Raw genomic sequence first — 54,594 nt, forward strand, 5'->3', positions numbered from 1 at the left:
ATCTTCGTCGTCGATTTCCTGTCGCTGCTCTACGTCTCGCGCCTCGGCCGGCCCGAGGCGACGGCCGGCGTCGGCTACGCGACGATCGTGCTCTACCTGATGATCTCCTTCAATGTCGGGCTGATGATCGCGGTGACCGCGCTGACGGCGCGGGCGCTCGGTGCCGGTGACCGCGAGGGCGCGCGCCGCATGGCGGGCTCGACGCTCACCGTGATGGCCGTCGCCGGGCTGGCGCTCAGCTTCGTCATGCTGCCGCTCCTGCCCTGGCTGCTGCCCAAGCTCGGCGCGCATGGCGAATCGCTTTCCGTCGCGACCTCGTTCCTGTGGATCACCCTGCCCTCGAACGTGCTGATGGCGCTCGGCATGGGCCTGTCCGGTGTCCTGCGCGCGGTCGGCGACGCCAAGCGGGCGATGTATGTCACCTTGGCCGGCGGCATCGTCACGGCAGCGCTTGATCCGCTCCTGATCTTCGGCCTTGGTCTCGGCTCCGACGGAGCCGCCTGGGCGACCGTGTTCTCGCGCATCGTCTTCCTGGCGGTCGGCCTCCAGGGCGCTCTTCGCGTGCACCGGATGATCGCGCGCCCGAGCTTCGCCGCGCTGCGCCGCGACATCCAGCCGACCTTCGCGATCGCGGCTCCAGCAATCCTGACCAATCTCGCCAACCCGATCGCCAATGCCTTCTTCTTCGGCATCATCGCCCGCTTCGGCGACCAGGTCATCGCGGCGAGTGCGATCATCGACCGGCTGGTCCCGGTCGCCTTCGGCGTGCTGTTCGCGCTGTCCGGCGCGGTCGGGCCGATCCTGGCACAGAACTGGGGCGCGCAGCGCTATGACCGGATGCGCCGGGCATTGACCGACTCCGTCGCCTTCGCCGCCGCCTATGTCGCCGTCGCCGGCCTGCTGCTGGCGCTGCTGCGCCACCAGATCAGCGCCCTGTTCGGCGCGAGCGGCGAGACTGCCGAGCTCGTCGCCTTCTTCGGGCTGATCGCCGGGCCGATGTGGCTCTTCGTCGGCGCCCTCTTCGTCGCCAATGCCGCGTTCAACAATCTCGGCATGCCGTTCTACTCGACCCTGTTCAGCTGGGGCCGCGCCACGCTCGGCACGGTGCCGCTCGCCTGGCTCGGCGCGCAATATGCCGGCCCCAAAGGCGCGCTCGCCGGCGCAGCGCTCGGTGCGGTGGTGTTCGGGGTCGCGGCCCTCGTCACCGCCTATCGCGGCATCAGCCGTCTTGAAGGCGCGGCGCAGGTTGCTGCCAGGCCGTCGCTTGCCTGACGGCGGCCTGCTGCTATCGTCGATCTCCTGAATTGGCGGGCTTGTCCCGCAAAGGGGAGACCGCGCCATGATGAACCTGTTCGAGATGATGCAGTCGGCCCAGAACGGCCAGGCCATGCAGAACCTGGCGCGGCAATACGGGCTCTCGATGCAGCAGACGCAGGCTGCGCTCGACGCACTGCTGCCGGCCTTCTCGATGGGGCTGCAGCGCCAGACCCAGAACCCCTACGCCTTCGGCAACCTCGCCCAGATGATGACGGCGACGCCCTTCGGCCAGATGTACGACAGCGACGGCGACGGCATCCCCGACCGGGCGATGCCGCTCGGCCAGGATGTGATGAGCCAGCTCTTCGGCTCGAAGGAGGTTGCCAATGCCGTCGCGGCGCAGGCGGCGGCGACCAGCGGCGTCGGCCAGGCGATCCTGAAGCAGATGCTGCCGGTGATCGCCTCGATCGTGATGGGTGGGCTGTTCAAGTCGGTGAACAATCAGGGCCTCGGCGGCATCCTCGGCCAGTTCGCCGAGATGATGCGCGGCCAGATGCCGGGCATGCAGCCCCAGGCCCCACAGGCGAATGCTCCCGCCAACCCCTGGGAGCAGATCCTCGGCGGCATGTTCGGCGGGCAGAGGCCACAGGCCGGCCAGGCGCAGGGCGGCGGCCCCTTTGGCGGCGCCATGCCCGGCATGCCCGCTGACATGGGCAATATCTTCGGCCAGATCCTCGGCGGCATGTTCGGCGGCGCGCAGGGGCAAGCTGCTGAGAACAGCCCCAGGCCCGCGCCGCAATCGCGCCGGCCTGCGCCCGAGCCCGAGCCGGACGAGACGCCGCCACCCAGCGAGACCGGGCCAGGCTCGATCGGGCTCGACGCGCTCAACCAGATGTTCGAGCATGGTCGCCAGATGCAGGCGGGGCAGCAGGACGCCCTGCGCTCGATCTTCGAGACCATGCTCGGCGGCGGCCAGCGCAAGACCTGAGCGATAAACGAACGGCGGCCACCAGGCCGCCGTTCATCAATCCTGGTGATGTGATCCAGTTCAGGCGCGCAGGCGCTCATCCCACTCATACTGGTCCGCGGCCTCGGCATGAGCGTGCGGGGCGACCGCCTGCCCTTCCGTGCGGAAGCTCGCGACCAATTCGTTGAGGCGCCTGATCTGACCGCTGAGCGAGCCGGCCGACGCCGCGCTCTGTTCGGCGAGTGCCGCGTTCGCTTGCGTCATCTCGTCCATATGGGCGACGGTCTGGCTCATCTCGTCGATGCCGTTGGCCTGCTCGGCTGCCGCTGCCGAAATGTCGGAGACCGTGGCCGAGACCTTCTTCGAAGCCTCGACGATCCGGCTCAGGGCTTCACCGGCGGCCCGCACCAGGCCGACGCCCTGCTCGACCGCGACCCCGGACTGATCGATCAGCGCGGTGATGTCCTTTGCCGCTTCAGCCGAACGCTGGGCCAGCGTACGGACTTCGCTGGCGACCACCGCGAAACCCTTGCCGGCATCGCCGGCACGGGCTGCTTCCACGGCGGCGTTCAGCGCCAGCAGATTGGTCTGGAAGGCGATCTCGTCGATCACCGAGGTGATGTCGGAGATCTTCTTTGAGGCCTGCTCGATCCGCGCCATGGCCTCGACCGCCTGGCTGGCGACCGCTCCGCCATTGACCGCGACATCGGTCGCCTCATTGGCGAGCTGGACGGCCTGCCGCGAAGCCTGTGCCGAGGCCTTGACCGAGGCCGCAAGCTGTTCGGTGGTGGCGGCCGTCTCCTCGAGCGAGGAGGCTTGCTCCTCGGTGCGCTTCGACAGGTCGTCGGCGCCGGAGTTGATCTCGCGCGCCGCATTGCCGACATCGACCGAGGTCGCCTGGATGGTCGCGATCGTCTCCGCCAGATGGCCGACGGCGCTGTTGAAATCCTGCTTCAGCGCGGCGTAGTCGGCGGCGACCTCGTCTTCGACGCGCGCGCTGAGATCGCCTTGGGAGAGCCTGGTCAATCCCTCGGCCAGGGCCCTGACCACGACCGCCTGCTCGGCGGCAAGGCGTTGCTGCACGGCCGCGGCGTTGGTGCGCTCGGCCTCCGCCGCGAGGCGCTGGCGCTCGGCTCCGGTGCGGCTGGCCTCGGTCTCGCTTTCGAGGCGCTGGACCGCGAGGCCGTTCTCCCTGAACACCTGGACGGCGCGGGCCATCTCGCCGACCTCGTCCCTGCGATCCTGGCCCTCCACCTCGGCGGCATAGTCGCCATTGGCGATCTGGCCCATGCGGAGCTTGAGCCGCTCCAGCGGACGCGTGATGGCAGCACCGGTCAGAAGTGCGCCGCCGATCAGGCCGAGCAGGGTGCCGGCGATGCTGAGGCCGATCGCCACCATGGTGACGCGGTGTGCATCGGCCGCCAGTCCGTCCGAGGTCGCTTCCGTATCCTTCCTGATCTCGTCGTTGACCTTGGCGGCGGCGCCGGCGATCTCGCTGATCGTCTTGTCGAGCTGCGACATGATCGAGAGCGCCGGCAGGTCCTCGTCGCGAGCGGCCTGGGCGATGATCTGGTCGATATCGGACTTGGCCGCCTGCAGGCGGCGGCTCAATTCATCGAAGCTCTCGGCCCGCTGCGGGAAGCTGATCTTCGCCTCGACCAGCGCCTGGAGCGAGGCCGCATAGGCGGTCTTCACCTTCTCGATGCTGGTCGTGTTCTGCTTCATGAACTCGGGATAGGCGATCGCCTGGTAGAGATTGCCGACGATCTCGGTCATGCCGCTGGCGGCGCGGGCCGAATCGAGGATGGCGGCGGCACGCTGCGAAACCAGATCGCCATAGGTTTTCTCGATCTTGCCGAACTCGAACGCGCCATAGACGGCCGAGCCGATGCCGATCGCTCCCATGACGAGCATCGGAATGGCAATCTTGGTCCTGATCCTCAGGTCGTGAAGGCGAAAACGACGCATGAAAAACCCCGGGGCGGCGGATCGGGGCGCCGGAATCGGCGCAATGCGGCGCAAATGTGTCCGAATTTGCTGAATGAAGCGTTACGTCGCGCGCGCGCCGATTAACCATCGCGGGGCGGTTGCATTCCCGGCACGAAAAAGGGCGGCAGCCGAAGCCACCGCCCGCAGGGACGCGTCACGCCAAGGGGTCAGGCGTTGCACGCGATCTTGATGTCCTTTGCGCTCGGTCGCGCTGCGGCCTGGATCACCACGGGCCGTCGAACCCCGGCCTCTCGCCGGCTTACGGCAGCCGCCTGCTGTTGGTTCGAGCGATCCTGCAGCACGCTCGACGGGTCGCTCAGCCAGGAGACGGCGAGCGCGCCGTCGATATCGGAGCGGACGAGGCCGATATCCTTCAGCCCGCGCTCATCGAGCTCGCTGAGGCGCATCACCTCGCGGCGGTGCAGGAAGGCGCGCACCAGATTTTTCGTGCCCGTGGCCGAATGGGCGGCAGCACGCGCCGCGCCGCCGGAAACGGCAGACAAGGTCTTCGTGACGAAGGTCATGACCAGCATGACAGCCTCCTCGGGTTGGACGATCGATACTCCCCCCGGGCCACGACATCGGCCGGCAGGAGCGGGAGAATGTCCAAACGATAACTCTGCGCTGGTCATCAGCCAAACGAATGGTTATGATGTTTAACACAACCGATCTTGATGAACCTCTGGGAGGAGGCCGTCATGGCCCATGTGCTCGACGCCGATCAGCTCAAGACCTTCGTCGCCATCGCCGACACCGGCTCCTTCACCCGCGCCGCCGAGATCGTCTTCAAGACGCAATCGGCCGTCTCGATGCAGATGAAGCGGCTGGAGGAGCGGATCGGCCGGCCACTTTTCGGCCGCGACGGGCGCCACGCCAAGTTGACCGAGGATGGCGAGCGCCTGCTCGACTATGCCCGCCGCATCGTGCGGCTGAACCTAGAATGCGTCGCGAGCTTCACCGAGGCCGATCTCAAGGGCCGTATCCGCCTCGGCGTCCCCGATGATTATGCCGACCGTTACCTGCCGGAGATCCTGGCGCGCTTCGCCCATTCGAATCCGCGCACGGAGGTCACCGTGGTCTGCGAGCCGACGCCGATGCTGGCCGAGCGGATCGGCAGCGGCGACATCGACCTTGCGATCATCACCCATGTCGAAGGCCGCGGCCAGGGCGAGATCATCCGGATCGAGCCCCTGCTCTGGGTGACCTCGGCGCGCCATTGCGTGCACGACGAGGACCCGCTGCCGCTGGCGCTCGGCCGGCCGACCTGCAACTGGCGCCAGGCGGCGGTCGAGGCGCTGGAGAGCAAGGGCCGGCGCTTCCGCGTGCTCTATGCCAGCTGGAACTCGACCGCGGTCGGCGCCGCGGTGGTGGCTGGTCTTGCCATCTCGGTGCTGCCGGAGAGCGCGGTCCGGCCGGGCATGCGCATTCTCGGGCCGGCGGAAGGCTTCTCGACCCTGCCCTCCTGCAAGATCGGCCTGCTGCGGACGCGGCACGACCCGTCGATCCTGTCCAACGCCCTCGCCGAGCACATCATCCAGAGCCTGGACAATCTGCAGAGCTTCAAGGTGGCAGCGGAGTAGGATCGCCCCCGGGCTCAGGACCCGGGACGGCTGCTCAGGTTTACGCTGTAGGCGCGGAAGCTCTTGGTGGCGAAGCCCCAATCGTCGGCAAGGCCGAGGATGATCGGCTGGTGGGTGTAGGTGGCGAGAACCGCGACGCCCTTGTCGCCATTCGCCAGCATCGCCAGCGCCTTCGTGTTCATATCGGCGGGCAGCTCGGTCATCGTGCCCTCCATCCGGTCGATCTTGTCGCTTATCCTCTCGAAAGCCGCGACGCTGATCTGCATCGTCGGGAACTGCGGCGCGATGTTCGCGCGCCTATCGTTGACCGACCGGATCACCAGTTCGCGACAGGTCAGGTCGGGGCATGCCGCCAGGACCTGCGCGACCTCGGCCGTCAACCGGTTGAGGTCGCGATGGATGGTGATCGCCTGCGTGACGTCGACGGCTCCGGAGAGCATGGCGAACATGCCGGTCGCGATCAGGGCGAACTCGATCGCGGCCACGCCGCTCTCGTCGCGGGTGAAGCTACGGCGCTGCTTGGCTCCGACACGCTTTGATATGCTCATTGCAGCCTCGCGTAGAGCGCCGAAGCGCGGACCTGCAGTGCCGGGAGACCGGGCACAAAGGTCACGACCGGTGCCCGCGCCCGGATCAGCATCGGCGTCCGGACCGCGGCGGCGGCGAAGACCGTGCCGGAGATCGGCTGCGCCGTCGTCGGATAGCTCGCCAGCGGCTGGGTTTCGACCAGCAGATTGGTTGCGCAACGGTCGAGCGCGATCATGCGCGCACAGATCTGGGTGACCACCTGGGTGCGGTTTCCGGCATAGGCGGCAGCCGTCCGTCCGGTGGCCGCGTCCGAGACGGCGTCGTGAAGATACATCTGCGCCATGAAGACCAGTGCGAACTGAATCAGGCCCAGGAACAGCGTGATGAACGCAAGGCCGATGAAGGCGAACTCGACGGCGGTCGAGCCCGCCGCATCGCGGCGGAAGCGGCCCAGTCTCGCGGTGAACCGCTTCAGAACCAGTCGTGACGCCCCAGATCGCAACACGTCAGCGCTCCGTCACGGACACTTGCCGCTGCAGAAGCGGATGTAGTCGATCAGGCCGCCATAGGTATCCTCGCGTCCCGCAGCCCGGAAGTAGATGCGATAGGTGCCGCTGGCGGTGACCTTGAGAGGAATGATGCGCTGCGTCCATTTGTCGGCGTGAACACAAACATCGACCATCGCCGTCGTCGGCGGAGTGTTGGTGTTGCCATAGGGCTTCTTCTCGAAGAAGGCTTCGATCCGATTGGTCTGACCTTCCCAGGTCGCCCAGTCGACGACCTTGTACCAGTTGGTCGCCCAGGCGCCGAAGCTGGTCGTCCAGTTCGGATTGGTGTTGTTCTCCGGATATCTCCCGACGCAGATCGCCTTGCCGGCATAATCCGCAGCCGTGTTGCGAACGCGTGAGATATACCAGTAGTTCAGCTCGTAATCGCCTGCCGTGAGGGTGAACTCACGCCACATATTCGAGTTGGTGCTGCAGCCCGACGTATAGCAGTGCGAATCGAGCTCGGCGAAGAAGTTGCCGAAGCGCATGTCGTTGGCGGCGAGCTCGGGGATGCCGTTGATCTCGATGCCGCCCTTGCCGGTCTGGGTCACCCACCCGTTCCAGTTGTTGAGCACGGTCCAGCTGTTCGAGGCGACGTTGTGGCCGGTCTCGAAGGATTCGGTGAACAGCACCTTGCCGGCGGGCGCCGCAATCGCAGTGCAGTTGCGCGTCACGTTCAGCGAAACCGTGTTGTACCCCAAGATGCCACCGAAGACATTGGCGCTCGCACCAGAGGCCTGGATGGTGATGACATCGTTGGCGACCGTGCTCGAGACCGAAACGCCGGTCACACCACGCAGCTGGAGATCGGTGATCTTCTTGTTGGCGATGGTGTTGACGACCGAGCTGTAGTTCTTGTTCGGGTCGGCGCCGGACTGGCGCTTCTGATAGCCGACTTCCTGGGCCGCGTGCTGGCAACCCAGCTCAACTGCGCTGGCGATGCTCTGCCGACGCGATGCCGCCTGGCTGAGATCGATGCCGCCGCCAACCGCCAGCGCGATCGCCGGCACGGCGAGGCCGAACATCAAGGCGCTGACGCCACGAGTATCCTTCAGGAAGGCACGGAACAGGCCGAACATCGGAAAGCCTCGTGAAGGGTGCAGGCGAGCAACGGAACGATTGCGCGGACGCTAGGCGCCAGGCGATTGAGAAAACCTTTCCAAAACCTGTGAATGTCTCTGGTATCGCTAGGAAAACCCGCCGATCGGCGCAGTCTTCGGGCGATATGGTAAAATGCTGTTAAAACTGAAAGGAGAACTGAAGCACAGGCACAGATCGCCGCGCTTCGGCGAAGCTGGATGCGAACGGGTGCTACTGCAGCCCCGGCAGGATGCTGGCGTATTTCGAATCCAGCAGCGGCCCGATCTGCCGGATCGTCGCGATGGCGGCGATCGAGACGAAGAACGCGATCATGCCGTATTCGAGCGCGGTCGCGCCGCGCCGGTCGCGCAGGAAGTCCATGGCAAGGGCAAAAAGGCGCTCCATGCCCATCGATTAGCGCAAAACTCCGGACAATTGGTTAATCCGAAGCGCGAAACGCGCCGTGGTCGCGCGATGTGTCGGGCTCGCCCGGGCGCCTACAGCGCCAGTTCCGGAAAGACCGGCTCGACCTTGCCGCCCCACGCGCCCTGCTCGCGCACGGCCAGGCGCTCGGCGAGCGTGCGGCCGCTCTGAGCGATGGCGATGATGGGCTCTAGATAGATCGCCTCGTCGCGGCCCTGCTCATCGAGCCGAGCCCGGCGGGCGAGGCCGGCGCGCGACAGTTCGACCACCTCCCGCGCTAGCTCCCGCAGCGGGCGGTTCGCGATCTTCGTGTTGAGCCCGGCCTTCGGCACCGTGTCGCGCAACTGCTGGCGCTCCTCCGTGCTCCAGCCCTTGACCAGGTCCCAGGCCGCCTCGAGCACGGCATCGTCATAGAGCAGGCCGACCCAGAAGGCCGGCAGCGCATTCAGCATCTCGACCGGGCCGGCATCGGCGCCGCGCATCTCGATATAGCGCTTCAGCCGCACCTCCGGGAACAGGGTCCCGAGATGATTGACCCAGTCCGACATGGTGGCGCGCTCGCCCGGCAGTTGCTGGAGCTTGCCGGCGAGCAGGTCGCGGAAGGAGCCGCCGGCGACATCGTGATAAGTGTCGCCGCGCTTGACGAAATACAGGGGAACGTCGAGCGCCCAGTCGACATAGGCCTCGTAGGACATGCCCTCGTCGAAGGCGAAGGGCAGCATGCCGGAGCGGGCATTGTCGGTGTCGCGCCAGATCTCGGAGCGCATCGACTGGAAGCCGTTGAGCCTGCCCTCGCTGAAGGGCGAGGCAGAAAAGAGCGCCGCTGCCAGCGGCTGCAGGGCAAGCGAGACCCGCAGCTTGCGGACCATGTCGGCCTCATCGGCGAAATCGAGATTCACCTGGACGGTACAGGTACGGAACATCATGTCGAGGCCGCGCGTGCCGACCTTCGGCATGTAGTTCTTCATGATCTGATAGCGCCGCTTCGGCATCATCGGCGTCTGCTCGCGGGTCCAGAGCGGCGAGTGCCCGAGCGGCAGGAAGCCGATGCCGTGCGGCTCGGCCACCGCCTTCAGATCAGCGAGATGCTGGTCGAGCTCGCGGGCCGTCTCATGCACATTTGCAAGCGGCGCGCCCGAGAGTTCGAACTGGCCGCCGGGCTCCAGCGAGATCGCACCGCCGCCATCGGGGCCAGCGAGGCCGATGACGTGACCGGCATCGAGGATCGGCTCCCAGCCGAGGCGCGCCTGCATGCCCTCGAGCAATTGCCGGATGCCGCCGCTGCGGCCGGCTGCACCGCCCTCATAGGGAACCGGGCTGAGATCGTCGCGATAGAACGGGAACTTCTCATGCTCGGTGCCGAGCCTGAATTCGGAAGCCGGTTTTTCACCCTGCGCGATCCAGCCGACCAGTTCGGCCTTCGAGCTGATCGGAGTCGAATCGGATACGTCGCGGGCCATGAGCGCTCCGGCATGCGTGCTTCGGCGCGCCGCCTGCCGATCTCGGCAGCCGGACAACGCGCCGGATCGGGTACCGCACAGGCAGCGGGAGCGGACGCTCCGCCGCGCCATGCGTCGAGGAGCGCCAGCAATAGGCGAGCAGCGCTCATCCGACAACGAGCGCAAACGCGTGCGGACGCGCACCGACCTTGCATCAATGCATGATCACAACAGCGTCAGGCAGCGCCGCGCAGCAGATTTGCACCTTTCGGCGCGAACCGGTCGTCATCCGCATCGTCGGCGCGCGTCAGCGCAGCGATCCAGTCGGTAACGGCGACGAGCCCTGCCGCCTGACCACCGGCCTTGGCGCGGGCCTCCTCGAAGATCGCGAGCTGCATGTCAGCGCTGGTGCCGCCGGCGACGATGTTGCGGCAATGCGCGAGATCGAGACCACAGCCGAGCGCAGCTGCATCTTCGCTCAGCAACTCCAGGAGCTCGTCGAGCACCTGCCCGACCGGGAGCATGGCGCGGCGTTTCTCGCAGACGAAGCCGCCATGCAGGCCATAGCGCTGGGCGCGCCAGATGTTCTCGCCGGCCAGGGCGCGCGAGGCAGCCGTCAGATCGGCGTTGACACCGGGCTTGCGGGCAAGATGGCGCACGAGGCAGCGATAGAGCGCGGTGATGGCGAGCGTGTCGTCGAGCCGTGTGCAGCTGTCGGCGACGCGCAGCTCCAGCGTCGGATGCTGGTGCGACGAGCGGATCGCCCACCAGATGAAGCTGGAATCGCGCATGGCGCCAGACGCAACCATGGTGTCGACATAGGTGCGGTAGTCGGCGGCATTGGCGAAGAGTTCCGGCAGGCCGGTGCGCGGCAGTTCCGCATAGGCGCAGAGCCGGTAGCCCATCAGCCCGGTGCGCCGCCCCTGCCAGAAGGGCGAAGAGGTCGAGAGCGCCAACAGCAGCGGCAGATAGGGCAGCATCCTGACCATGATCGAGATGCGCTGCTCCTCGTCCGGCACCTCGACATGGACATGCAGTCCGCAAAGCTGGTTGCGGCTGCCGAGCATCTGCAGGTCGCGCATGATGCCGTCATAACGCTTGGCCTCGGTGGCGCGCTGACGCACCCAGACGGCGCTCGGATGGGTGCCGCAGGCGAGCAGCAGCATGTCGTGCTCGCGCGCGATCGTCGCCAGACCCGCGCGCAGCCGCCGCAGCGAATGGCGGGCCTGGGTCATGCTCTCGCAGACCGGCGTCGCCACCTCGATCTGCGATTGCAGCATCTCGCGCTGCAGCTCGTCCGGGAAGGCAGCCTGTGCCGCCTCGATGAAACGCGGTGCGATCTTGCGCACGGCGCCGCGGCTTCCGGCATCGGACAGGAAATATTCTTCCTCGATGCCGAAGCGGTAGGCGCTGCTCACCATGATGTCTCTCCCCCGTGGCGGGCCGCTCCGGAGCGAAGCAGCGGCGCCAGACTGCCAGTCAATGAGTCGGAACTGCGACCGGTGGCGCAGTTTCCACGCCTAAACGCGGAAGCCGCCATCGCGTTCCAGCCGGGGGGAGGAAGCCGGCAGCACGCAAGTTACGGAGTTATTTGACGGACCAATCGCCCAAGGTCGCCTGGACGACGGCGAGCGCCGCGACCGCAGCTGTGTCCGCCCGCAGGATGCGCGGGCCGAGCGAGAGGCGTAGTGTCCGCTCGCGCTGCAGGATCAAGGCGCGTTCCGATTCGTCGAAGCCGCCCTCGGGACCGATCAGCACGGCGAGCGGCCCGCGTTGCGCGCCCTGCAAGGCCGCGATCGGACTCTCGGCATCCTGTGCCTCGTCGCAGAAGATCAGCAGCCGTTCCGGTTCGAGTGCGGCAAGCGCCGCCGCGAGCGGCTGCTCGGGCCGGATCTCCGGCAGGGCAAGGATGCCGCATTGCTCGGCCGCCTCGACCGCATTGGCGGTGAGCCGGTCGAGATTGAGTCGCGAGACCTGGGTGAAGCGCGTCAGCACCGGCTGGAGCACGCCCGCCCCCATCTCGACCGCCTTTTGCGCCATATAGTCGAGCCGCGCATGCTTCAGTGGCGCGAACAGATAGATGAGATCGGGCGCAGGCGGCTGCGGGCGGGTCTGCTCCAACGCCTCCAGACTCGCCTGCTTGCGCCCCTCAGCCCTGATCGCGCAAAGCCATTCGCCATCGCGGCCGTTGAAGACGAGGATGCTGTCGCCGCTGCGCAATCTCAGCACGTTGAGCAGGTAATTGGCCTGGTCGCGCGCGAGCTCCACCACGGCGCCCGCCGCCAACGGTGCCTCGCTGTACAGCCGATGCTTGGTGAAATCTCGCATGCTCTTCGAATCCGATCCCGTCAGAATGGCGCGAAAGTCGCCACAATCCCACGCTATCGGCAAGCAATCTCGGTGAAATGCGAGCTGGCGCTTGTTGGCGCAGGGCTCTGGCTGTTATGGAAAGGCCCGCGACGCCGGGACGGGCGTGGGTGATGGGACAAGAGCGGAGCGGATGATGCGGCGATACGCGACCCTGAAGCTGGCTGTAGCGCTGGCTGGCTTGGGCCTGGCCGAGCCGGCATTGGCGCAGGTGCCTTCGGGCTGCGAAAATATCCAGAAGCTCATGCAGGAGCGCCAGTCGATCGTGGGGCAGCTCAATGCCAATGCGAAGGCCAAGCGCAAGATGACGCCGCAACAGGCCTGCGGCATCCTGGGCCGGCTGGTCGGCAACGGCAATACATTGATCAAGTTCGCCAGCGCCAACCAGGACTGGTGCCAGATTCCGCCATCCTTCGTCGAGGGCATGAAGGCGGACAATGAAAAGGCCGGCACCATCCGCGGCCAGGCCTGCAATGCGGTGAAACAGCAAGCGCAGATGCAGCGCCGGGCGCAGCAACAGGCGCAGCAACAGCAGGGCCACAACCCGTTCGGCGGCAGCGATTCCATCACCGGCGGTCCGGTGCGCGTGCCGCAGGGCGCGCTCTGATTCGGCCGGCGCCACGATGGCGCCCTCGCCTCCTCTCGCGGATGCGCCACTTCCCGACGCTCTGACCGGGCATTGGGTCGATACCAAAGCGCCGCGCGCCCTTCGGCCCTATCTGAAGCTCGCCCGGATCGAACGCCCGGTCGGCTGGCAGTTGCTGCTGCTGCCATGCTGGTGGGCGGCAGGGCTGGCAGCGATCGCGGCCGGCCAACCCTTCCCCAATCCCTGGCACTGCCTGCTCTTCCTGATCGGCGCCATCGTGATGCGCGGTGCAGGCTCGACCTTCAATGACATCGTCGACCGCAAGCTCGATGCCCAGGTGGCGCGCACCCGCGGTCGGCCCCTGCCCTCCGGTCAGGTCAGCGCGAAGGCGGCTGCCCTGTTCATGGTGGGATTGTCGCTGGTCGGCCTCGTCGTCCTGCTGCAGTTCAACCGCTTCACGGTGATCGCCGGCATCGCCTCCCTGGCGATCGTCACGATCTATCCGTTCATGAAGCGGATCACCAACATGCCGCAATTCGTGCTCGGCCTCGCCTTTTCCTGGGGCGGGCTCGTCGGCTGGAGCGCCGTGTTCGGCCAGCTGGATGCCCCAGCCTATCTGATCTATGCCGCCGCGGTGTTCTGGACCATCGGCTACGACACGATCTACGCGATGCAGGACATCGAGGACGACGTGATCGCCGGGATCAAATCGAGCGCCCGCTATTTCGGCGCCTTCACCCAGCAGGCCGTGGGCCTCTGCTATGGCGCGACGATCGCGCTCGCCGGCGTCGCCGCCTGGTTCGCCGGTGCCGGCCTCGTCGCCTTCATCGGACTCGGCCTGTTCGCCTTGCACCTGGGCTGGCAGGTCCACAGCATCGCCGGCGCCGACGGAGCCACGGCGCTGAAACTGTTCCGGTCCAACTGGCACGCCGGCCTGATCCTGGCGGCCGGCCTGGCGCTCGACGCGCTGGTGAAGTTCGCGTTTTAAGCGGTCTCGCCGATCAGGACAGGATCTCGCCCCGGATCACGATCGGGCGTTCCGGCAGGCGGCCGGTCTTGCGCCGGGTCAGGAAACGCGGGCGGCGGCCGGCGAGCAAGGCATGCCGGCGGCGGATGTGGATCGCGCCGAGCGCGACCCGGCCGACCTGCGGATAGGGTTCTGTGATCGCGCCGTCGCTGGTTTCGAGCAGCAGCGGCAGGCCGCTGGTCTGGCCGGCATCGCGCCAGACGGCGATGGCATCGTCCTGATCGAGCACGGCGACGACGACGGAACGACCGTCGCCGGCGGTCAAGGCGAGCTGGAAACGGTCATCATCGGCGATCACGCCGCCGGCCAGGCGCAGGGCGATACCACGCCAGCCGGCACCACCGCGCAGGATGCGCACCGGCCCGACACGTTCGATGCGGGGGCCATCGGACTGCTGCGGCGCACGCGCCGGCTGCGAGGGCTGTCCGCTCTGGTTATCTGCGCTGCCGGGGAAAACGGGCACGCGCCCGACCTCCCCGGCAGCCGGCGTGACGCTGGCCATCGGTTTTAACGCCTCTCTTTTAATCCCTGCTGCCCGGAACCCTCTGTCTATGCGGGGTTCTCGTGCTTTGCAGGGAGGAGAGTGGCCGGAAGGATTGTCCGAGCGCTTAAGCTTGAGGGTTAAACAAAGGTGATGAAGCGGTTTTCCGCCTTCTTCCGGTCGGTTTCCCAGCTGATGCTTGACGGAATCTTTCTCGCGATGGTGGCTTTTTCCTTGTTCAGCTGCCCTGCAAGGCCGTAACGAAGCGCGATGACATCGACACCATTGCCAATCGCTCAGGGCCTCTTGGCCGCGGTCGAAGCCGCCTGCCGTGAGGCCGGCCAGCTCGCGCTCGACCTGTTCCGCCCCGGGGCGCAGACCGCCGCCAAGACCTGGTCGAAGGCCGGCGGCTCGCCGGTGACCGAGGCTGATATCGGCGTCGACACCTTCCTGCATGTGCGCCTGTCGGCGCTGCTGCCGGATGCGGCCTGGCTTTCGGAGGAGACCGCGGACGACACGCTGCGCCTGTCGCGCCGCTTCGTCTGGGTGGTGGACCCGATCGACGGCACGCGCGCCTACATGTCCGGCTCGCCCGATTGGGCCGTCTGCGTCGCCCTGCTCGACGAGGGACGTCCTGTTCTCGGCGTGGTGCACGCGCCGGCGGCGGGCGCCACCTACACCGCGATCAGGGGTGCCGGCGCCATGCGCAACGGCAAGCCGATCCGGACGACCGGCCTCGACACGCTCACCGCTGCGCGGATCGCCGGCCCCAAGCCGATGCTCGACGCACTGGCGCGCCAGGACAGCTTCATCGCCGCCGACAAGATTCCCTCGCTGGCGCTGCGGCTGACCCGCATCGCCGACGGCACGATCGATGCCGGCCTGGTCTCGCCCGATGCCCGCGACTGGGACCTCGCCGCCGCCGATCTCGTGCTCAGCGAGGCAGGCGGGCAGGTCACGACGGCCGAGGGCGAGGCCCTCGCCTATAATCGCGAGGTGCCGGTCCATGGCATGCTGATGGCGTCGGGAAGCAACCTCGCCGCTCCGCTTGCGCTGGCACTGCGCCGCCTGCGTGAGAGCCAGCCGCAGCGCAGCTGAATGCGGCGCAAGGCCGCTACCGTCGCGTCAGGACGAAAACTGCCGGAAATAAGCGCAAATTGTTGGCGATCGGGCCTCGCGCGCGAGCGGCGGATGGCTTATCTGATCGCACGGCAAAAACGCAGGCGAGGCAGGTCGGAGCGGATCCGGCGGCGCTTCGGCCTGCTTTCGACAGAGATTTCAGGACAGAAGGCCGGAGACGGACGATGAGCACGAGCCAGGACACCAAGCAGCTGCTGCACCTCGTGATCGGCGGCGAGCTGAGCTCTCTCGACGGCGTCGAGTTCAAGGACCTCTCCAAGGTCGATATCGTCGGCGTCTATCCCAACTATGCCGCCGCCCATGCCGCCTGGAAGGCGAAAGCGCAGGCGACAGTCGACCAGGCGCAGACCCGCTATTTCGTCGTCCATCTGCACCGTCTGCTTGACCCGTCGACGGCGCAGAGCTGATTCCAGGGGCGATACCAGTCCGGTTCGATGGGATTTTCCCTGCTCAAGACGAAGTTCGCGCAGGAGGCGCTCGGCCGCAGCCTCGCCTATTATCTGCGGCTGGTCAGGCGCACGAACCGCTTCGTCGTCGAGCCGGCCGATGTCTATGAGCGCGTGCGCGGCGAACTGCCGCTGATCATCGCGATGTGGCACGGCCAGCACATCATGATCCCGTTCGCCCGACCGGAGTGGATGCCGTCCTGCTCGCTGGTCTCGCGTCATGGCGATGGCGGCTTCAATGCGGTCGCACTGCGCGAGCTCGGCATCGGCGCGATCCGCGGCTCGGGTGCCTCGGGCAAGAAGGTCCGCGAAAAGGGCGGCGCGCCGGCCTTTCTCGCCATGGTCCGCCGCCTCGCCGCCGGCGACACCATGGTGCTGACCGCCGACATCCCCAAGCGCGCGCGCATCTGCGGCCCGGGCATCGTCCAGCTGGCGCGCGCCTCGGGTCGGCCGATCCATCCGATCGCGGTGGTGACCAGCCGGCGCATCGACTTCAACAGCTGGGACCGCGCCTCGATCGGCCTGCCCTTCGGGCGCGGCGCCATCGTCGTCGGCGATCCCGTATGGGTTGCGCGCGAAGCGGATGAAGCGACCTGCGAGGCGGCGCGGCTCGCCGTCCAGGCCGGGCTCGACGCCGTGCATGAGCGCGCCTATGCGCTGATCGGGGCGCGCGATCCCGGCGCAGATCTGCGCGAGGCCCAGGCCGCCAAGGCTGCTGCCAAGGCCAACGCCGCATGATCGGCCGCAGCTTCATCATCAGCGCCTACCGGACGCTCACCGCCTTGCTCGAGCCGGTCGCGGCCGGGCTCCTGCTCTGGCGGCGCCGGCGTGGCAAGGAGGACCCGGCGCGCCTGTTCGAGCGACGCGGTCACCCCAGCGTCGAGCGGCCGGCGAAGACCCTTGTCTGGCTGCACGGGGCCAGCGTCGGCGAAACGGTGACGCTGCTGCCCCTGATCGAACGCTTGCAGCGGCGCGGGCTCGCCGTGCTGGTGACGTCGGGCACGGTGACCTCGGCGCGGCTCCTGGCGCAGCGCCTGCCGGCCGGAGCGATCCACCAGTTCCTGCCGCTCGACGTGCCGCGCTATATGCGGCGCTTCCTCGACCATTGGCGGCCCGATCTCGGCCTGATCTGCGAATCCGAGATCTGGCCTAACCTGATGATCGAGGCCGGCAAGCGCGGCGTGCCGCTCGTCCTGATCAATGCGCGCATGTCGCAGCGCTCCTTCCAGCGCTGGTACAAGTTTCCGCAGACCTCGCGCTATCTGCTTTCCGGTTTCGATCGCTGCCTGGCGCAGTCGCAGGAGGACGGGCAGCGCCTCGCCCAGCTCGGCGCACCACGCGTCAGCATCGCCGGCAACCTGAAATTCGACGTCCCCGCCCCGCCGGCCGATCCCAACACGCTCGCCCTGCTCGATGGCCTCGCTGCCGGCCGCCCGGTCTGGGTCGCCGCCTCGACCCATCCGGGCGAGGAGGAGGACGTGCTCGCCGCCCATCTCGGCGTCCAGGCACACCTGCCCAAGCTCCTCACCATCGTCGTGCCTCGCCACCCCGATCGCGGCGGCGAGGTCGAAGCGCTCGCAAAGGCCAATGGCGTCGCCAGCGCCCGCCGCTCGCTCGGCCACCTGCCCGAGCGCGACATCGACTTCTACATCGCTGACACGCTCGGCGACCTCGGCCTGTTCTACCGGCTGGCACCGGTCGCCTTCATCGGCGGCTCGCTCGCGCCGATCGGCGGCCACAATCCGATCGAGCCGGCCAAGCTCGGCTGCGCCCTGCTGCACGGCCCGCTCGTTCATAAATCGGCCGATCTCTTCGCCGCCTTCGACGCCGGCGGCGGCGCCATCCAGGTCGCCGACCGGCAGGAGCTCGCCCAGGGCGTGCACCGCTGGCTCAGCGATCCCGCCGCTGCGCGCCAGGCCGCCCGCGCCGCGGCCCGCACCAGCACCGAGCTCAGCGGCGCGCTCGACCGCACGGTCCAGGCGATCGAACCGCTGCTGCTGCGCGCCGCCATCGGCCAGCGCGAGACTGTCGACTGATGCGCGCCCCGGGCTTCTGGTGGCGCCCGGCGCCATCCGTCCTCGCCCGGCTGCTGCAACCGCTCGGGGCACTCTACGGCGCGATCACGCTGAGGCGCATGCGCAGACCGGGCATGCGGGTCGGAATCCCAGTGATCTGCGTCGGCAACTTCGTCGCGGGCGGCGCCGGCAAGACACCGACCACGCTGGCCCTCGTAGCCAGGCTCGCCGCGATGGGCGAGACGCCCTTTGCCCTGACGCGCGGCTATGGCGGCCGACTGCCTGGCCCAGTGCGCGTCGACCTCGATCAGCACGATGCCGGGGATGTCGGCGACGAACCGCTGCTGCTTGCCGCGCGCCTGCCGACGGTCGTGGCGCGCGAGCGGCCGCCGGGCGCTGCGCTTGTGCGTGATGCCGGCGCCAGCCTCGTCCTGATGGATGACGGGCTGCAGAACCCCTCGCTGCACAAGGACCTGCGGCTCGCCGTCGTCGACGGCGCCGTCGGCATCGGCAACAGCCTGTGCCTGCCGGCCGGGCCGCTGCGCGCGCCGCTGGCGGAGCAATTCGGGCGGGTCGATGCGCTCGTCATCATCGGAGAGGGAGCGGCAGGCGACAATGTCGCCGCTCAGGCCCTGACCGCCGGCAAGCGCGTGCTGCGGGCGAGCCTGACGCCACCGGCCGATATTGAATCTGCGCTCGCCGGCCTGCCGGTGCTGGCGGTCTCGGGGATCGGCCGGCCGGAGAAATTCGCGGCGACATTGCGCGCCGCCGGAGCGCGGCTGATCGGCGAGCACGCCTATGGCGACCACCACGCCTATACGGCGGGCGAGGTCGCGGCGCTGATCGCCGAGGCGAAGGCGAAAGCCTGCTGTGTCGCCGTCACCGAGAAGGACATGGTCAAGCTCGCGCCGCTCTGGCCCGCCGCGGAGCGCTCGCTGCTGCTTTGCGTGCCGGTCACGCTCGCCTTCGAGGATGAGGCCGCTCTCGACGCGCTGCTGCGCGAATGCCTGGCAAGAACCCGCTCAGGCGCGGCCGGCGCGGCGCACGCGCAATAAGACGGCCTCCGGCGAGGCATAGGCTTCCTGCCATTCCACCGACCAGTAGCGCAGCTCCTCGAGCCGGATCGGCGCGCCGGTGACGGCGCAGCGGACGAAGGCGCCAGGACGCACGACGCGGAACTCACCATGGCCGTAATCGACCAGCGCTTCGGAGCCAGAGGGAGGCAGGCGTTCGTTGATGTTCATCACGGGCCAGGATGATAAAGCGGCGACGGGTTAGCGTACAGGTTGCAGTTTGACGCAACCATCTCTGAAACCACGCATTGTTCCAACATGGTCTTTCTGTGATAGCGTCAGTTGCGATGATGTCCAGCCTGACCCACGCCATGAAACTGGCGATTGGTCTTGTTACCCTGCTCGCGATCCCCGCGATTGCGGGCGGCTATGAGCGCGTCCGTATTCCACATGACGATTACCAGCTCGATGCGGTGATGTTTCGCCCCACCGGGCCCGGGCCCTTTCCGGCAATTGTCGCGCTGCATGGCTGCGGCGGCCTCTGGCGCGAAACGGACAAGCTCTCGACACGGCATAGCGACTGGGGCGAGCGCCTTGCCGCCACCGGCTTCGTCGTGCTGATGCCCGACAGCTACGGCCCACGCGGACTCGGCTCGCAATGCGGCGTCAAGGACGTGACCATCCGCGCCAGCCGCGAACGCGTCGGCGACGCGATGGCGGCCCGGCGCTGGCTGCAGGAACGGCCCGATGTGCGGCGTGACGCGATCGCGCTGCTCGGCTGGTCCGGCGGCGGCTCCACCATCCTCGCCGCGATCCGCAAGGACCGTAGGCCGGCCGACCGCCAGCCCGACTTCGCCCGCGCCGTGGCGTTCTATCCCGGCTGTCGTACCCAATCGGAGTCGGGCAGCTTCGAAGCTCGCCTGCCGACCTTGATCCTGATGGGCGATGCCGACGACTGGACGCCGCCCGCGCCATGCGACTTCCTCGCCAAATCGGCGCGGGCCCGCGGCGAACCGGTCGAGCTCGTGCTCTATCCCGGCGCGGTGCATGATTTCGATCACCCCCGCCTCGACCGGCGCGAGAAGGAAGGTGTGGCCTTTTCTGCCTCCGGAACCGGCAAGGTCACCATCGGCACCGACCCGGCGGCGCGGGACGACGCGATCAGACGGGTCAAGGCCTTCCTGCTGGGCAAGTGACCGCGCTCACGGCGGAGCATCGGTTCTGAAACCGTTGTGCCGTCAGCGTACCGAGGCTGCGAGCGTCACCGCCGGCTTGTCGCCCAGCAGCGAGCGGGCGATGTCCTGAGCCAGGCAGCCATAGCCGGCATCGCTCATGTGGAAACGGTCGCCGGCGAGCGCAGCCATGAAGCCCTCGGCGTCGCGCTGGTACCAGCCCAGCATCGCCTGATAGCGCGACAGCACCGGGACGGCCTGCGCCTTGGCAACCTCGGCGATGGCATCGACATAGGCACGATAACGCGCCGTCTCCTTGATACCGGGATAGAATTGCGGATCGAGGATGACGAGCCGGGTACGGGCCTGCCTCGCAGCCGCGATGCCATCGGCGACGAGATTGCGGAAGGTCGCGAGATCGCCGCCGGTCACCGCATCGTTGGTGCCGACCTGCCAGATCACCAGATCATAGTGGCCTTCGACCAGCGCGGCCTTGAGGCGCGAGAGCGTCTGCGGCGCGGTCTCGCCGCCAATGCCGGCATTGACCATCTCGATGGAACGGCCCGAGAGGCCCGTGCGCAGCAGCGTCCCCAATTGGGCCGGGTAGGTCTTGTCCTTGCCGCTGGCGCCGATGCCCTCGGTCGAGGACGAGCCGATGGCGAGGATGCGCAGGGGCGCACCGCCCCTGTTCAAGGTCGAAGCGAGATCGCCGGCATCTCGGGTAAGCGTCGACGGCCTGCAGACGAATTCGGTCGCGTTCGCCTGCTGCACTTGCAGGCCCAGCGGCGCAAGCATGGCAAAGGCACAAGCAAGGCGTATCCGGAAACCGGCGAGCATCAAGGAGCATTCCCCCAACCGCTATCAGGCAGCGATTAGCCAGCACTAGCTGAACGCTATCTGAACGGGAGGCCGCTCATCCGAAATGGTGGTGAATGACCGGTTTTCGGGATGTCAGAACAGATCGCCCTGCCCGCCGCCTCCGGCCGGCTTGCGAGAGGCTGGCCGTGGCGCTTGCGGCGCAGCCGTTCCGCCGGGCACGACGGCGCCGAAGCTGCCATCGGCGAGCGTGACCTGAAGGGTTAGTCCCGGCCGTGCCGCGGTGGCACTGCGCAGCAGATTGCCGCCCTCGTCGCGCACCAGCGCGTAGCCGCGTGCCAGCACGGCTTGGGGGCCGAGCGAGCTAGCGAGCGCCCAGACGCTGTCGAGCCGGTCACGACGGCGCTGGATCTGGCGCGCGAAAGCCGCGACGGCGCGCGCGGCGACGGAATCGAGCCGGTCACCAGCGCGGGCGATACGATCACGCTCCGCCCGGAAGATCGCGCCACGCGCTGCGGCGAGCCGCTTGCCGAACCCGTCGAGGCGGGCGGCATGGGTCGCAAGCCGTGCTGCCGGCGATTGCGTATGCAAGCGACGGTCGAGCTGGCCGAGGCGCTGTTCGTAAGCACGGGCATTGCGCGCCAATGCCGGGCCGAGCCGCGTGGCTGCGAGATCGAGCCGTTGCCGCGGCGCCGCCAGCAGGTTCTCGGGCGTCGGCAGGGCCCGGGCGAGCGCGCGCAGATCGTTGCGCCGGCGTTCTGAGAGACGCAGCGTCGCGCCGGAGAGCCGACGCGACAGATCCGTGACCTGCCCGAGGAGCTCGGCGCGCACCGGCACGACCTTTTCGGCCGCGCCGGTCGGCGTCGGCGCGCGCAAATCGGCGGCATGGTCGATCAGGGTGACATCGGTCTCGTGGCCGACCGCCGAAACCAGCGGGATCAGCGAGGCGGCGGCGGCGCGCACCACCACCTCCTCGTTGAAGCCCATCAGGTCTTCGAGCGAGCCGCCGCCGCGCGCGACGATGATCACATCCGGGCGCGGAATGCGGCCGCCTTCTGGCAGCGCGTTGAAGCCGGCGATCGCATTGGCGACCTCGGCCGCGCTGCTCTCGCCCTGGACGCGCACGGGCCAGACCAGGACCTGACGCGGAAAGCGTTCCTCCAGCCGGTGCAGGATGTCGCGGATCACGGCGCCGGTCGGCGAGGTGATGACGCCGACGACGCGCGGCAGGAACGGGATGAGCTGCTTGCGGCCGGGATCGAACAGGCCCTCGGCGGCGAGCTTCTTGCGGCGTTCCTCCAGCAGCGCCATCAGCGCGCCGATGCCGGCCGGCTCCAGCGAATCGATGATGATCTGGTAGCTCGACTTGCCGGCGAAGGTGGTGATCTTGCCGGTGGCGATCACCTCCAGCCCCTCCTGGGGCTTGGTCTTCAGCCGGCCGAAGACGCCCTTCCAGATCACCGCGTCGATCTTGGCGTTGGCGTCCTTCAGCGAGAAATAGACATGGCCGGAGCCAACCGGGCCGCGATAACCGGAGATTTCACCGCGCACGCGCACGAAGCCGAAGGCGTCCTCCAGCGTGCGCTTGAGCGCGCCTGACAGGTCGGAGACCGACCATTCGGGGGCATTGCCGGCAGGCTGGGGCGATTCGCTGTCCATGGATCGTATTTAACGACAGGAGGACGCGAGCAGAAGCGTTGCTCCGTCAGCCTGCGGCAGCTATTGCGCCCTGAGCAAGCGGAGAGAGGCGATGAACATTCTTCTGATCGGGTCCGGCGGGCGCGAGCACGCCCTGGCCTGGGCCATCTGCGCCTCCCCTCTCTGCGACAAGCTCTTCATCGCGCCCGGCAATCCCGGCACCGCGGAGTGCGGCACGAATGCAGTGCTCGACATCGCCGACCACCGTGCCGTTGCTGATTTCTGCAAGCTGATGAGCATCGGCCTCGTCGTCGTTGGGCCGGAAGGGCCATTGGTCGAGGGCATTACCGACGATCTCGAGGCCGCCGGGATCAAGACCTTCGGTCCGTCCAGGGCCGCGGCGCAGCTCGAAGGCTCGAAGGCCTTCACCAAGGAGCTCTGCGCCGAATTCGGCATCCCGACCGCGGCCTTCGCCCGCTTCACCGACGAGGCTGCGGCCAGGGCTTATGTCGCCAAGACCGGCGCGCCGCTGGTGATCAAGGCCGACGGGCTCGCAGCCGGCAAGGGCGTCGTCATGGCCGAGACCATCGAGCAGGCCAATGAGGCGTTGGCCATGATGTTCTCCGGCGGTCTCGGCGCGGCCGGCGCCGAGGTCGTGATCGAGGAGTGGATGATCGGCGAGGAAGCCAGCTTCTTCGCGCTCTGCGACGGCGCGCACGCCCTGCCCCTCGCCTCGGCGCAGGACCATAAGCGCGTCGGCGATGGCGACACCGGCCCCAACACCGGCGGCATGGGCGCTTATTCGCCGGCCCCGGTCATGACCAAGGCCCTGGAAGCACGCGTCATGGCCGAGATCATCGCGCCGACGCTGACGGGCATGATCCAGCGTGGCACGCCCTTCAAGGGCATCCTCTATGCCGGGCTGATGATCACCGCCGACGGCCCGAAGCTGATCGAATACAACACCCGCTTCGGCGATCCCGAATGCGAGGTGCTGATGCCGCGCCTGAAGAGCGACATCGTCCCGGCGCTGCTCGCAGCCCGCGACGGCGTGCTCAACGCCGTCGACCTGCGCTGGTCCGACGATGTCGCGCTGACGGTGGTGATGGCGGCGAAGGGCTATCCCGGCACGCCGGAAAAGGGCAGCGTCATCAAGGGCATCGACAAGGCCGCGGCCGAGAAGGACGTGCTGGTCTTCCATGCCGGCACGCAGGCGAAGGATGGTGACATCGTCGCCAATGGCGGGCGCGTGCTCAACATCGTCGCGCTCGGCAAGACCGTCAGCGAGGCGCAGGCCAAGGCCTATGCGGCCGTCGACCTGATCGACTGGCCGGGCGGCTTCTGCCGCCGCGACATCGGCTGGCAGGCTATCAAGCGCGAGCGCGAAGGCTGACAGGGCGATCGGCGCGTTGTATATATCGAACCAGCAATCGATATATACACGAGGATGCCATGGCCATCCTGATCAAGGATCCCGAAACGGACCGCATCGTGCGCGAGCTCGCGGCGCGCACGGGCAGGACGATCACTGATGCGGTCAAGACAGCGGCGGAGCGCGAGCTCGCCGAGCTGCCGCCTCGCAAGGGGCGGATCGACATGGAGAAGTTGGAGCGAACGCTTGCCGAAATCCGCTCCTATCCAAGGATCAACGAGCATCTGACCGATGATGAGATCATCGGCTACGATGAGAACGGCCTTCCGTCGTGACGGCCTCGCCGATTGTCGTCGACAGCTCGGCAATCATCGCGATCCTTCGCAGCGAGCCTGAACAAGACAGGCTGTTAGCCGGACTGAATACCAGCAGCGCCAACTTCTGTTCCATGGTGACCTTCGTCGAGAGCTTCATGGTCTCGACGAACCGCAATGCTGATGCTCCGGTCGTCCTGCATCTGAGGTTGCTCGACGATCTTGGGATCGAGACCGTGCCGCTGGATCAAAAACAAGCCGTCCTCGCCGCAGAGGCTTTCCTGCGCTTCGGCAAGGGCCGCCACCCGGCCAAGCTCAATCTCGGCGACTGCTTCTCCTATGCTCTTGCCAAATCCTTGAACGCGCCTCTGCTCTACAAGGGCGAGGATTTCGGCCTGACGGACATCGCCGCGGCCGTACCGTCACAGGAGCAGCGGCCATGACCAATATCGACAGCCTCTTTCCCGGTTTCGAGGCGCGCTGGATCGACGGGCCGGTCGGCAAGATTTTCGCCCGCGTCGGCGGCGAGGGGCCGCCGGTGGTTCTGATCCACGGCTTCCCGCAGACCCATGCCGAATGGCACGAGATGGCCGGCGAGCTGGCGAAGACGCATACCGTCGTCTGCCCGGATCTGCGCGGCTATGGCTGGTCGGCGGCGCCGCATGGCGATGGCGGCAAGGCGCTCTATAGCAAGCGCGGCATGGGCGAGGACATCGTCGCCGCAATGAGCGCGCTCGGCTTCAACCGCTTCGCGGTGATCGGCCATGACCGCGGCGCCCGCGTCGCCTATCGCCTCGCGCTTGATCATCCCGGCCGGGTCGAGCGGCTCGTCCTGCTCGACATCCTGCCGACCGTGTCAATGTGGGAGGGCATGAACGCGGCACGTGCCATGCAGGTCTATCACTGGACCTTCCTGGCCCAACCCGAGCCGGTGCCGGAGAAGCTGATCCAGGCCGATCCCGCCGGATGGCTCGACCACACGATCGCAAGCTGGACGCGGGCCAAGAAGATCGAGGCCTTCCACCCATTGGCAATGGCGGCCTACGCTGCGTCCTTCAACGATCCCTCGCGCATCCATGCCGCCTGCGAGGATTATCGCGCCGGCGCGACCACCGATCTCGAGCACGACAAGGCCGATCTCGGGGCGGGCAAAAAGATCCTCTGCCCGGTGCTGGTGCTCTGGGGCGAGGCCGGCATCCCTGCCAAGGGTGCGAGCCCGCTCGCAATCTGGCGCGAGACCTTCACGCCGCAGGCGGAGGGCCAGGCGATCGTCAGCGGCCATTTCCTGCCGGAGGAGAATCCGCAGGACACGCTGGCGGCGGTGAAACCTTTCCTCGCGAGGGAGGTTGCCTGAGCGGCTCCCGCACCGCAACATCAGGCCATGACCGGCGTCTCCAGCCCCCTCGCCCGCCTGCCCGACCCGTCCGGGCCCGAGCTCGTCCTCGTGCTCGGCTCGGGCGGGGCGCGCGGGCTCAGCCATATCCCGGTGCTGGAGGCGCTCGACGAGCTCGGCCTGAAGCCGGCGCTGATCGCCGGCTCGTCGATGGGGGCGATCGTCGGCGCGGCCTATGCCGCCGGCCTCTCCGGCCGCGACCTGCGCACCCATGTCGAAGCGAGCTTCCGCGACCGGGCCCGGGTGATCGCAAGACTGCTGGAAGCGCGCATCGGCAAGATCGCCGATCTCTGGCGCGGCGGTCTCGGCAATCCCGTGCTGATCGACGGCGAGCGCCTGCTCGACCTGTTCTGGCCGCAGGCCGTGCCTGATCGCTTCGAGGAGCTCGGCATCCCGTTCCTCTGCGTCGCGACCGACTACCATCTGCATGACGAGGTCGTCCTCGGCAGCGGCCCGCTGACGCCGGCCGTCGCCGCCTCGCTGGCAATCCCCGGCCTGGTCAAGCCGGTGACGATCGGCGGGCGGGTGCTGATCGATGGCGGCGCCATCAACCCCCTGCCCTATGACCGCCTGCTCGGCCCAGGACGTCTCGTGCTCGCGGTCGACACCAGCGCGCCGGCGACCGTCAGCGACAGCCGCGTGCCCGAGCCGCTGGAAGCCATGGTCGGCGTCTCGCAGATCCTGACGCGGGCACTGGTCCAGCGCATGATCGAGCGCCAGCCGCCGGACATCCTGATCCGCGCCGGTGGCGAGGGCTTCGGCGGGCTCGACTTCTTCCGCTGGCAGGCGATCCTCGAGGCCGCCCAGCCGGCGAAGGAAGAGGTCAAGCGGAAACTGTCAGAGGCGCTCGAACGGGCGGCGTGACGGCCTCCGGCTCGTCGCAGCGGAAGCCCGGCAGGCCGGCCTCCAGCGCCGAACGTCCCTCCTCGGTCAGGAGGACGGCGCGGCTGTCCCTGATCCGCGTCACCCAGCCAGCCTCGAAGCAGCGGCAGGCCAAAGCCGCAGCAAGCGAACCGGCGAGATGCGGGCGGCGCTCGCTCCAGTCGAGACAGGGACGCAGTGCTGCCCGCCTGCCCTTGCTCGCAGTGGCGGGCTCGATCCCGAGCTCGGCGAAGAGCGCGACGCCGGAGCGGGTCAACCCGTAGCCGCCATCTGCGACGCTGAGATGGCCGCCGGCGACGAGCGCGTCATGGATCGCGATGCCCAGCCGTCCGGCGAAATGGTCATAGCAGGTGCGCGCGCGGGCGAGGTCGGCGCCGACGCGCGAGGGCAGGCGCCGCCCGTTCGCCTGGCCGCCGGAGAGCACCATCAGCCCTTCGAGAGCGGCGGCAACCTCCGGCCCGGCGAGCCGGTAGTAGCGATGGCGGCCCTGCACGGCGACGCCGAGCAGGCCGCCCTGCATCAGCTTGGCGAGATGGCCGCTCGCGGTCTGCGGCGCGACGCCGGCGAGGAAGGCGAGCTCCTTCGCCGTCAGCGCGCGCCCGTCCATCAGCGCATGCAGCATGTTGGCGCGGGCGGGATCACCCATGAGATGGGCGATCTCGGCGAGATAGGGTCCGTGCATGGCCATGGCTCGACGCCTCCATTGTGGCCGCCATGATGACGTCCGCGCCCGCTGAGGCAAGCAAGGACGCTACGGCGGAGACCGTAGTATCGAAGAGCGACAGCCGGGGTCAGGACTGCCACAAGTCGCGGCATCGCAATCGATCGGATTGGCAGGATCATGGACCAGACGACGCTCCTCACCTTCATCGCCGCGACCTTCGTGCTCGCCGGCTTCGTCAAGGGCGTGATCGGGCTCGGCCTGCCGACGATCGCCGTCGGCGTACTCGGCGTGGTGATGGCGCCGGCGCAGGCGGCGGCGCTGCTGGTCATCCCCAATCTCGTCACCAATAGCTGGCAGCTGACCGGGCCGAAGCTGAAGGCCATTGCAATCCGTCTCTGGCCGATGCTGGCAGGGACCTGCGTCGGCACCTGGGCCGGCGCCGGACTGCTGGAGAAGGCCAAAGACGGCTCGGCGACGCTCTGGCTCGGCATCGCGCTGGTGCTCTATGCGCTGGTCGGCCTGAAGGCCGCCAAGCTGCGCGTGCCCGAAAAGGCCGAGATCTGGCTCGGCCCGCTGGTCGGCGTGATCACCGGCGCCGCCACTGCGGCGACCGGCGTCTTCGTGCTGCCGGCCGTGCCCTATCTGCAGGCGCTCGGCTTCGACAAGGACGAGCTGGTGCAGGCGCTCGGCCTCTCCTTCATCGTCTCGACGATCGCCCTGTCCTTCGGGCTGGTCGGCGCCGGCGCACTCGACCTCAAGGTCGCCGGCGCCTCGTTGCTGGCGCTGCTGCCGGCGCTGGCCGGGATGTGGTTCGGCCAGGCAATCCGGCAGCGCATCTCGGCCGCGACCTTCAAGCTCTGCTTCTTCGCCGGGCTGCTGGGGCTGGGCGGCTACCTGGTTGCCCGGACCTTGCTCTGAGCTCGATCAGCGCCCGCGCCCGGCATAGGCCAGCCGGCGGCTGCGCTTGTGGCCGTACCAGGCGATCTCGCGGTCGCCGACATCGACATGGACGAGACCGTTCGAGTAAGAGCCGACGCCGCCGACAGCTTCGATCTTCTTGGCGACGGCCGCAGCGTTCCGCGGCGAGGTGGCGAGCGGGCGGAAATCGATGGCATTGCCGCGATAGTGCTGGGAGTTGCGGGCGTGGCGGCCGCCGCAGGTCGAGGTGATCTGGATCGGGCCGATCTTGGCGGTGAGTTCCTTGATCATGCCGAGGGTTTCCGGCTTGAGGCAACCGAGCCCCTTCACCTGCGGCTGGAACGAGATCATCGCGAGATGGGTATCGGCGGCAAAGGAGGGGGACACAGACCAACAGGCCGCGGACAGCGCAGCCAACGCAACTTTACGCATAATGGAGAAATACCGACTTTGGGGAATGGGAGGCTCAAGCCACCATTCCTTGGTCTGGCTGAGCAGTGCAGCGGCGACCTACGGAGGATACAAGGCAAAAACAAGGCAGCTTACGATATGCTTTCGGGATCCGATCAGCCCCGGATTTTGCCTACACCATCAGGACTAAGCCCATCGAACTAACCAATCGGCTAAATACTTTGATTTTTATCTATAGACCGATCCACTCTATACGATAGATAATCGAACCATTACATCTAAATGCAGTTTTGACGGGAACCGCCGAAGCATTCACCCAGCCGGCCGGGAGTTCGCCGCGACCGCGCGGCCCTCGGATCGTCTTTCGCGGCTACAGCCCGAATGCCGAGGGGTAGCTGACCGAGCCCTGCTTCCCCGCCAGGGCTCCCGTCACGAGCTCCAGCGCCATGAAGGCCTCGCCTTGGAAGGGCGAAGCGAGGTTTTGCGCCAGCGGCGCCGAGAAGCCGAAGCGCAGATAGTAGCCGGGGTGGCCGAGCACGATCACCACCTCGGCGCCCGCAACCCTCGCCTCGTCGAGTGCCGCCATGATCAGCCGGCCGCCGATGCCCTGCTTCTGCAGTCCCGGCCGCACGGCCATCGGCGCCAGCGCCAGGGCCTTCACGGCGCGGCCGTCCATCATCGTCGGCAGCCAGCTCAGCAGGATATGGCCGATGATCGCACCACCCTGCTCCGCGACCAGCTCGACCGCGACGAGGCCGTCGCTGCGCAGGCGCTCGACGATGCCGACCTCCTCCTCGCCGCCAAAAGCGGCACGATTGAGGGCGGCAATGGCTTCCGCATCGGCCGGAGTTGCTGCCCGTATGGCCTCCGCCATCAGCGCTTCCCCCGGAAGAAGTCGCGCAGCAATTCCGCCGCCTCGCGCTCGCTGAGGCCGCCATAGACCTCGGGCGCGTGATGGCAGCTCGGGCTGCGATAGAGCCTGACGCCGTTCTCGACCGCGCCGCCCTTCGGATCGGAAGCGGCGAAATAGAGCCGCCTGATCCGGGCGAAGGAGATCGCCGCGGCGCACATCGGGCAAGGCTCGAGCGTGACATAGAGATCGCAATCGATCAGCCGCTCGGACTGGATCGCCTCGCAGGCCAGCCGGATCGCCAATGTCTCGGCATGCGCCGTCGGGTCCTTCAGTTCGAGCGTGCGGTTGCCGGCGCTCGCCAGCACCTCACCGCCACGGACGATCACCGCCCCGACCGGCACCTCGCCACGCTCCGCCGCGGCGCGCGCTTCAGCCAGCGCCAGCGCCATTGGCACCACCTCGACCTGCTTTGCGTCGATCGATCCCATCGAACCTTCATCTTTGCCGTCGCAGCGCATGAAAACGCCTGCTACAAGCGCCGGCTAATACCAGATTCAAGAGCCGCTGCCGTCCCGGATCGCTTCGCAACCCGGTCCGCGATGATCCGGCTTCAGGAGCCACCATGAGCGACGACAACAATCAGAAAAGCCGAGGCCCGCGCAAGGGCGGCGGAACCGGCGGCCGCGGCGGCGGGCGCGATGGCGGTCCCGGCCGTGGCGGGCCTGGCGGCAGGCCGCCCGGACGTGGCGGCAAGCCTCCCTTCCGCTCGCGCGATGGCGAGGAGCGGCCCCGACGCGCGCCTGCCGAAGGTGCAGAGCGTCGCCGCAGCGAAGGCGAGCGCCCGGCGGCGCCGCGCTTCGAGAAGAAGCCGTTCCGCGAGCGCCCGAGCGGCGAGCGCCCGCCACGCGAGGGCGGCGAGCGGCCATTCCGCGACCGTGGCAGCGACGAGCGCCGCGCCAGCCGGCCGCCGCGCGATGGCGAGCGGCCAAGCCGCGATAGGACTGCTGGCGACAGGCCCGGCGGGTTCGGGCGTCCTTCCCGGGACGGCGCACCGGCACGCCCGCCGCGCGAGGGAGGCGAGCGGCCATTCCGCGATCGCGGCGGTGACGAACGGCGCGCCAGCCGACCGCCGCGCGATGGCGACCGGCCAAGCCGCGACAGGACTGCTGGCGACAGGCCCGGCGGGTTCGGGCGCCCTTCACGGGACGGCGCACCGTCGCGCCCACCGCGCGAAGGCGGCGAGCGGTCGTTCCGCCCGCGCGATGGCGAGGAGCGCCGGCCGCCGCGGGACCGCGGCGAGCGTCCCTTCCGCGAGCGCAGCAGCGAAGGCCCGCGTGCCGCTCGCCCGCCGCGCCGCGAAGATCGCGATCGTAGCGAAGGCCGCGGCTTCGGCGGCGGCAAGCGCTTCGACGCGCCGCGTGGCAGCAATCCGACCCGCACTCGCCCAGACCGGGCGCATCGCAACGCCGCCGAGATCGCCGAGGCCGTCTCGGTTCCGGCCGCGCCGCAGGAGCCGGAGCGCATCGCCAAGGTGATGGCCCGCGCCGGCGTCGCCTCGCGCCGCGACAGCGAGGCGCTGATCGCGGAAGGCCGCGTCAGCGTGAACGGCAAGGTGATCGAGAGCCCGGCCCTCGATGTCGGCCCGAACGATGTCGTGCTGGTCGATGGCGAGCCGTTGCCGGCGCGCGAGCGCACAAGGCTCTGGTTCTACCATAAGCCGCGCGGCCTGGTGACGACCAACCATGATCCGGAAGGGCGCCCGACCGTGTTCGACGCCCTGCCAGAGGACCTGCCGCGCGTGCTCTCGGTCGGCCGGCTCGACATCAACACCGAAGGCCTGCTGCTGCTGACCAATGACGGCGGGCTGGCGCGCATGCTCGAATTGCCGGAGACCGGCTGGCTGCGGCGCTATCGCGTCCGTGCCTTCGGCCAGGTGAACCAGGCACAGCTCGATACGCTCCGGGGCGGCGTCACCATCGACGGCGTCCAGTACGGGCCGGTCATCGCCCAGTTCGAGCGCGAGCAGGGTTCGAACACCTGGCTCACCGTCGATCTGCGCGAGGGCAAGAACCGCGAGGTCAAGACGGTGCTCGAGCATCTCGGCCTGCAGGTGAACCGGCTGATCCGCGTCTCCTTCGGCCCGTTCCAGCTCGGCGACCTGCCGGAGGGCGAGGCCGAGGAGGTCCGCTCCAAGGTGCTGAAGGACCAGCTCGGCACCGAGCTGATGGCCAAGGCGGGCGTCGATTTCGACTCGCCGCGGCGCGACGAGATTCGATCGGACGAGAGGCCCGCGCGCGGCAGGCCTGCGCCGGCAGGCGACGACCGGCCACGCCGCCGTCCGCGCGAGGAGCAGGCCGAGGAGGCCCGTCCGCTGCGTGGCGACAAGCCGTGGACGCGCGGCGTCTGGCGCGATGCCGAGGCAGAGCCGCAGCGCGAGCGCAAGGCGGCGCCGCGGCGCGGCCTCGATCCAAAGGAGGAGCGGCAGGCGCGCGAAGCGACCGGCACGGTCAAGCGCGTGCGCGACAAGGCGATCGCCGATCCAAAGGGGCGGCGCGTCAAGGTCGAGCGCATCAGTGCCGCGCCCAGCGACGAGCCGCGGGCCGAGCGGCCGGCGCGCGCGCCGCGCGGCGAGCGTCCGAGCCGGGCGCCGCGCGAAGAGAGCTTCGGCCGCGACCGCGGCGGCGAGGCACCCTGGCGCGGCAGCGGCGACTGGGCCGATAAGCCGCCGCGCGGCAAGCGTCCGCCTGGCGGCGGTGCCGGCACCGACGAGCGCCCGGCCCGCCCCTTCCGCGGCAAGCCAGTCGGCGACAGGCCAGGTGGCGATCGCCCCGGCGGGCGCGGCCCGCGGCCCGGCGGCGGCAAGCCGCCACGCTCCGGTCCGCCGCGCTCTGGCGGCGGGCGTGACCGTCGCGGCTGAGGTTTAACCGATGCGCATCGTCGGGGGACGCTTCGGCGGCCGGCCGCTCGCCAGCCCGAAGCCGGGCATCGGCGCGATCCGGCCGACCTCGGACCGCCTGCGGGAATCGCTGTTCAACGTGCTGGCGCATGGCCATGGCGATGCGGCCGACGGCGCGCGCGTGCTCGATCTCTTCGCCGGCACCGGCGCGATGGCGTTCGAGGCACTCTCGCGCGGCGCCGCCTTCGCGCTGCTGGTCGATGACGGGGCCGAGGCGCGCGGGCTGATCCGCGAGAACCAGATGGCACTCGGGCTCGCCGGCTATAGCCGCATCTTCCGCCGCGACGCGACCAGGCTCGGCCCGATCGCCGGCATGGCCCCGTTCGACCTCGTCTTCTGCGACCCGCCCTATCGCAAGGGGCTGGGCGAAAAGGCTCTCGCCTCGGCCCGCGAGGGCGGCTGGCTGGCGAGCGAGGCGCTGGTCGTGCTGGAAGAGGCCGCCGATGCGCAGATCACGCTGCCGGACGGGTTCGAGGAGCTCGACCGGCGCGATTATGGCGAGACGCAGGTGCGGTTTCTAAGGGCGAATTGAACATCGACCTTAAGTTCACTACTCCCTGCACCCATAATGGAGTGTAGTGGGCACTTTCAACAGCCTTTTGGTTGCATTGGGAGGTGGGGATGGGCCGGCGCAGCGTCATGGCTTCGACACCATCAGAGATGTCGACGCTGTCACTTAAAGAACTTGACAATCAAATTGCGCATGCCCGCTTTCGAATTTCAACTATCTCAAAGTCATCCCTAAGGAAAATGGACGAGAAGCGTCTGCGCATGCTTGAAGCGACTAAGGAAAAGCGCTCAACATCAACCTAGAGAAACACCATTTACCGAAGTGATCATAAGGACACACGCACTCAGGTTCATATTCCTGCACGGCGCGTATGCGATCTGCTAATTCTCACCGCCGCCCGAACAGCTTCTCGATATCGCTGAGCTTCAGCTCGACATAGGTCGGGCGGCCGTGATTGCACTGGCCGGAATTCAGCGTCGCCTCCATCTCGCGCAAGTGAGCATCCATCTCCTCGGGGCGCAGGCGGCGGCCGGCGCGGACCGAGTTGTGGCAGGCCATCGTCGCCAGGATATGGTCCAGCCGGCGCTCCAGCGAGCCGGCATCGCCCTGCCGCCACCCTGCGATGCGCCTCAGGACAGTTTCGGCTCGGTGCAGGCGGGATCGCCAAGCCGGACGAAATGCGCGTCGAGCTGATACACGCGTCGCGGCAGGAGCGTCGTGCCGGTGTGCCCGAGCATCCACAGGGCGGCAGCGTTGCCCTGATCCTTGACCGTCACGCTGACCACATAAGGCTCGGCCTCGGACATGACCTCGAGCCGGCCAGCGAAGCTCGGGATAGACCCCGAGACATTGCGGGCGGCTTCGAGACGCAGGGCCGTGCGGCCGCAGCCGCCGCTCGCGGTCACCTCGGTACCACACCACCCTGCACCGCAGCGGACGATATCGAGGGTCAGCTTCGGGCGCTGCACGGACCAGCGGCCGGTCAGATCGGGCGTATCTGCGGCGTGGGCCTCGCCCAGCGCCACGCTGGCGACAAAAATCACAGCCAGCGTCGCAGCGCGACGGGAGAAGGCATGGATGCGCGATCTCAACATGATCCGGGGGATGCGCCCGCGTGCCATGATCGCCGGACTGGTCATCGCCATCCTCGTCGCTCCGACAGCCGGGACCGCAATTGCGATCGGAAGCAAGCAGCTGCCCCTGCCCGACGTCCTGCTGCTGGTGTGCCAGAAGCTGCCATTGGCGTTCCCACTCCACATGATCGCGTCGGGGCTGGCGCTGATTTTCATAGCGATCGCGGCGGCCACGAGGCAGCGGCGTGGCTTTCATCGGGCTGTGGGACGCATCGCCGCGCTCTGTGTGCTGGTCGGCGGGCTGACGGCCCTGCCCGTGGCGTTGGCGAGCGAGGCCGGCCCCGTCGCGCAGGCCGGCTTCTTCGCACAGGACATCGTCTGGCTGGCACTGCTGATCGCGGCGGTGACAGCGATCCGGCTCGGCCATGCGAAGCAGCATGCGCGATTGATGATGGCGATGGCGGCGGTCGCTTCCGGCGCGATCTGGCTGCGGCTGGCCTTGTGGCTGGCGGTTGTGCTGCAGCTGCCGTTCGAGATGAGCTATGGGCTGGCCGCCTGGGCCGCCTGGCTCCTGCCGCTGGGCCTCGTCGCCCTGCTCGGCAGGTCCGATTCCGATGAGGGCCAGCCGCGGCGTCGAACTGGGCATAGCAAGGCGCAGGCACTGCTCCAGCGTGCCTGAGCGAGGTGTCCCTACCGTCTCCCGAACAGCTTCTCGATATCGCTGAGCTTCAGTTCGACATAGGTCGGCCGGCCGTGATTGCATTGGCCGGAATTCGGTGTCGCCTCCATCTCACGCAAGAGCGCGTCCATCTCCTCGGGGCGCAGGCGGCGGCCAGCGCGGACCGAGTTGTGGCAAGCCATCGTCGCCAGGACATGGTCGAGCCGGCGCTCCAGCGAGCCGGCATCGCCATGCTCGGCGAGCGCATCGGCGACATCGCGGACGATGCCCTGCAGGTCGCCGCCAGCAACCGCGGCCGGCGCCTCGCGCACCAGCACGGCGCCGGGGCCGAAGCTCTCTATGACGAGGCCGAGCGAGGCGAGATCGGCAGCCGCAGCGTTCAGCCGGTCGGCATCGACGGGATCGAGCTCGACCACCTCCGGCAGCAGCATTGGCTGGCGGGCGATGCTGGCCTTGGCCCGCTCGGCCTTGAGGCGTTCGTAGACTAGGCGCTCATGGGCGGCGTGCTGGTCGACGATGACCATGCCGTCGCGGGTCTGAGCGACGATATAGGTGCCGTGGACCTGGGCGCGGGCCGCACCCAGCGGCCGGTCGAGCGCATCCTGCGGCGGTTCGGCGAGATGGGCTCTCGCATCAGCCGAGGGCATGGCGAGATCGGCGAAGCCGGTCTGCAGCGGCTGGGCTGGGGCTTCGGGCATGCGCCAGTTGGCAACACTGCCGAAGTTCGGCCGCTGGATCGTCGCCGGCCCACCACCACCGAAACCGCCGCCCGAGAAGACCGCACGGAAGGCGTCGAGCGTGCGGGAGCCGCCGGTGGTGGTGGCGCGATGGCCGGCGCCGGCGAGCGTCGCCTTGAGGCTCGACACGACGAGGCCGCGCACCAGCGCGGGATCGCGGAAGCGGACCTCGCTCTTGGCCGGATGGACGTTGACGTCGACGACGGCGGGATCGCAGAGCACGTCGAGATAGAGCACCGGGTGCCGGTCGGAGGGCACGACGTCGGCATAGGCGCCGCGCACCGCCGAGAGCAGCAGCTTGTCGCGGACCGGGCGGCCATTGACCGCCATGTGGACGCCGGCCGAGGTGCCGCGATGGAAGGTCGGCAGGCCGGCGAAGCCGGAAAGCCGGACGCCCTCGCGCTCGGTCTCGACCGGCAGGGCATTCTCCGGGAAATCGCGCCCGAGGGCGCGGCCAAGGCGGCGCAGATGGCCGTCATTGCCGATCGGCTCGGCCGGCCAGTCGAAGGCGCCGGCATGCTCGCCCTCGAGCGAGAAGCGGACTTCCGGATGGGCAATGGCGAGCCGCCGCAGCATGTCGGAGACGGCCTGCGCCTCGGCCCGGTCGCTCTTCAGGAATTTCAGGCGCGCCGGGGTGAAGATGAAGAGGTCGCTGACCTCGATGCGGGTGCCAGGCGCGGCCGCGGCCGGCCGCACCGCGCCCTTCGCGCCGGCCTCGACCACCAGCGCCGAGCCCTGCGCCGCATCGCGCTGGCGGGTGGTGATCGAGAGGCGCGCCACCGAGCCGATCGAAGGCAAGGCCTCGCCACGGAAGCCGAGCGAGCGGATGGCGAAGAGGTCGCCATCGGGGAGCTTGGAGGTGGCGTGGCGCTCGACGCAGAGGGCAAGATCGTCCGGGCTCATGCCGATGCCGTCGTCGACGACGCGGATCAGTTCGCGCCCGCCGGCCCGGATGGTGACCGCGATGCTGGCGGCACCGGCGTCGATGGCGTTCTCGACCAGTTCCTTCACCGCCGCGGCCGGCCGCTCGATCACCTCGCCGGCAGCGATGCGATCGACGAGGACGGGATCGAGACGGCGAATACTCATGCTCAGCCTTGCTGTGCGGACGGTTCAGGCCGCCGCGGCCTTCCCTCGCGCCAGCAGGCTCTCGGCGCAGTCGACGATGGTCGTCCCGGCCGGGCGCGGCGCGAAGCCGAGGACACGCCGCGCCTTGTCCGAGGTAAGGGCGAATCTGCGCCCGATCAACGGGGCAAGCCCGCGCAATTCGCCCATGAAGGGCAGGAGCAGCTTGACCACGAAGCCGGGCAGGCGCCGGCTCGGCACGCGTACCGCCCGCGGGCCGAGGCCGGCACGCAGCGCCGTGGCGACCTCCTCCATCCACAGGAATTCGCCGGCCGCGATGAAGCGCTCGCCGGCAGCCTCGGGCGCAAGCATGGCGCGGATGTGCAGATCGACGAGGTCACGGACATCGATGACCCAGAAGCCGAGGCGCGGCATCGCCGCCGGCCGCCCGGCGAGGAGCCCGTCGATGATGCCGACCGAACCCGGCATGTCCTTGGTCAACAGCGGCCCGAACACGGCTCCGGGCAGGATCGTCGTCAACCGGGCAGCGCCGCCATATTGGCGCACGAAGGTCCAGGCCGCCTGCTCGGCCCGAATCTTCGAGACGCGATAGGCGTCGAACTGCGGGTCTGCGGGATCAGCCCAGATCGTCTCGTCGCTGACCCGCTCCGAATTCAAGGGCGGGCGGGCAGTGGCGGCGGCGGAGGTCATCACCACCCGGCGCACGCCGGCCTTCACCGCCGCATGCAGCACGCGCAGGGTACCGTCGCGCGCCGGCGCCACCAGCGACTCGCGGTCGCCGGCCTTGCCGCCGGAGAGCGGCGAGGCGACGTGCAGGACATAGTCGCAGCCGGCCATGGCCGCGTCCCAGCCGTCATCGGCGAGCAGATCGGCGGTAAAGACCGTCAGCCTCTCGACCGGCAGCCCCTTTGCCGCGAGCGCCGCGCGCAGACCTGCCTCGCGCGAGCGGCTGCGCAAGGTGGTGCGCACGGTATAGCCACGCTGCAGCAATTCGGCGATGCACCAGCTGCCGACGAAGCCGGTGCCGCCAGTGACGAGGACAGTCTCGGTCACGCGTCTTCCCCCTGGCTTGGGAGACGGTCGCTTCGGCGTGGCACGATGAAGGGCTTGCGCCGCGAGATCCGGTAGACGGCGGCCGGCGGCAGATTGCGCAAGGTCGAGCCGATGCGCGTCGCCTTGAGGCCGAGCCGGTCGAGGATCGGGCGCGGCACCGGGCAGCGCGGGCCATAGGTGAACTGGTAGAAGCCGCCGGACGGCCGCAGATAGGCGAAGGAGCCGGCGAGGATCGCCACGACCTTGCGCGGCGGCATGGAGAGCAGCGGCAGGCCACTGACGACGGAGGCGAGCGGTGCGCCCTCGAACAGCGGATGATTGGTGAGCTGGGCCGCGTCCAGCCAGAGCACCCGCACCTGCGGGAAGCGGAACTCCAGCATCCGGGCGAATTCGGAACCGTATTCGACCAGGGTGAGATCGCTCTCCCGGACACCGCGGGCGAGCAGCGCCCGGGTGAAGGCGCCGGTGCCGGGTCCGAGTTCGAGCACGGGGCCGGCGGACGGGTCGATCTCGCTGGTGATGAGACGTGCCAGCGCATCGCCGGATGGCGCGACGGCGGCAACCCGGAGCGGATCGCCGGCCCAGGCCCGGAGGAAGCGCAGATGGTCGGTATAGGCGCAGATGGCGGTCATGCCGGCTCTCCTCGACCGCAATTGCCGCGGCGATGTCTACCGCTGTATACTTGAGCGAAGTCCTTATGTCTACAGGTGTAGATTATGATCTGGAATCTGTGCGAACCGCCGCGTCGGCGCGATGCGGCGGCAACGCGGGAGGCGATCCTGCGCTCGGCCCGGCAGGCCTTCGCGCGGGCCGGCTATGACGGCGCCGGCGTGCGCGAGATCGCGGCCGGCGCCGGCGTCACCGCCATGCTGGTCAATCGCTATTTCGGCTCGAAGGAACAGCTCTTCGCCGAGGTCATCGCGGCTGCCGCGGAACCAATTATCCTCACGCCGGAGAATCTTGCCTCGCCCGATCTCGGCGAGACGATCGCGAGGATGCTGGTCGAGATCACGCGCTCGGGCGAGACGCCGCTCGACGGCTTCCTGATCATGCTGCATTCGGCCTCGAGCCAGCGCGCGGCCGAGATCGGCCGCGACCAGATCGAGAAGGGACATCATCGCACAATGACGGCCGCGCTCGGCGGCCCGCATGCGCAAGAGCGCGCCGCGCTGGTGCTGGCGCTGGTCGCTGGCTTCCAGGTGATGCGGCAGATGATGGGCCTGACCGCGCTCGCCAAGGCGGAGCCCGAGGTGCTGGTCGGGCTGCTGGCGCCGCTGTTCCGCCAGCTCATCGAGGGAACGGCGAAGCAGACTCCGCCGAAGCCGTAAGTCTCAGACCAGCCCGACCGGCCGGCCGACAGCCTGAACCAGCAGCTTGCCCTCGCCAAACAGGCGCTGGGCGACGCGGCGGACATCGGCCAGGGTCACCGCGGCGAAGCGTTGGTTGCGCGTCTCGACGAAGTCCGGCTGCTCGCCGCGCATCGCCAGGCCGAGCAGTTCGCCGGCGATCTTCGGCGAGGTGTCGAAGCGCAGCGAGTAGGAGCCGATCAGGTAGCGCTTGGCTTCCTCGACCTCGTGCTCGCTCGGCCCCTCGCTGACGAGCTTGGCGATCTCCTCGCGGATCACCGCCATCGATTCGGCGACTCGCTCGTTGCGGGTCGAGGTGCCGCCGACGAGGAAGCCGGTCTGGCGCAGCGGCATCAGGCTGGAGGAGACGCCATAGGCGAGGCCGCGCTTCTCGCGCACCTCCATGAACAGGCGCGAGGTGAAGGCCGAGCCGCCGAGGATGTGGTTGAGCACGGTCGCGGCGATGAAGTCGGGGTCGTCCCACATCAGCCCGGGGCCGATGAAGCGCAGCACGGTCTGCGGCACGTCGAGATCGACGATATGGGTCTGGCCGAGGTCGGCGATCGGCAGCGGGGCTGCCGGCAAGGCGCGCGGCGCCCCGGCCGGCAGGGCGCCGAACAGGGCGTCGAGCCGCGCAGCCAATTCGCTCGCAGTGATATCGCCGACCGCGACAACCTTCAGCCCACCACGGGTGAAGAGATCGCGCGTCAGCGCCTTCAGCGCACCGGGCTGCAGGCCACCAACGCTGGCGACGTCACCGCGCTCCGGCCGGCCATAGGCGTGGCCGGGGAAGGCCGCGGCGAAGAGCGCATTGCGGCAGATGAAATCCGGATTCTGCGCCTGGCGCTGCAGGCCGGCGATCACCTGCGCCTTGACGCGCGCGACCGCGTCGGCGTCGAAGCGCGGCGCGTTGAGGGCGAGGCCGAGCAGTTCGAAAGCGACCTCGCGATGCTGCGACAGGGTCTGGAGCTGCCCGTGGAAATCGTCGCGGCGGGCATCGAAGGAGAGGTTGATGGCGTGGTCGGCGAGGCGGCCCTGGAAGGCCTCGGCGTCGAGCTCGCCGGCGCCTTCGTCGAGCAGGCCGGAGATCAGGTTGGCGCTGCCGGCGGCATCAGCCGGATCGCGGTTGGCACCGCCGTCGAAGGCGAATTCGAGGGCGAGCAGCGGCAGGCTGTGCTCCTCGACCAGCCAGGCCTCGACGCCGCAGGCGGCGGTGACGCGCTGGACCGCGAGCGAAGGGCCGGGAGCCGCGATGGCGGGAGCAAGAGAATGGGTCATCGGCAATCCTCGATGGCGAACCGGAGCCCGCCTGTAACGACTTCAGCGCGGTGTCAGGCGGCGGCCGGCAGGAGCAGGCCGGTGACCGAGCGATCGGGCCTGAGATAGCGCCGGACCGCCTCGGTGACCTGCTCGCGCGTCACCGCCTCGATGCGCTGCGGCCAGAGCAGCACGTCCTCGACGCTCTCGCCGACGGCAAGCGCCGAGCCGAAGATACGGGCGAGCGAGGACTGGCTGTCGCGGGCGAAGACGGTCTCGGCGACGAGGCGGGTGCGGGCGCGGGTGAGCTCCAGTTCCGTCGGCCCCTCGGCGATGAAGGCGGCGAGCGCGACATCGAGCCCGGCTTCGAGCGCTGCCATCTCGACGCCGGGACGCGGGCTGACCGAGAGCTGGAAGGCGGAGCGGTCGACCATCGAGCCCATGAAATAGGCGCCGGCGCCGGCGGCGAGCTCCTGCTCGACGCAGAGCCTGCGATAGAGCCGCGAGGTCGTGCCGCCACCGAGGATCTCGGCGGCGAGTTCGAGCGCGAAGGCCTCGTCGCGCTGCGGCGAGACATAGGTCGGCGCCAGCCAGGCGCGGCGCAGCGAAGGCTGCTGCACGCGCGGATCGGACAGTGCGACACGGCGCGCGGCGCGCGGCTCGGGCTCGGCCGGGCGCTTGCGGGCCGGGGCCTCGCCGCGGGCCGGGATCACGCCATAGGTTTCCTGGGCGAGGCGCAGCACCTCGGCCGGCTCGACATCGCCGGCGACGACCAGGATGGCGTTCTCGGGCGTATAGAAGCGCTGGTAATAGGCGAAGGCGTCGTCGCGTGAGAGGCTCTCGATCTCGTGCTCCCAGCCGATGATCGGCGTGCCGTAGGGGTGGTGGACATAGAGCGCGCTGGAGAATTCCTCGCCGAGCTGGGCGGCCGGGTCGGCGTCGACGCGCATGCGCCGCTCCTCCAGCACGACGTCGCGCTCGGGGGCGACCACGCTCTCGTCGAAGGCGAGGCCGGTCATCCGGTCGGCCTCGTAATCCATCATCGCGCGCAGGTGCTCTTTCGGCACGCGCTGGAAATAGGCGGTGTAGTCATAGGAGGTGAAGGCGTTCTCCTGTCCGCCATAGCTGGCCACGATCTTCGAGAACTCGCCGGCCGGCCATTTCGCCGTGCCCTTGAACATCAGGTGCTCGAGGAAGTGGGCGATGCCCGACTTGGCGGCCGGATCGTCGCCGGAGCCGTTGCGGTACCAGACCATATGGGTGACCACCGGCGCGCGATGGTCGGGCGCGACCACGATCTGCAAACCGTTGGCGAGCCGATAGGACTCGATCTGGCTGGCTGCATTGGCGGGAGCGGTGTGGACCGTCATGACCTTGGAAAGCTCCTGCAGATCGCAAAGGCTAGAAACGAACCGGCCCGGGCCCGCATGGACCCGAGCCGGGAGAAGGGCTCGTACTCTAGATAGTCCGGCCGTAGCGGAAAACCAGCGCGGCGCCGGACGATGGCTTAAAGCCTACTGGTTCTCGTAGACCTTCTTGCCGACGAGGAACTCGCGCTGGCCGACCGCCTGCTTGTCCTCGCGCGGACCGGATGCGCCCGGACCGAGCGCGGCCGTGGCGGCCGGGCGGCGATAGCCGGACGGCGGCTCGTGCAGGTAACGGCGTGACGGTTCGGTGCCGTATTGCAGGTTGGAGGTGTCGGTCTGGGCCTGGCGGGCTGCCATCTCGCGGCCGACGCGGATCGGTGCGATCTGGTTGCTGTAGTTGCCGTTATCGGGAACGATGTTCTCCGGACCGTTGGCGGTCCCGGCCACGCGGCCGCGGCGCAGTTCCTCCTGCGACAGCAGCGGCTTGGTGTTTGCGCGATAGGACTCGGTGTTCTGGAACAGGATGTTGGAGCTGTCGCGCTCGGCCTTGCGGCGGGCGACGTCCGGATCATCCGGCCAGGCGGCGCTGCGGCTGGCGCCGGCTTCCTGAGGCTTCGGCAGGGTCGAAGACGGCGGCACGACCAGCGGGGCGCGCTGCTTGTACTCGATGTCCGCGCGATCGGTGCCGAACAGACCCATGCCCTTCACCAGATTCTGGAAGAGCACGCCTTCCTGGGCGAAAGCGGGGGTCGTCGTCAGCAGCACGCCGCCTGCGAGCAGCATGCGCGAAGCACGGATCCGATAAGCCATCTCACCTCTCCATACGGACATCTGCCGGCGTCATGCGCGATCGACGCGGCAAAAGCATGGCGGGCCTTTTAACCCATATCCGGCAAAACGGGGAGCCCTTTTGCCGGATCGCCGTAAATGAGCTGTGGCCGGCGGACTTGCCGGAGGCTCCAGCGCGCCTCAAGCGGCCTTGGAACGGTCCGCTCCCGGGCGCAACGACTCGTAGAGCAGCCCGAGCACTCCGAAAACGATCGCCGCGTCGGCGATGTTGAAGATGTACCAGCTGAAGCTGCCGACGTGGAAATGCACGAAATCGACGACGGCGCCGTAGACGACGCGGTCGAGCCCGTTGCCGAGCGCGCCGCCGATGATCAGCGCCAGGCTCACCACGGTGAGCTTGTCGTCGCTGCGCCACATCCAGCGCCAGAGCCAGACCGCGGCGACGATGGAAAGCACGACCAAAGCCCAGCGGCCGATATCGGTCGACTGCTGGAACAGGCCGTAGGAGATGCCGCGATTCCAGGCGAGCACGATCTCCAGGAAGGAGGCGAGCTGGAACGGCCCCTCCTCGGCAAGCTTCAGGCCGAAGAGCAGCCAGAGCTTCAGCGCCTGGTCGAGCACGAAGGTCAGCGCGACGATCCAGACGCCGAGGCGGCGCGGCGACGTCATGCCGCGCGCCCGAGCTCGCGCAGCGCCCTGGCGTCGCGCGGCGTCACCTCGGGGAAGCCGGGCTCGGCCGTGGCCGGGTCGAAATACTTCCAGGAGCGGGCGCATTTGATGCCCGAGGCGCGCGCCGGCACGACCGCGACGCCGGGCACATCCGACAGGCGGAAGGCGTCGGCCGGCCCCTCCCCGTCCGCGATCTTCGCACCGGAGGTGATGCAGATCTCGGCGAGGTCGAGCCCGCTCAACGCAGCGCGCAGATCGGGATCGGCGATGTGGACCATGGGCGCGGCTTCCAGCGAGGAACCGATGCGCTTGGCGGCACGCTCCAGTTCGAGCGCACCAGTGACGACGCGGCGCACGCGGCGGATCTTGGCCCAGCGCTCGGCCAGCTCCGGATCGAGCCAGGCATCGTCCGCTTCGGCGAAGAGCTCGAGATGCACCGAGCCGTCGCCGGCCTTCACCTGCGGATAGCGTTCGAGCCAGCCTTCTTCGGCGGTGAAGACCAGGATCGGCGCGAGCCAGGTCGTCAGGCAGCGGAAGAGATGATCGACGACGGTCAGCGCGCTCTTGCGGACATGGCTGGAGCGCGGGTCGCAATAGAGCGCGTCCTTGCGGATGTCGAAATAGAAGGCCGAGAGCTCGGTGTTCATGAACTGCGAGAGCAGGGTCACGACCTTCTTGTAGTCGTAGGTCCGGTAGGCTTCCTCGACCTGCGGGCCGAGCTCGGCAAGGCGATGCAGCATCAGCCGCTCCAGCTCCGGCATCGAAGCCGGGTCGGAGATGCGGATCGCCTCGTCGAAATGCGCCAATGTACCGAGCATCCAGCGCATGGTGTTGCGCAGCTTGCGATAGGTCTCGACGAAGGTCTTGAGGATTTCCTTGCCGATGCGCAGATCGTCTGAATAGTCGGCCGCCGCCACCCAGAGACGCAGGATGTCAGCGCCGCTGTCCTTGATGATGTCCTGCGGCGCGGTGACGTTGCCCTTCGACTTCGACATCTTCTCGCCCTTCTCGTCGAGACAGAAGCCGTGGGTGAGCACCACGTCGAAGGGCGCGCGGCCGCGCGTGCCGCAGCTTTCGAGCAGGCTCGAATGGAACCAGCCGCGATGCTGGTCCGAGCCTTCGAGATACATCACCTTGTCACGACCGCCGTCGACGACGCGATGGGTCTTGAGATCGGCGCGCTTCTCCAAAGTGAAAGCATGGGTCGAACCTGAATCGAACCAGACGTCGAGCACGTCGACGACACGCTCGTACTTCGCCGGGTCGTAGCCATAGGGCTTGAGGAAGCGGGCGCCGTCGGTGTCGGTGAACCAGGCATCGGCGCCCTCCTGCTCGAAGGCCTCGGCGATCGCGGCGTTGACCTTGGGATCGAGGAGGATCTCCTTGCTCTCCTTCTCGACGAAGACGGTGATCGGCACGCCCCAGGCGCGTTGGCGCGAGACCACCCAGTCCGGCCGGTTGGCGATCATGCCGTTGATGCGGTTCTCGCCGGCGGCGGGAACCCACTCGGTCTGCTTGATCGCCTTGAGAGCGCGATTGCGCAGCGTGTCGGCATTGCCGCCGGCGGTCGGGGCCGGCGCTGCCGGATCGGGCGCGCCCGCATCGCCATAGGGCTTGTCCATGGCGATGAACCATTGCGGCGTGTTGCGGAAGATCACCGGCTTCTTCGAGCGCCATGAATGCGGATACTGGTGCTTGAGGCGCCCGCGCGAGACGAGGTTACCGGTGGCGGCAAGCGCCTTGATCACGACCTCGTTGGCATTGCCCTTCTCGCCCTTGTCGGTGATGACCTGCGCACCCTCGAAGCCCGGAGCCTCCTTGGTGAAGCGGCCATCGGCATCGACGGTGTAAGGGATGCGGGTCTCGATGCCGCGCTCGGCCAGCATGCGGCCATTGGCCGTCCAGACGTCGAAGTCCTCGCGGCCATGGCCCGGCGCGGTGTGGACGAAACCGGTACCGGCATCATCCGTGACATGGTCGCCGTCGAGCAGCGGGACATCAAACTCGTAGCCTTGGCCACGGAGGGGATGGGCCGCAGTTGCGCGCTCCAGAACGGAACCATCGACACCCATCAACCGCGAATAGCCGGTAACCTTGGCAGCCTTGAAAACGGATTCAGCCAAGGTATCCGCAAGAACATAGAGATTGCCGACTGCGGCCCAATTTCCTTCCGGGGCCTCGGTCACGCGATAGAGGCCATACGGCACCTTGCGGGAATAGGAGATCGCCCGGTTGCCCGGGATCGTCCAAGGTGTCGTCGTCCAGATAACGATCGAAGCTTTGCGAAGGTCGTCGGCGTACTCCACCGTGTCGTAGAACGTCGTTTCCATCGGACCCGGGCCCGGTGCCGGAAATGGGCCCGGCACATTCAACAATGGGAACGCCGCGAAGATCGTATCGCTGGTGTGCTCCTCATACTCGATCTCGGCCTCGGCCAGAGCGGTCTTCTCGACCACCGACCAGAGCACCGGCTTGGAGCCGCGATAGAGCTGGCCGTTCTCGGCGAACTTCATGATCTCGCGGGCGATCTGCGCCTCGGCGCCATAGGCCATGGTGAGATAAGGATCGTCCCAGTCGCCCTCGACGCCGAGCCGCTTGAACTCGTTGCGCTGGATATCGACCCACTTCTCGGCAAAGACGCGGCATTCCTTGCGGAACTCGACGACATCAACGTCGTCCTTGTTCAGGCCCTTGGCGCGGTACTGCTCCTCGATCTTCCACTCGATCGGCAGGCCATGGCAGTCCCAACCCGGCACATAGTTGGAATCGTAGCCGAGCATCTGCTGCGAGCGCGTGACCAGGTCCTTCAGCACCTTGTTGAGCGCGTGGCCGATATGGATGTTGCCGTTGGCATAGGGCGGGCCGTCATGCAGCACGAAGCGGTCGCGCCCCTGCCCGGCCTCGCGCAGCTTGCGGTAGAGGTCCATCTTGGCCCAGCGGGCGAGCAGCTCGGGCTCGCGCTGCGGCAGGCCGGCGCGCATCGGGAATTCCGTCTGCGGCAGGAACAGCGTCTGCGAATAGTCTGTGGTCTCGGTCTTTTCGGCGGTCTTGTCGGTCATGATCCGGCTCGGCGGTGCGGAGGGCTGCCTTCATCACGCATGGCGGCGCCCATCCTTAGATGTCACGGGGAAGCGAATATCGTCCCGGCCTGCGCAAGCGCCCGCGCTATCAGCGCAGGGCGGCAGCCGGGCCGGTAATTCGCCGGAGCGAAACGAGGTGCGGAGCGGACATGGCCGGCTTCTAGCAAAGCGTGGTCACGGAAGGAAGGCCGGCGTCGTCGCCAGGATGCCGCGCGCCCTTGCGCTGTCGGCATCCATCTGCGTGATCAGCGCGTCGAGCGTATCGAATTTCGCCTCGCCGCGCAGGAAGGCGACGAAGGCGACGTCGACCGTCTTGCCATAGAGATCGCCCGAAAAGTCGAAGACGAAGGTCTCGAGCCTGGGTGCGCCGTCATCGAAGGTCGGGCGGCTGCCGAAGCTGGCGACGCTGTCGCGCCAGACGCCATCGATCCGGATCCGGACCGCATAGATGCCGAAGCGCAGACGGCAATCGCGGGCCAGATGCATGTTCGCCGTGGGATAGCCGAGATCGCGGCCGCGCTTGTCGCCATGGGCGATCTCGCCGCGCACGAACCAGGGCCGGCCGAGCAGCGCGGCGGCATGGCCGACATCGCCGGTTTCGAGCGCCGTGCGCACCAGCGTCGAGGAGACCGGCTCGCTTTGGAAGGCGAAGGGCGGGACGACGGCGACGGGAATGCCGGCATGGCCGGCGCGGGCCTGCAGCATCTCCGGCGAGCCGGTGCGGCCCTTGCCGAAATGGAAATCGTAGCCGCAGACGAGGCCGGCGGCGCCAAGCTGACCGAGCAGGAGCTCGTCGACGAACGCCTCGGCGGGGATGCCGGCGATGGCGCGGTCGAACGGTATGACGAAGCTGGGGGTGAGCCCAAGACCGGCGAGGAGCGCGACCTTGATCGGTTCCGGCGTCAGCCGGAACACGGGCTGCTCGGGCCGGAAAACCGTGCGCGGATGCGGTTCGAACGTCAGCGCTGCGGCGCTTGTCCCCTGCGCCGCCGCCATCTCGCCGGCGACACGCGCGAGCTCGGCATGGCCGCGATGGACACCGTCGAAATTGCCGAGGGCCAGCACCCGGCCGCGCAGATCGGCCGGCACCGGCTTGCCGGGCTCAAGGACGAAAGCGGGCAGCGCATCGAATCGCGCCGCCTCGGGAGATGAGGTCATGGAACGCTGGGTCGGCGCCGGGACGCCCCGGCTAGCCTCGTGTTTGGCCCCAAGCGGCGGGGAGCGTCAAGGCCGGCGCAGTCCTATGCCGCTGCGCGCGGCAGCGCCACCCAGGCCTCACCCTCCAGCACCGCCTTGCCGTCGACGAGGCATTCGCAGAACAGCCGGGCGCGGCGGCGCTCCGGCACCAGCTCGACCACTTCGACGCGGGCGGTGACGACGTCGCCGATCTTCACCGGCGCCAGGAAATTCAGCGTCTGCGAGAGATAGACCGCCCCCGGCCCCGGCAGGCGCGTGCCGAGCAGGGCCGAGACCAGGCTCGCCGTCAGCATGCCGTGGGCGATGCGCTGGCCGAACCTGGTCGAGGCCGCATAGCGGTCACAGAGATGGATCGGATTGGCGTCGCCCGACAGGTCGGCGAAGAGCGAGATGTCGCGTTCCATCACCGTGCGCATCAGGCTCTCGCGCTGGCCGATAGCCAGATCCTCGAAGGCATGAACTTGATAAAGCGCGCTGGTCATCATGGCGGTCTTCGCTCCTGCAGCACGGCCGGCGGCCGCGCTTGCATTGGGGATCGAGCAGCCAGCGTCTCACAGTTCGCTGCACCGCACCATTGAACTTTGGTGCCTGATGCGAGGTTCCGGCCTCCCCCAAAGGTCGTATGCCGCAAGGTCACTCGGCGACCGGGTTAACGGCTTTGAAACGTCGCCCGATTATCACGGTTGACCCAAGGTCGCCGCTCTGCGAGAGCGGCTCGCGTCGGTGCCGCAAGCGCCGCGGACTACTGGCTTGGAGCCCCGTCATGGCTGTCGACCCGTCAATGCCGATCCTGGTGGTGGACGACTATCAGACGATGGTGCGGATCATCCGTAACCTCTTGAAGCAGCTCGGCTTCGAGAATGTCGACGATGCCTCCGACGGCAATGCCGCGATCGCCAAGATGCGCGACAAGAAGTACGGGCTGGTGATCTCCGACTGGAACATGGAGCCGATGACCGGCTACGAGCTGCTGCGCCAGGTCCGCAACGAGGACGCCATCTCCGAGACGCCCTTCATCATGGTGACGGCGGAATCGAAGACCGAGAACGTCATCGCCGCCAAGAAGGCCGGCGTGAACAATTACATCGTCAAGCCGTTCAACGCGCAGACGCTGAAGTCGAAGATCGAGGCGGCCTGCGCCGCCTGAGTTTTCGGCTGCGCAGCTTTCGTTCAGCTCCCTGTCTTTCCGGGACTTCGCGCAGCGAAGGGCCCGGAATCCAGAACCGATGCCCGATCAAGGGGCGTGCTGCGATCTCAGCGCCTCCATTCTGCGCGCATCGGTTCTGGATTCCGGGCTCGCTTGCTGCGCAGCGCCCCGGAATGACGGTGTGCTTGCGCCGCTCGCCTCACCAGGCCAGATGCGGCATCGCGTAGTCGGGCCGGTGGCTCTGCCGGCCGAACCAGCCTTGCAGCGCCTCCCCCGACAAGCCCGCCATCTCCTCGGCATGGATGCCGGCGACGCACATCAGCGAGGCCAGGCCATATTGGGAGGCGCCGGCGATATCCGTGCGGATCGCGTCGCCGATCGCCAGGATGCGCGCTTTCCCGACCGTCTCGCCGCGCAGCTCCTGGCCGATGCGGATGGCGAGATCGTAGATCGGCGCATGCGGCTTGCCCGCATAGATCGCCTCGCCGCCGAGCTTCTCATAAGCCACGGCGAGCGAGCCGGCGCAGGGCACGATGCGCCCACCGCGATCGACGACCAGATCGGGATTGGCGCAGATCAGCGTCAGGTTCCGGCGGGCGAAGTCGGCGAGCTGCTCGCCATAGCTCTCGGCTGTCTCAGTCTCGTCGTCGAACAGGCCGGTGCACAGGACGTAATGGGCCTCCGCCGCCCCGACGCGCGGTGCATCGAGCCCGGCCATCAGCGGCAGGTCGCGCGGCGGACCGAGATGGAAGAGCGGCTCGCCGGCGCGGTGGGCGATCAGGTCGCGCGCGACATCGCCCGAGGTGACGATCGCGTCGAAGGCATCGCCAGGGACGCCGAGCTTGCCGAGCTGGACGGCGATCTCCGAGCGCGGGCGCGGCGCATTCGAGACCAGGACGACGGTGACGCCGCCGGCGCGCATTCTGGCCAGGGCATCGCAGGCCGCCGCGAAGGGCCTGACGCCGTTATGAACCACGCCCCAGATGTCGCAGAGGCAGAGCTCGTACTGGCCGATCACGGCGGAAACGCCGGGCAGAAGGCGGGTCGATGACGGCACGGACTTAACTCCAGCAAACAGGCGCGGCCTGTTTACGCGGCTTCGTCGGCGCGGGCCAGCGCTTCAATCCCCGAGGATCGGATCAGGCTGTGGCGCGGCGCAGGATATCGCGGAAGGGAACGCGCTTCACGGCCGCCGGCGCCATCGCGGGATGCTCCACCACTTCGGCGGACATGGCTGGCGCCGCGGCGGCGGCCGGCATCGGAGCCGGCACCATCTCCGGCTGTGGCTCGACGAAGACCTCGGGCCGGACCGGACGCGGTGGCGAGAAGACGACGCCCTGACCGAAAGCGATGCCGAGGTCGAGCATGTCCGCGACCATCGGGTCGTCCTCGACCTCCTCGGCGACGAGCTGGATCGAGCCGCGGGCGAGCTGCGTCGCGAGATCTCCGACCGCGATATCGGCGAGCTTGCCGCCGCGCGCCTCAGCCAGCAGCAGCGCTGCGGACGCCTTGACGAAGCGCACGCCGCGATCATGCAGCGACACCGGATCGAAGCGCAGATCGGAGACATGATCGAGCGCAAAACGCACGCCATTGGCCGACATCGCGCCGAGCAGGCCCAGGCTCGCCGGCTCAAGCGTCCGGAAAACGCGCTGCGGCACCTCGATGACGAGATTGCCGATATGCTCGTGATATTTTTCCAGGATGCGCGACAGCGCCGCCAGGGCACGCGACGAGCCCCAGGTCGCCGCGCTGAAATTGCAGGAGACGAAGAGCTCGCCGGGCTTGCTGCCGAGATGGCGGGCGATGGCGAGCGCGCGCGTCAGGACGAGTGCATCGAGCGTCGGGCCGAAGCCGCGTTCTTCGACCGTCGTCAGGAATTCGGAGGGGAGCAGCAAGGTCTTCTCGTCGAGCCTGAGCCTGACGAGGGCTTCATAGCCACGCGTCCGACGCTGCGGCAGGCTGACGATCGGCTGGAGATGGACCTCGACCTGCCCCTTGGCCAGGGCCTCGCTGATCAGGGCGGCGCGCTCATCGGCGGCGCGCCGTTGCGCCGCCTCGGCTGGGTCCTGCCGGGTCGCAGTCAACGGCTCGGGTAGGCGCGGGGTGACGCGCTCCGGCGGGAAGGCCGCGAGGCGTACCGGTTGCGGCGGCGGAGCGGCAAGGCGCCCCTCGATCCGGCTGAGCTGGTCGTCATGCTCGCCGAGCGTCGTCGCGACCTGCTGCAGGAGATCGCCGAGCAGGCCGACCTCGGCCGTCAATTCGTGGAGCATCGCCTTGGCAGGGGCGGCGTCGGCCTCGCCCATCGGCAACTGGTCGAGGCGCTTCGCCATCGCGTCGACGCGGATAGCATTGGTGGCGAGGCGGACCTTGACCTCGCCAAGCGCGGCGAGCAGCTGCTCGCGCTCCCGCGCCGAATTGCGGCGCGCCAGGGCAGCGGCCCCGGCGAGGCCGAGTCCGGCGCTCAGCAGTCCCAGCGCATTGGCGAGATTGCCCGGCAGCAGCAGGATGGCGGCAGCGCCCAGTGAAAAGCCAGCGACGCCGCTGGCGGCCGGAGAAAGAGCACTGAGGCGGATGCGAGCCAAGGGCTGAAATCGCGCAAGGGGTTGAGGGGTAACGCTACGCTACGAATCAGCTGCGACGAGCGCAGAATAGCGGCCTGATTCAGCGACTGCGAGGCCTATCGGCAAATCTCGCGCTTATGCCCGAATGCATGCACAGGATCTGCATCAATGCGGCGGCAGTCCGACCTGCCCGATCGCCGCAAGGATGCGATCGCTGGCAGCCTGGGAGAAGCCTTTGCGCGTCAGATAGAGGCGCGCATCGAGGGCAAACAGCGGCTCGGTCCGCCCAAGCTGCCGCACGACCTCCTCCAGCTCGACGCGGTCCCCGACGGCAGCACTCGCGACGGCGCGCGCAACCAGAGCGAGCGGCGACTCTTCCGCCTTGATCAGAGCCGCCTGATTTTCGGCGAGCTTGCTCGCATCGGTCAGATAAGCGGCAAAATACAGGAAGACATCGTACCAGGACGGCCGGCCATTGCTCAGCGCGACGGCGCGCTCGAGCAGGGGCAGTCCCTCCGCGGCCCGATCGAGCTGGACATAGCGCGCGCCGAGATCGGCCATGATGTCCGGGTCGTACGGGTTGCGCGCCAGGGCCTCGCGCCCTGATTTGAGCGCTTCCTCGGTCATGCCGCGCAGGAACTGAGCCTCCATCATCGCCTGGTGCGCACGCGCACTCGACGGCGCCAGCCTGATCGCCGTGACCGCCGCGGCGAGAGCACGATCGAGCGGCGAACCCTGGCGGGAATTCAGGCCGGAGGCGTATTCGTCGGCGGTCAGCAACGCCAAATGCGCCCAGGCGGGGTGGAATTCGGGATCCTGCGCGACGAGCGCATCGAGGCAGTTGCGGGCAGCCAGATGCTCCTCGACCTTCATGTGCCGGCGGAAGTTGAGCGCCTGATAGACGCAGCTGACCGCCGGCGGCAGGGACGCGAGGCGAAGGTCGCCGTGCAGGACCCCATAGGGCTGGGCAAGCCGGATCGCCAATCGCTGCGCGGTCTCGCGCAACTCCGCGCCATCGCCGAGCCCGGCGAGGCTGCGTTCGCCGGAAGTAGTCCAGACGACGCGGCCATCCTTCGCGGCGCTGAGCCGCACGAAGCCCTCGACCTTGTCACCGGCCCGCGCGGTATTGAGGGTCAGGACATAGTCAGCCCCCTCCTCCGGCCGCAGCGCCGTGCCCGGCGCCTTGACCACCAGCAGATCGTCGAAACGAGCCATGGTGTCGACGAGATGGCGCATGAACAGGCGGGTGACGTCCTCGACCACGGGATCGACGATGTCGCCGGCGACGACGACGGCAACCACCGGCAGGCTCGCCGGCGCCGTGGCCGGGTCTGCGGCAGGCACCGAGGCGACCTGATCCGGCGCGACGGGCACGGCAGGCCGCGGCGCCGGCACGTCGCTCCGTGACACGACCGCACCATGCTCGGGCTCGATCCCGGAGACATGCCAGGTCAGCAGCCCGACCAGGGCCGCGAGCAGGGCTACCGTGGCGGCTGCATAGAGCCGGAAACGCCTCGGCCCGGCGGTCGGCGTGACGGCCTGCACCGGCCCCGGCATCGCCGTGATGGCTTCCGGCTTCGGCACGATGCGCCGCGTGAAAATCGGCACATAGGCGCCGACCGGAATGGTGATCCGCACGGGATCGCGAACGCCCTCGGCCGCGAAATAGAGATTGAGCGCCTTGCGCAGGCGACCGCCCTCGACCCGAACGATCGGGTCGGATTGCGGGTCGAATTCGACCGGACGCCCGAATGCTTCGACCGCGATGGTATAGCCCTTGAGCTCACCGGCGCGGCCGGCCAGGGCCTGCTCGACGACATAGCTCAGAAAGGCCGTCAGCTGCGGGGCGCTGCGAAAAATGTCGGAGGCAAGGACACGGTCCAGTTCCGCGCGGATCTCCTCCGGCGCGACTGGCTCGCTCCCATCCCGACCGGCAACGCCTTCAGTCATTGGGGCGTAGTCCAGTGTTACCCCCATGCCAAAAGTACGCCAGAAACGACGTTACGTCACCTGCCCTGAAAGACGGGCTGTCGCCCGCCGGACGCAGGCATGCCCCGAGCAGACGCGGATTTACAGCCCCGACCGCGCTGCTAGGTTGAGGAAGCTTTAAAAAACTAAATGGGACCGGATCATGACCTCTGCGCCGAGCGCCATCAGCTCCCCGAACGATCTCGAAGCCTACTGGATGCCGTTCACGGCGAACCGGTCGTTCAAGCAGAATCCGCGCATGGTCGCTCGGGCCGAGGGCATGTTCTACTATACACCCGAGGGCAAGCCGGTGATGGACGGCACCGCCGGCCTGTGGTGCTGCAATGCCGGCCATGCCCGCGAGCCGATCATCCAGGCGATCCAGGCGCAGGCGCGCGAGCTCGACTACGCCCCCTCCTTCCAGTACGGCCACCCCAAGGTCTTCGCCGCAGCCGCCCGCATCGCGGCGCTGGCGCCGGGCGATCTCGACCATGTCTTCTTCGCCGGCTCCGGCTCGGAAGCGGCTGACTCCGCGCTGAAGATCGCCCTCGCCTACTGGAACGTCTCGGGCAAGGGCTCGAAGACCAGGCTGATCGGCCGCGAGCGCGGCTATCACGGCGTCGGCTTCGGCGGCATCTCGGTCGGCGGCATGGTCAACAACCGCAAGTTCTTCGGCGGGCTGCTCACCGGCACCGACCACATCGCCCACACCTATGACCGCGAGAAGCAGGCTTTCAGCAAGGGCGAGCCGGAGTATGGCGCGCATTTCGCCGATGATCTCGAGCGCGTCGTCGCCCTGCACGACGCCTCGACCATCGCCGCCGTGATCGTCGAGCCGATGGCCGGCTCGACTGGGGCGCTGCCGCCGCCGAAGGGCTATCTCAAGCGGCTGCGCGAGCTCTGCGACAAGCACGGCATCCTTTTGATCTTCGACGAGGTCATCACCGGTTTCGGCCGCCTCGGCTTCGCCTTCGCGGCCGAGCGCTACGGCGTCATCCCGGACATGATCACCTTCGCCAAGGGCGTCACCTCCGGCACGGTGCCGATGGGCGGCGTGATCGTGCGCAAGCACATCTACGACGCCTTCATGAAGGGCCCGGACAACGTCATCGAGCTGTTCCACGGCTACACCTATTCCGGCCACCCGCTCGCTGCCGCCGCGGCGCTCGCCTCGCTCGACATCTATCGCGAGGAGGGCCTGTTCGAGCGCGCCCGGGCGATGGAGAACAGCTGGGCCGATGCGGTGATGAGCCTGAAGGGCGAGCCCAACGTCGTCGACATCCGCACGCTCGGCCTGGTCGGCGCCGTCGATCTCGCGCCGCGGGCAGAGGGCGTCGGCAAGCGCGCCTTCGAGGCGATGGACCGCCTCTTCCGCGATGAAGGGCTGATGGTCCGTACCGCCGCCGACACGATCGCCTTCTCGCCACCGCTGATCATCACGGAAGCACAGGTCGAGGAGCTGATCGGCAAGCTGCGCCGGGTGATCCGGGCGGTGGCGAACTGAGGCCGCGCCAGCCATGGATCGGCGCGCCTTCCTGGCAGGTGCCAGCGCGGCATTGACGGCAATTCCGTCGGCCGCGCAGGCACCGGCGCGCTCCTGGCAGACATCGCCGCTCGCAGAAGCCGGCTTCCGGCCCGATGCGAGCGAGCGCATCGAGAAGGCCTTCGCGGCCGGCGAGCTCAGCGGATTGCACGGGTTCGTCGTGCTGCGGCACGGCAGAATCGCGCTGGAGCACTATTTTGCCGGCGCTGACGAGATCTGGGGCGACAGCCGCGGCACTGTCAGCTTCAACGCC

The 54,594-nt window shown here is 68.2% G+C and carries 55 protein-coding genes and 1 pseudogene (2 of these 56 only partly in view); 24 read left to right on the forward strand and 32 right to left on the reverse strand.

Features of this window, described 5'->3' with window-relative positions:
• Both ACWIGM_RS13405 and ACWIGM_RS13410 read left to right on the forward strand, forming a co-directional pair.
• Positions 1-1,272, forward strand: partial view of an MATE family efflux transporter gene (locus ACWIGM_RS13405; protein WP_454026415.1) — the 3' portion only. 102 nt of this gene lie to the left of the window's left edge; only the last 1,272 of its 1,374 coding nucleotides appear in the window; its start codon lies off the left edge, out of view; its stop codon occupies positions 1,270-1,272.
• Between the two features lie 67 nt (positions 1,273-1,339).
• Positions 1,340-2,245 carry a DUF937 domain-containing protein gene (locus tag ACWIGM_RS13410; RefSeq protein WP_454026416.1) on the forward strand — a complete coding sequence of 302 codons (906 nt, stop codon included), beginning with the start codon at positions 1,340-1,342 and terminating at the stop codon, positions 2,243-2,245.
• Between the two features lie 60 nt (positions 2,246-2,305).
• On the opposite strand, the gene ACWIGM_RS13415 is transcribed toward ACWIGM_RS13410, so the two are convergent.
• Complete coding sequence (locus ACWIGM_RS13415) at positions 2,306-4,192, reverse strand: methyl-accepting chemotaxis protein (RefSeq protein WP_454026417.1); 1,887 nt, start codon at positions 4,190-4,192, stop codon at positions 2,306-2,308.
• A 188-nt stretch (positions 4,193-4,380) separates the two neighbouring features.
• Complete coding sequence (locus tag ACWIGM_RS13420) at positions 4,381-4,746, reverse strand: YjiS-like domain-containing protein (RefSeq protein WP_454026418.1); 366 nt, start codon at positions 4,744-4,746, stop codon at positions 4,381-4,383.
• A 165-nt stretch (positions 4,747-4,911) separates the two neighbouring features.
• Here ACWIGM_RS13420 and ACWIGM_RS13425 point away from each other — a divergent pair, with 165 nt between their 5' ends.
• Complete coding sequence (locus tag ACWIGM_RS13425) at positions 4,912-5,793, forward strand: LysR substrate-binding domain-containing protein (protein ID WP_454026419.1); 882 nt, start codon at positions 4,912-4,914, stop codon at positions 5,791-5,793.
• 14 nt (positions 5,794-5,807) lie between these two features.
• Here ACWIGM_RS13425 and ACWIGM_RS13430 read toward each other — a convergent pair whose 3' ends face one another.
• The 7 genes from ACWIGM_RS13430 to ACWIGM_RS13460 all read right to left on the reverse strand — a co-directional run bounded on the left by ACWIGM_RS13430 (position 5,808) and on the right by ACWIGM_RS13460 (position 12,139).
• The gene (locus ACWIGM_RS13430) at positions 5,808-6,341 is read right to left on the reverse strand and encodes a TadE/TadG family type IV pilus assembly protein (protein ID WP_454026420.1); all 534 of its coding nucleotides are present in this window, start codon (positions 6,339-6,341) and stop codon (positions 5,808-5,810) included.
• Positions 6,338-6,826, reverse strand: coding sequence for a TadE/TadG family type IV pilus assembly protein (locus ACWIGM_RS13435; RefSeq protein WP_454026421.1), 489 nt, complete (start codon positions 6,824-6,826; stop codon positions 6,338-6,340). Before ACWIGM_RS13435 ends, ACWIGM_RS13430 begins: the two co-directional genes overlap by 4 nt.
• A 12-nt stretch (positions 6,827-6,838) precedes the next feature.
• Positions 6,839-7,948 (reverse strand): TadE/TadG family type IV pilus assembly protein, encoded by a 1,110-nt coding sequence (locus tag ACWIGM_RS13440; RefSeq protein WP_454026422.1) that lies wholly within the window; start codon positions 7,946-7,948, stop codon positions 6,839-6,841.
• A 232-nt stretch (positions 7,949-8,180) separates the two neighbouring features.
• A complete protein-coding gene (locus ACWIGM_RS13445; RefSeq protein ID WP_454026423.1) occupies positions 8,181-8,354 on the reverse strand; it encodes a Flp family type IVb pilin in 174 nt (57 codons plus the stop codon).
• 92 nt (positions 8,355-8,446) lie between these two features.
• Entirely contained in the window at positions 8,447-9,832 is a 1,386-nt protein-coding gene (locus ACWIGM_RS13450; RefSeq protein ID WP_454026424.1) for a glutamate--cysteine ligase, read from the reverse strand.
• 215 nt (positions 9,833-10,047) lie between these two features.
• The gene (locus ACWIGM_RS13455) at positions 10,048-11,232 is read right to left on the reverse strand and encodes a carboxylate-amine ligase (protein WP_454026425.1); all 1,185 of its coding nucleotides are present in this window, start codon (positions 11,230-11,232) and stop codon (positions 10,048-10,050) included.
• A 166-nt stretch (positions 11,233-11,398) separates the two neighbouring features.
• Positions 11,399-12,139 carry a 16S rRNA (uracil(1498)-N(3))-methyltransferase gene (locus ACWIGM_RS13460; protein ID WP_454026426.1) on the reverse strand — a complete coding sequence of 247 codons (741 nt, stop codon included), beginning with the start codon at positions 12,137-12,139 and terminating at the stop codon, positions 11,399-11,401.
• 91 nt (positions 12,140-12,230) lie between these two features.
• Here ACWIGM_RS13460 and ACWIGM_RS13465 point away from each other — a divergent pair, with 91 nt between their 5' ends.
• Entirely contained in the window at positions 12,231-12,785 is a 555-nt protein-coding gene (locus ACWIGM_RS13465; RefSeq protein WP_454026427.1) for a hypothetical protein, read from the forward strand.
• Between the two features lie 16 nt (positions 12,786-12,801).
• Positions 12,802-13,752, forward strand: coding sequence for a 4-hydroxybenzoate octaprenyltransferase (ubiA, locus tag ACWIGM_RS13470; protein ID WP_454026428.1), 951 nt, complete (start codon positions 12,802-12,804; stop codon positions 13,750-13,752).
• Between the two features lie 13 nt (positions 13,753-13,765).
• Here ubiA and ACWIGM_RS13475 read toward each other — a convergent pair whose 3' ends face one another.
• Positions 13,766-14,293: a DUF6101 family protein gene (locus ACWIGM_RS13475; protein WP_454026429.1), complete on the reverse strand. Its 528-nt coding sequence runs from the start codon at positions 14,291-14,293 to the stop codon at positions 13,766-13,768.
• A 249-nt stretch (positions 14,294-14,542) separates the two neighbouring features.
• On the opposite strand from ACWIGM_RS13475, the gene ACWIGM_RS13480 reads away from it, so the two are divergent.
• The 5 genes from ACWIGM_RS13480 to lpxK all read left to right on the forward strand — a co-directional run bounded on the left by ACWIGM_RS13480 (position 14,543) and on the right by lpxK (position 18,928).
• A complete protein-coding gene (locus tag ACWIGM_RS13480; RefSeq protein ID WP_454026430.1) occupies positions 14,543-15,370 on the forward strand; it encodes a 3'(2'),5'-bisphosphate nucleotidase CysQ in 828 nt (275 codons plus the stop codon).
• Positions 15,371-15,576: 206 nt separating this feature from the next.
• The gene (locus tag ACWIGM_RS13485) at positions 15,577-15,819 is read left to right on the forward strand and encodes a DUF4170 domain-containing protein (RefSeq protein ID WP_454026431.1); all 243 of its coding nucleotides are present in this window, start codon (positions 15,577-15,579) and stop codon (positions 15,817-15,819) included.
• Positions 15,820-15,846: 27 nt separating this feature from the next.
• Positions 15,847-16,596 (forward strand): lysophospholipid acyltransferase family protein, encoded by a 750-nt coding sequence (locus ACWIGM_RS13490; protein WP_454026432.1) that lies wholly within the window; start codon positions 15,847-15,849, stop codon positions 16,594-16,596.
• Positions 16,593-17,894: a 3-deoxy-D-manno-octulosonic acid transferase gene (locus ACWIGM_RS13495; protein WP_454026433.1), complete on the forward strand. Its 1,302-nt coding sequence runs from the start codon at positions 16,593-16,595 to the stop codon at positions 17,892-17,894. The genes ACWIGM_RS13490 and ACWIGM_RS13495 overlap by 4 nt, the downstream gene beginning before the upstream one ends.
• Complete coding sequence (gene lpxK / locus ACWIGM_RS13500) at positions 17,894-18,928, forward strand: tetraacyldisaccharide 4'-kinase (RefSeq protein ID WP_454026434.1); 1,035 nt, start codon at positions 17,894-17,896, stop codon at positions 18,926-18,928. Before ACWIGM_RS13495 ends, lpxK begins: the two co-directional genes overlap by 1 nt.
• Here lpxK and ACWIGM_RS13505 read toward each other — a convergent pair.
• Complete coding sequence (locus ACWIGM_RS13505) at positions 18,896-19,117, reverse strand: DUF2093 domain-containing protein (protein ID WP_454026435.1); 222 nt, start codon at positions 19,115-19,117, stop codon at positions 18,896-18,898. The two genes, lpxK and ACWIGM_RS13505, sit on opposite strands and share 33 nt — an antisense overlap.
• Positions 19,118-19,257: 140 nt before the next feature.
• Between ACWIGM_RS13505 and ACWIGM_RS13510 the strand changes: the two genes are divergently transcribed.
• Positions 19,258-20,082, forward strand: a complete 825-nt coding sequence (locus ACWIGM_RS13510) for a dienelactone hydrolase family protein (protein WP_454026436.1) — start codon at positions 19,258-19,260, stop codon at positions 20,080-20,082.
• 42 nt (positions 20,083-20,124) lie between these two features.
• Here ACWIGM_RS13510 and ACWIGM_RS13515 read toward each other — a convergent pair whose 3' ends face one another.
• Entirely contained in the window at positions 20,125-20,853 is a 729-nt protein-coding gene (locus ACWIGM_RS13515) for an SGNH/GDSL hydrolase family protein (RefSeq protein ID WP_454026437.1), read from the reverse strand.
• Positions 20,854-21,009: 156 nt separating this feature from the next.
• Positions 21,010-22,533: an exodeoxyribonuclease VII large subunit gene (gene xseA / locus ACWIGM_RS13520; RefSeq protein ID WP_454026438.1), complete on the reverse strand. Its 1,524-nt coding sequence runs from the start codon at positions 22,531-22,533 to the stop codon at positions 21,010-21,012.
• A gap of 91 nt (positions 22,534-22,624) precedes the next feature.
• Here xseA and purD point away from each other — a divergent pair, with 91 nt between their 5' ends.
• From purD to ACWIGM_RS13545, 5 genes are read left to right on the forward strand one after another with little or no spacing between them, the layout of a single operon-like run.
• Positions 22,625-23,905, forward strand: coding sequence for a phosphoribosylamine--glycine ligase (gene purD, locus ACWIGM_RS13525; RefSeq protein ID WP_454026439.1), 1,281 nt, complete (start codon positions 22,625-22,627; stop codon positions 23,903-23,905).
• A gap of 59 nt (positions 23,906-23,964) precedes the next feature.
• On the forward strand, positions 23,965-24,219 hold the full coding sequence (locus tag ACWIGM_RS13530; protein ID WP_454026440.1) for a type II toxin-antitoxin system VapB family antitoxin: 255 nt from the start codon (positions 23,965-23,967) through the stop codon (positions 24,217-24,219).
• On the forward strand, positions 24,216-24,641 hold the full coding sequence (locus ACWIGM_RS13535) for a type II toxin-antitoxin system VapC family toxin (protein WP_454026441.1): 426 nt from the start codon (positions 24,216-24,218) through the stop codon (positions 24,639-24,641). The genes ACWIGM_RS13530 and ACWIGM_RS13535 overlap by 4 nt, the downstream gene beginning before the upstream one ends.
• Positions 24,638-25,552, forward strand: coding sequence for an alpha/beta fold hydrolase (locus tag ACWIGM_RS13540; RefSeq protein ID WP_454026442.1), 915 nt, complete (start codon positions 24,638-24,640; stop codon positions 25,550-25,552). Before ACWIGM_RS13535 ends, ACWIGM_RS13540 begins: the two co-directional genes overlap by 4 nt.
• A gap of 27 nt (positions 25,553-25,579) precedes the next feature.
• Positions 25,580-26,455 carry a patatin-like phospholipase family protein gene (locus tag ACWIGM_RS13545; protein ID WP_454026443.1) on the forward strand — a complete coding sequence of 292 codons (876 nt, stop codon included), beginning with the start codon at positions 25,580-25,582 and terminating at the stop codon, positions 26,453-26,455.
• On the opposite strand, the gene ACWIGM_RS13550 is transcribed toward ACWIGM_RS13545, so the two are convergent.
• A complete protein-coding gene (locus ACWIGM_RS13550; RefSeq protein ID WP_454026444.1) occupies positions 26,415-27,161 on the reverse strand; it encodes an ArsR/SmtB family transcription factor in 747 nt (248 codons plus the stop codon). The two genes, ACWIGM_RS13545 and ACWIGM_RS13550, sit on opposite strands and share 41 nt — an antisense overlap.
• 153 nt (positions 27,162-27,314) lie before the next feature.
• On the opposite strand from ACWIGM_RS13550, the gene ACWIGM_RS13555 reads away from it, so the two are divergent.
• A complete protein-coding gene (locus ACWIGM_RS13555) occupies positions 27,315-28,055 on the forward strand; it encodes a sulfite exporter TauE/SafE family protein (RefSeq protein ID WP_454026445.1) in 741 nt (246 codons plus the stop codon).
• 6 nt (positions 28,056-28,061) lie between these two features.
• Here ACWIGM_RS13555 and ACWIGM_RS13560 read toward each other — a convergent pair whose 3' ends face one another.
• The 3 genes from ACWIGM_RS13560 to ACWIGM_RS13570 form a co-directional block, all read right to left on the reverse strand.
• Positions 28,062-28,442 carry a D-Ala-D-Ala carboxypeptidase family metallohydrolase gene (locus tag ACWIGM_RS13560; RefSeq protein ID WP_159650282.1) on the reverse strand — a complete coding sequence of 127 codons (381 nt, stop codon included), beginning with the start codon at positions 28,440-28,442 and terminating at the stop codon, positions 28,062-28,064.
• Positions 28,443-28,836: 394 nt separating this feature from the next.
• Entirely contained in the window at positions 28,837-29,340 is a 504-nt protein-coding gene (locus ACWIGM_RS13565; RefSeq protein WP_454026446.1) for a GNAT family N-acetyltransferase, read from the reverse strand.
• Positions 29,340-29,807: a nucleoside deaminase gene (locus ACWIGM_RS13570; RefSeq protein WP_454026447.1), complete on the reverse strand. Its 468-nt coding sequence runs from the start codon at positions 29,805-29,807 to the stop codon at positions 29,340-29,342. The genes ACWIGM_RS13565 and ACWIGM_RS13570 overlap by 1 nt, the downstream gene beginning before the upstream one ends.
• Before the next feature lie 134 nt (positions 29,808-29,941).
• On the opposite strand from ACWIGM_RS13570, the gene ACWIGM_RS13575 reads away from it, so the two are divergent.
• Together ACWIGM_RS13575 and rsmD are read left to right on the forward strand one after the other, a co-directional pair.
• On the forward strand, positions 29,942-32,236 hold the full coding sequence (locus ACWIGM_RS13575) for a pseudouridine synthase (protein WP_454026448.1): 2,295 nt from the start codon (positions 29,942-29,944) through the stop codon (positions 32,234-32,236).
• A 10-nt stretch (positions 32,237-32,246) separates the two neighbouring features.
• Positions 32,247-32,807: a 16S rRNA (guanine(966)-N(2))-methyltransferase RsmD gene (gene rsmD, locus ACWIGM_RS13580; protein ID WP_454026449.1), complete on the forward strand. Its 561-nt coding sequence runs from the start codon at positions 32,247-32,249 to the stop codon at positions 32,805-32,807.
• 366 nt (positions 32,808-33,173) lie between these two features.
• Here rsmD and ACWIGM_RS13585 read toward each other — a convergent pair.
• Together ACWIGM_RS13585 and ACWIGM_RS13590 are read right to left on the reverse strand one after the other, a co-directional pair.
• Positions 33,174-33,389 (reverse strand): annotated as a pseudogene (locus tag ACWIGM_RS13585) (DNA mismatch repair endonuclease MutL); the annotation flags it as partial.
• Between the two features lie 26 nt (positions 33,390-33,415).
• On the reverse strand, positions 33,416-33,880 hold the full coding sequence (locus tag ACWIGM_RS13590) for a hypothetical protein (RefSeq protein ID WP_454027020.1): 465 nt from the start codon (positions 33,878-33,880) through the stop codon (positions 33,416-33,418).
• Between ACWIGM_RS13590 and ACWIGM_RS13595 the strand changes: the two genes are divergently transcribed.
• Positions 33,864-34,538 carry a DUF2306 domain-containing protein gene (locus tag ACWIGM_RS13595; protein WP_454026450.1) on the forward strand — a complete coding sequence of 225 codons (675 nt, stop codon included), beginning with the start codon at positions 33,864-33,866 and terminating at the stop codon, positions 34,536-34,538. The two genes, ACWIGM_RS13590 and ACWIGM_RS13595, sit on opposite strands and share 17 nt — an antisense overlap.
• A gap of 11 nt (positions 34,539-34,549) precedes the next feature.
• On the opposite strand, the gene mutL is transcribed toward ACWIGM_RS13595, so the two are convergent.
• Genes mutL through ACWIGM_RS13610 form a run of 3 tightly spaced genes read right to left on the reverse strand, consistent with a single transcriptional unit; the run spans position 34,550 to position 38,046 of the window.
• The gene (gene mutL, locus ACWIGM_RS13600) at positions 34,550-36,364 is read right to left on the reverse strand and encodes a DNA mismatch repair endonuclease MutL (RefSeq protein WP_454026451.1); all 1,815 of its coding nucleotides are present in this window, start codon (positions 36,362-36,364) and stop codon (positions 34,550-34,552) included.
• A 24-nt stretch (positions 36,365-36,388) separates the two neighbouring features.
• Positions 36,389-37,414, reverse strand: coding sequence for an NAD-dependent epimerase/dehydratase family protein (locus ACWIGM_RS13605; RefSeq protein ID WP_454026452.1), 1,026 nt, complete (start codon positions 37,412-37,414; stop codon positions 36,389-36,391).
• Positions 37,411-38,046 carry a class I SAM-dependent methyltransferase gene (locus ACWIGM_RS13610; protein WP_454026453.1) on the reverse strand — a complete coding sequence of 212 codons (636 nt, stop codon included), beginning with the start codon at positions 38,044-38,046 and terminating at the stop codon, positions 37,411-37,413. Before ACWIGM_RS13610 ends, ACWIGM_RS13605 begins: the two co-directional genes overlap by 4 nt.
• Positions 38,047-38,130: 84 nt before the next feature.
• Between ACWIGM_RS13610 and ACWIGM_RS13615 the strand changes: the two genes are divergently transcribed.
• Positions 38,131-38,742 (forward strand): TetR/AcrR family transcriptional regulator, encoded by a 612-nt coding sequence (locus ACWIGM_RS13615; RefSeq protein WP_454026454.1) that lies wholly within the window; start codon positions 38,131-38,133, stop codon positions 38,740-38,742.
• Between the two features lie 3 nt (positions 38,743-38,745).
• Here the strand turns inward: ACWIGM_RS13615 and ACWIGM_RS13620 are convergent, their stop codons facing one another.
• The 7 genes from ACWIGM_RS13620 to ACWIGM_RS13650 form a co-directional block, all read right to left on the reverse strand.
• Positions 38,746-40,038, reverse strand: a complete 1,293-nt coding sequence (locus tag ACWIGM_RS13620; RefSeq protein WP_454026455.1) for a M16 family metallopeptidase — start codon at positions 40,036-40,038, stop codon at positions 38,746-38,748.
• A 53-nt stretch (positions 40,039-40,091) separates the two neighbouring features.
• Entirely contained in the window at positions 40,092-41,387 is a 1,296-nt protein-coding gene (locus ACWIGM_RS13625; protein ID WP_454026456.1) for a M16 family metallopeptidase, read from the reverse strand.
• 144 nt (positions 41,388-41,531) lie between these two features.
• Positions 41,532-42,194, reverse strand: a complete 663-nt coding sequence (locus ACWIGM_RS13630) for a hypothetical protein (protein ID WP_454026457.1) — start codon at positions 42,192-42,194, stop codon at positions 41,532-41,534.
• A gap of 159 nt (positions 42,195-42,353) precedes the next feature.
• On the reverse strand, positions 42,354-42,842 hold the full coding sequence (gene lspA, locus ACWIGM_RS13635) for a signal peptidase II (RefSeq protein ID WP_454026458.1): 489 nt from the start codon (positions 42,840-42,842) through the stop codon (positions 42,354-42,356).
• Positions 42,839-45,901, reverse strand: coding sequence for an isoleucine--tRNA ligase (gene ileS / locus ACWIGM_RS13640; protein WP_454026459.1), 3,063 nt, complete (start codon positions 45,899-45,901; stop codon positions 42,839-42,841). The genes lspA and ileS overlap by 4 nt, the downstream gene beginning before the upstream one ends.
• Positions 45,902-46,096: 195 nt before the next feature.
• A complete protein-coding gene (locus ACWIGM_RS13645) occupies positions 46,097-47,080 on the reverse strand; it encodes a bifunctional riboflavin kinase/FAD synthetase (RefSeq protein ID WP_454026460.1) in 984 nt (327 codons plus the stop codon).
• Between the two features lie 83 nt (positions 47,081-47,163).
• Entirely contained in the window at positions 47,164-47,604 is a 441-nt protein-coding gene (locus tag ACWIGM_RS13650; RefSeq protein ID WP_454026461.1) for a MaoC family dehydratase, read from the reverse strand.
• 278 nt (positions 47,605-47,882) lie between these two features.
• On the opposite strand from ACWIGM_RS13650, the gene ACWIGM_RS13655 reads away from it, so the two are divergent.
• Entirely contained in the window at positions 47,883-48,266 is a 384-nt protein-coding gene (locus ACWIGM_RS13655) for a response regulator (protein ID WP_152016830.1), read from the forward strand.
• A 199-nt stretch (positions 48,267-48,465) separates the two neighbouring features.
• On the opposite strand, the gene ACWIGM_RS13660 is transcribed toward ACWIGM_RS13655, so the two are convergent.
• The 3 genes from ACWIGM_RS13660 to ACWIGM_RS13670 form a co-directional block, all read right to left on the reverse strand.
• On the reverse strand, positions 48,466-49,323 hold the full coding sequence (locus tag ACWIGM_RS13660; protein ID WP_454026462.1) for a TIGR01459 family HAD-type hydrolase: 858 nt from the start codon (positions 49,321-49,323) through the stop codon (positions 48,466-48,468).
• 82 nt (positions 49,324-49,405) lie between these two features.
• Positions 49,406-50,851, reverse strand: coding sequence for an EAL domain-containing protein (locus ACWIGM_RS13665; RefSeq protein ID WP_454026463.1), 1,446 nt, complete (start codon positions 50,849-50,851; stop codon positions 49,406-49,408).
• A 144-nt stretch (positions 50,852-50,995) separates the two neighbouring features.
• Entirely contained in the window at positions 50,996-52,780 is a 1,785-nt protein-coding gene (locus ACWIGM_RS13670) for a hypothetical protein (RefSeq protein ID WP_454026464.1), read from the reverse strand.
• 181 nt (positions 52,781-52,961) lie between these two features.
• Here ACWIGM_RS13670 and aptA point away from each other — a divergent pair, with 181 nt between their 5' ends.
• Entirely contained in the window at positions 52,962-54,302 is a 1,341-nt protein-coding gene (gene aptA / locus ACWIGM_RS13675) for an omega-aminotransferase AptA (RefSeq protein ID WP_454026465.1), read from the forward strand.
• A gap of 13 nt (positions 54,303-54,315) precedes the next feature.
• A protein-coding gene (locus tag ACWIGM_RS13680) for a serine hydrolase domain-containing protein (protein ID WP_454026466.1) crosses the window boundary here: on the forward strand, positions 54,316-54,594 show its beginning. Its footprint extends 825 nt past the window's final position; 279 of the gene's 1,104 nt are visible here — the first part of the coding sequence; the start codon lies at positions 54,316-54,318; its stop codon lies beyond the right edge, outside the window.

The organism is Allobosea sp. NPDC055332 (assembly GCF_053645455.1).

Excerpts from the sequence above, each read along its gene's own strand:
- ACWIGM_RS13620 (WP_454026455.1), bottom strand. The coding sequence starts at position 40,038 with ATGACCCATTCTCTTGCTCCCGCCATCGCGGCTCCCGGCCCTTCGCTC.
- lspA (WP_454026458.1), bottom strand. The coding sequence starts at position 42,842 with ATGACGTCGCCGCGCCGCCTCGGCGTCTGGATCGTCGCGCTGACCTTC.
- ACWIGM_RS13545 (WP_454026443.1), top strand. The coding sequence starts at position 25,580 with ATGACCGGCGTCTCCAGCCCCCTCGCCCGCCTGCCCGACCCGTCCGGG.
- ACWIGM_RS13670 (WP_454026464.1), bottom strand. The coding sequence starts at position 52,780 with ATGACTGAAGGCGTTGCCGGTCGGGATGGGAGCGAGCCAGTCGCGCCG.
- ACWIGM_RS13555 (WP_454026445.1), top strand. The coding sequence starts at position 27,315 with ATGGACCAGACGACGCTCCTCACCTTCATCGCCGCGACCTTCGTGCTC.
- ACWIGM_RS13550 (WP_454026444.1), bottom strand. The coding sequence starts at position 27,161 with ATGGCCATGCACGGACCCTATCTCGCCGAGATCGCCCATCTCATGGGT.
- ACWIGM_RS13425 (WP_454026419.1), top strand. The coding sequence starts at position 4,912 with ATGGCCCATGTGCTCGACGCCGATCAGCTCAAGACCTTCGTCGCCATC.
- ACWIGM_RS13595 (WP_454026450.1), top strand. The coding sequence starts at position 33,864 with ATGCGCGATCTCAACATGATCCGGGGGATGCGCCCGCGTGCCATGATC.
- ACWIGM_RS13590 (WP_454027020.1), bottom strand. The coding sequence starts at position 33,880 with ATGTTGAGATCGCGCATCCATGCCTTCTCCCGTCGCGCTGCGACGCTG.
- mutL (WP_454026451.1), bottom strand. The coding sequence starts at position 36,364 with ATGAGTATTCGCCGTCTCGATCCCGTCCTCGTCGATCGCATCGCTGCC.
- ACWIGM_RS13485 (WP_454026431.1), top strand. The coding sequence starts at position 15,577 with ATGAGCACGAGCCAGGACACCAAGCAGCTGCTGCACCTCGTGATCGGC.
- ACWIGM_RS13570 (WP_454026447.1), bottom strand. The coding sequence starts at position 29,807 with ATGGGATCGATCGACGCAAAGCAGGTCGAGGTGGTGCCAATGGCGCTG.
- ACWIGM_RS13615 (WP_454026454.1), top strand. The coding sequence starts at position 38,131 with ATGATCTGGAATCTGTGCGAACCGCCGCGTCGGCGCGATGCGGCGGCA.
- ACWIGM_RS13575 (WP_454026448.1), top strand. The coding sequence starts at position 29,942 with ATGAGCGACGACAACAATCAGAAAAGCCGAGGCCCGCGCAAGGGCGGC.
- ACWIGM_RS13645 (WP_454026460.1), bottom strand. The coding sequence starts at position 47,080 with ATGACCTCATCTCCCGAGGCGGCGCGATTCGATGCGCTGCCCGCTTTC.
- ACWIGM_RS13505 (WP_454026435.1), bottom strand. The coding sequence starts at position 19,117 with ATGAACATCAACGAACGCCTGCCTCCCTCTGGCTCCGAAGCGCTGGTC.
- ACWIGM_RS13495 (WP_454026433.1), top strand. The coding sequence starts at position 16,593 with ATGATCGGCCGCAGCTTCATCATCAGCGCCTACCGGACGCTCACCGCC.
- ACWIGM_RS13475 (WP_454026429.1), bottom strand. The coding sequence starts at position 14,293 with ATGGCCAGCGTCACGCCGGCTGCCGGGGAGGTCGGGCGCGTGCCCGTT.
- ACWIGM_RS13610 (WP_454026453.1), bottom strand. The coding sequence starts at position 38,046 with ATGACCGCCATCTGCGCCTATACCGACCATCTGCGCTTCCTCCGGGCC.
- xseA (WP_454026438.1), bottom strand. The coding sequence starts at position 22,533 with ATGGACAGCGAATCGCCCCAGCCTGCCGGCAATGCCCCCGAATGGTCG.
- ACWIGM_RS13450 (WP_454026424.1), bottom strand. The coding sequence starts at position 9,832 with ATGGCCCGCGACGTATCCGATTCGACTCCGATCAGCTCGAAGGCCGAA.
- ACWIGM_RS13410 (WP_454026416.1), top strand. The coding sequence starts at position 1,340 with ATGATGAACCTGTTCGAGATGATGCAGTCGGCCCAGAACGGCCAGGCC.
- aptA (WP_454026465.1), top strand. The coding sequence starts at position 52,962 with ATGACCTCTGCGCCGAGCGCCATCAGCTCCCCGAACGATCTCGAAGCC.
- ACWIGM_RS13480 (WP_454026430.1), top strand. The coding sequence starts at position 14,543 with ATGACATCGACACCATTGCCAATCGCTCAGGGCCTCTTGGCCGCGGTC.
- ACWIGM_RS13440 (WP_454026422.1), bottom strand. The coding sequence starts at position 7,948 with ATGTTCGGCCTGTTCCGTGCCTTCCTGAAGGATACTCGTGGCGTCAGC.
- ACWIGM_RS13650 (WP_454026461.1), bottom strand. The coding sequence starts at position 47,604 with ATGATGACCAGCGCGCTTTATCAAGTTCATGCCTTCGAGGATCTGGCT.
- ACWIGM_RS13420 (WP_454026418.1), bottom strand. The coding sequence starts at position 4,746 with ATGCTGGTCATGACCTTCGTCACGAAGACCTTGTCTGCCGTTTCCGGC.
- ACWIGM_RS13630 (WP_454026457.1), bottom strand. The coding sequence starts at position 42,194 with ATGGCTTATCGGATCCGTGCTTCGCGCATGCTGCTCGCAGGCGGCGTG.
- rsmD (WP_454026449.1), top strand. The coding sequence starts at position 32,247 with ATGCGCATCGTCGGGGGACGCTTCGGCGGCCGGCCGCTCGCCAGCCCG.
- ACWIGM_RS13460 (WP_454026426.1), bottom strand. The coding sequence starts at position 12,139 with ATGCGAGATTTCACCAAGCATCGGCTGTACAGCGAGGCACCGTTGGCG.
- ACWIGM_RS13455 (WP_454026425.1), bottom strand. The coding sequence starts at position 11,232 with ATGGTGAGCAGCGCCTACCGCTTCGGCATCGAGGAAGAATATTTCCTG.
- ACWIGM_RS13655 (WP_152016830.1), top strand. The coding sequence starts at position 47,883 with ATGGCTGTCGACCCGTCAATGCCGATCCTGGTGGTGGACGACTATCAG.
- ACWIGM_RS13510 (WP_454026436.1), top strand. The coding sequence starts at position 19,258 with ATGAAACTGGCGATTGGTCTTGTTACCCTGCTCGCGATCCCCGCGATT.
- ACWIGM_RS13625 (WP_454026456.1), bottom strand. The coding sequence starts at position 41,387 with ATGACGGTCCACACCGCTCCCGCCAATGCAGCCAGCCAGATCGAGTCC.
- lpxK (WP_454026434.1), top strand. The coding sequence starts at position 17,894 with ATGCGCGCCCCGGGCTTCTGGTGGCGCCCGGCGCCATCCGTCCTCGCC.
- ACWIGM_RS13530 (WP_454026440.1), top strand. The coding sequence starts at position 23,965 with ATGGCCATCCTGATCAAGGATCCCGAAACGGACCGCATCGTGCGCGAG.
- ACWIGM_RS13445 (WP_454026423.1), bottom strand. The coding sequence starts at position 8,354 with ATGGAGCGCCTTTTTGCCCTTGCCATGGACTTCCTGCGCGACCGGCGC.
- ACWIGM_RS13430 (WP_454026420.1), bottom strand. The coding sequence starts at position 6,341 with ATGAGCATATCAAAGCGTGTCGGAGCCAAGCAGCGCCGTAGCTTCACC.
- ileS (WP_454026459.1), bottom strand. The coding sequence starts at position 45,901 with ATGACCGACAAGACCGCCGAAAAGACCGAGACCACAGACTATTCGCAG.
- ACWIGM_RS13515 (WP_454026437.1), bottom strand. The coding sequence starts at position 20,853 with ATGCTTGCGCCGCTGGGCCTGCAAGTGCAGCAGGCGAACGCGACCGAA.
- ACWIGM_RS13415 (WP_454026417.1), bottom strand. The coding sequence starts at position 4,192 with ATGCGTCGTTTTCGCCTTCACGACCTGAGGATCAGGACCAAGATTGCC.
- ACWIGM_RS13490 (WP_454026432.1), top strand. The coding sequence starts at position 15,847 with ATGGGATTTTCCCTGCTCAAGACGAAGTTCGCGCAGGAGGCGCTCGGC.
- ACWIGM_RS13565 (WP_454026446.1), bottom strand. The coding sequence starts at position 29,340 with ATGGCGGAGGCCATACGGGCAGCAACTCCGGCCGATGCGGAAGCCATT.
- ACWIGM_RS13540 (WP_454026442.1), top strand. The coding sequence starts at position 24,638 with ATGACCAATATCGACAGCCTCTTTCCCGGTTTCGAGGCGCGCTGGATC.
- ubiA (WP_454026428.1), top strand. The coding sequence starts at position 12,802 with ATGGCGCCCTCGCCTCCTCTCGCGGATGCGCCACTTCCCGACGCTCTG.
- purD (WP_454026439.1), top strand. The coding sequence starts at position 22,625 with ATGAACATTCTTCTGATCGGGTCCGGCGGGCGCGAGCACGCCCTGGCC.